Annotated in this window: 56 protein-coding genes (2 of these 56 only partly in view); 38 read left to right on the plus strand and 18 right to left on the minus strand. The window is 72.7% G+C overall.

From position 1 onward, the window contains the following. The 21 genes from rpmE to nrdF form a co-directional block, all read left to right on the plus strand. Positions 1–211, plus strand: the 3' portion of a protein-coding gene (gene rpmE / locus HLI28_RS00220; protein WP_171245490.1) for a 50S ribosomal protein L31. It extends 2 nt beyond the left edge of the window; only the last 211 of its 213 coding nucleotides appear in the window; only part of the start codon is in view: it crosses the left edge, with 1 base visible at position 1; the stop codon is at positions 209–211. A gap of 229 nt (positions 212–440) precedes the next feature. After that, positions 441–1,532 carry a peptide chain release factor 1 gene (gene prfA / locus HLI28_RS00225; protein WP_171245491.1) on the plus strand — a complete coding sequence of 364 codons (1,092 nt, stop codon included), beginning with the start codon at positions 441–443 and terminating at the stop codon, positions 1,530–1,532. Beyond that, a complete protein-coding gene (gene prmC, locus HLI28_RS00230) occupies positions 1,525–2,472 on the plus strand; it encodes a peptide chain release factor N(5)-glutamine methyltransferase (protein WP_171245492.1) in 948 nt (315 codons plus the stop codon). Before prfA ends, prmC begins: the two co-directional genes overlap by 8 nt. Before the next feature lie 5 nt (positions 2,473–2,477). Next, positions 2,478–3,137 carry an L-threonylcarbamoyladenylate synthase gene (locus HLI28_RS00235; protein ID WP_171245571.1) on the plus strand — a complete coding sequence of 220 codons (660 nt, stop codon included), beginning with the start codon at positions 2,478–2,480 and terminating at the stop codon, positions 3,135–3,137. Further along, positions 3,134–4,318 carry an MraY family glycosyltransferase gene (locus tag HLI28_RS00240; RefSeq protein WP_171245493.1) on the plus strand — a complete coding sequence of 395 codons (1,185 nt, stop codon included), beginning with the start codon at positions 3,134–3,136 and terminating at the stop codon, positions 4,316–4,318. The genes HLI28_RS00235 and HLI28_RS00240 overlap by 4 nt, the downstream gene beginning before the upstream one ends. Further along, positions 4,315–4,791, plus strand: coding sequence for a Cg1360 family ATP-synthase-associated protein (locus tag HLI28_RS00245; protein ID WP_246246235.1), 477 nt, complete (start codon positions 4,315–4,317; stop codon positions 4,789–4,791). Before HLI28_RS00240 ends, HLI28_RS00245 begins: the two co-directional genes overlap by 4 nt. A 222-nt stretch (positions 4,792–5,013) precedes the next feature. After that, on the plus strand, positions 5,014–5,808 hold the full coding sequence (gene atpB, locus HLI28_RS00250; protein ID WP_171245494.1) for a F0F1 ATP synthase subunit A: 795 nt from the start codon (positions 5,014–5,016) through the stop codon (positions 5,806–5,808). A 104-nt stretch (positions 5,809–5,912) separates the two neighbouring features. Continuing rightward, on the plus strand, positions 5,913–6,149 hold the full coding sequence (locus HLI28_RS00255; protein WP_098464265.1) for an ATP synthase F0 subunit C: 237 nt from the start codon (positions 5,913–5,915) through the stop codon (positions 6,147–6,149). Beyond that, positions 6,149–6,736: a F0F1 ATP synthase subunit B gene (locus tag HLI28_RS00260; protein ID WP_171245495.1), complete on the plus strand. Its 588-nt coding sequence runs from the start codon at positions 6,149–6,151 to the stop codon at positions 6,734–6,736. Before HLI28_RS00255 ends, HLI28_RS00260 begins: the two co-directional genes overlap by 1 nt. Continuing rightward, positions 6,736–7,551: a F0F1 ATP synthase subunit delta gene (locus tag HLI28_RS00265; RefSeq protein ID WP_171245496.1), complete on the plus strand. Its 816-nt coding sequence runs from the start codon at positions 6,736–6,738 to the stop codon at positions 7,549–7,551. The genes HLI28_RS00260 and HLI28_RS00265 overlap by 1 nt, the downstream gene beginning before the upstream one ends. 79 nt (positions 7,552–7,630) lie before the next feature. Beyond that, positions 7,631–9,259: a F0F1 ATP synthase subunit alpha gene (atpA, locus tag HLI28_RS00270; RefSeq protein WP_171245497.1), complete on the plus strand. Its 1,629-nt coding sequence runs from the start codon at positions 7,631–7,633 to the stop codon at positions 9,257–9,259. 4 nt (positions 9,260–9,263) lie between these two features. Continuing rightward, a complete protein-coding gene (locus HLI28_RS00275; protein WP_171245498.1) occupies positions 9,264–10,163 on the plus strand; it encodes a F0F1 ATP synthase subunit gamma in 900 nt (299 codons plus the stop codon). A 64-nt stretch (positions 10,164–10,227) separates the two neighbouring features. After that, positions 10,228–11,712, plus strand: a complete 1,485-nt coding sequence (atpD, locus tag HLI28_RS00280; RefSeq protein WP_171245499.1) for a F0F1 ATP synthase subunit beta — start codon at positions 10,228–10,230, stop codon at positions 11,710–11,712. A gap of 100 nt (positions 11,713–11,812) precedes the next feature. Next, the gene (locus tag HLI28_RS00285) at positions 11,813–12,100 is read left to right on the plus strand and encodes a F0F1 ATP synthase subunit epsilon (RefSeq protein WP_171245500.1); all 288 of its coding nucleotides are present in this window, start codon (positions 11,813–11,815) and stop codon (positions 12,098–12,100) included. Between the two features lie 22 nt (positions 12,101–12,122). Beyond that, complete coding sequence (locus tag HLI28_RS00290) at positions 12,123–12,533, plus strand: DUF2550 domain-containing protein (protein WP_304602413.1); 411 nt, start codon at positions 12,123–12,125, stop codon at positions 12,531–12,533. 21 nt (positions 12,534–12,554) lie between these two features. Further along, complete coding sequence (gene nucS, locus HLI28_RS00295) at positions 12,555–13,250, plus strand: endonuclease NucS (protein WP_171245502.1); 696 nt, start codon at positions 12,555–12,557, stop codon at positions 13,248–13,250. Between the two features lie 50 nt (positions 13,251–13,300). Then, positions 13,301–14,563, plus strand: coding sequence for an N-acetylglucosamine-6-phosphate deacetylase (locus tag HLI28_RS00300; protein WP_171245503.1), 1,263 nt, complete (start codon positions 13,301–13,303; stop codon positions 14,561–14,563). A gap of 568 nt (positions 14,564–15,131) precedes the next feature. Beyond that, positions 15,132–15,374, plus strand: coding sequence for a glutaredoxin-like protein NrdH (nrdH, locus tag HLI28_RS00305; RefSeq protein WP_171245504.1), 243 nt, complete (start codon positions 15,132–15,134; stop codon positions 15,372–15,374). A gap of 80 nt (positions 15,375–15,454) precedes the next feature. Beyond that, positions 15,455–15,886: a class Ib ribonucleoside-diphosphate reductase assembly flavoprotein NrdI gene (gene nrdI, locus HLI28_RS00310; protein ID WP_171245505.1), complete on the plus strand. Its 432-nt coding sequence runs from the start codon at positions 15,455–15,457 to the stop codon at positions 15,884–15,886. 59 nt (positions 15,887–15,945) lie between these two features. Then, the gene (gene nrdE / locus HLI28_RS00315; protein ID WP_216077215.1) at positions 15,946–18,051 is read left to right on the plus strand and encodes a class 1b ribonucleoside-diphosphate reductase subunit alpha; all 2,106 of its coding nucleotides are present in this window, start codon (positions 15,946–15,948) and stop codon (positions 18,049–18,051) included. A gap of 50 nt (positions 18,052–18,101) precedes the next feature. After that, the gene (gene nrdF / locus HLI28_RS00320; RefSeq protein WP_171245507.1) at positions 18,102–19,082 is read left to right on the plus strand and encodes a class 1b ribonucleoside-diphosphate reductase subunit beta; all 981 of its coding nucleotides are present in this window, start codon (positions 18,102–18,104) and stop codon (positions 19,080–19,082) included. Positions 19,083–19,195: 113 nt separating this feature from the next. Here nrdF and HLI28_RS00325 read toward each other — a convergent pair whose 3' ends face one another. Continuing rightward, on the minus strand, positions 19,196–19,693 hold the full coding sequence (locus tag HLI28_RS00325; RefSeq protein WP_171245508.1) for a phosphoribosyltransferase: 498 nt from the start codon (positions 19,691–19,693) through the stop codon (positions 19,196–19,198). Between the two features lie 81 nt (positions 19,694–19,774). Continuing rightward, positions 19,775–20,737 (minus strand): FKBP-type peptidyl-prolyl cis-trans isomerase, encoded by a 963-nt coding sequence (locus HLI28_RS00330; protein WP_304602409.1) that lies wholly within the window; start codon positions 20,735–20,737, stop codon positions 19,775–19,777. Positions 20,738–20,843: 106 nt separating this feature from the next. Between HLI28_RS00330 and HLI28_RS00335 the strand changes: the two genes are divergently transcribed. Genes HLI28_RS00335 through HLI28_RS00345 form a run of 3 tightly spaced genes read left to right on the plus strand, consistent with a single transcriptional unit; the run spans position 20,844 to position 22,783 of the window. Further along, the gene (locus HLI28_RS00335) at positions 20,844–21,143 is read left to right on the plus strand and encodes a hypothetical protein (RefSeq protein WP_171245510.1); all 300 of its coding nucleotides are present in this window, start codon (positions 20,844–20,846) and stop codon (positions 21,141–21,143) included. Between the two features lie 60 nt (positions 21,144–21,203). After that, the gene (locus HLI28_RS00340) at positions 21,204–21,983 is read left to right on the plus strand and encodes an alpha/beta hydrolase (RefSeq protein ID WP_171245511.1); all 780 of its coding nucleotides are present in this window, start codon (positions 21,204–21,206) and stop codon (positions 21,981–21,983) included. 5 nt (positions 21,984–21,988) lie between these two features. Next, positions 21,989–22,783, plus strand: a complete 795-nt coding sequence (locus tag HLI28_RS00345) for an alpha/beta fold hydrolase (protein WP_343035506.1) — start codon at positions 21,989–21,991, stop codon at positions 22,781–22,783. A 57-nt stretch (positions 22,784–22,840) separates the two neighbouring features. Here the strand turns inward: HLI28_RS00345 and HLI28_RS00350 are convergent, their stop codons facing one another. Continuing rightward, the gene (locus HLI28_RS00350; RefSeq protein WP_171245513.1) at positions 22,841–24,358 is read right to left on the minus strand and encodes a coiled-coil domain-containing protein; all 1,518 of its coding nucleotides are present in this window, start codon (positions 24,356–24,358) and stop codon (positions 22,841–22,843) included. Between the two features lie 306 nt (positions 24,359–24,664). Here HLI28_RS00350 and HLI28_RS00355 point away from each other — a divergent pair, with 306 nt between their 5' ends. Genes HLI28_RS00355 through HLI28_RS00365 form a run of 3 tightly spaced genes read left to right on the plus strand, consistent with a single transcriptional unit; the run spans position 24,665 to position 28,189 of the window. Beyond that, entirely contained in the window at positions 24,665–26,140 is a 1,476-nt protein-coding gene (locus tag HLI28_RS00355; protein WP_171245514.1) for a hypothetical protein, read from the plus strand. Further along, positions 26,137–27,213 (plus strand): DUF8094 domain-containing protein, encoded by a 1,077-nt coding sequence (locus tag HLI28_RS00360; protein WP_171245515.1) that lies wholly within the window; start codon positions 26,137–26,139, stop codon positions 27,211–27,213. The genes HLI28_RS00355 and HLI28_RS00360 overlap by 4 nt, the downstream gene beginning before the upstream one ends. 31 nt (positions 27,214–27,244) lie before the next feature. After that, complete coding sequence (locus HLI28_RS00365) at positions 27,245–28,189, plus strand: tetratricopeptide repeat protein (protein WP_171245516.1); 945 nt, start codon at positions 27,245–27,247, stop codon at positions 28,187–28,189. Between the two features lie 12 nt (positions 28,190–28,201). On the opposite strand, the gene glgB is transcribed toward HLI28_RS00365, so the two are convergent. From glgB to glgX, 7 genes are all read right to left on the minus strand, one after another. Then, a complete protein-coding gene (gene glgB, locus HLI28_RS00370; protein ID WP_171245517.1) occupies positions 28,202–30,421 on the minus strand; it encodes a 1,4-alpha-glucan branching protein GlgB in 2,220 nt (739 codons plus the stop codon). 62 nt (positions 30,422–30,483) lie between these two features. Then, a complete protein-coding gene (locus HLI28_RS00375; protein ID WP_171245518.1) occupies positions 30,484–31,839 on the minus strand; it encodes a phosphotransferase in 1,356 nt (451 codons plus the stop codon). A 5-nt stretch (positions 31,840–31,844) separates the two neighbouring features. Then, the gene (gene treS, locus HLI28_RS00380; RefSeq protein ID WP_171245519.1) at positions 31,845–33,629 is read right to left on the minus strand and encodes a maltose alpha-D-glucosyltransferase; all 1,785 of its coding nucleotides are present in this window, start codon (positions 33,627–33,629) and stop codon (positions 31,845–31,847) included. Further along, positions 33,626–35,689, minus strand: coding sequence for a maltotransferase domain-containing protein (locus HLI28_RS00385; protein ID WP_171245520.1), 2,064 nt, complete (start codon positions 35,687–35,689; stop codon positions 33,626–33,628). Before HLI28_RS00385 ends, treS begins: the two co-directional genes overlap by 4 nt. Positions 35,690–35,921: 232 nt before the next feature. Continuing rightward, the gene (locus HLI28_RS00390) at positions 35,922–36,905 is read right to left on the minus strand and encodes a hypothetical protein (RefSeq protein WP_171245521.1); all 984 of its coding nucleotides are present in this window, start codon (positions 36,903–36,905) and stop codon (positions 35,922–35,924) included. A gap of 236 nt (positions 36,906–37,141) precedes the next feature. Next, positions 37,142–38,824: an FAD-binding dehydrogenase gene (locus tag HLI28_RS00395; RefSeq protein WP_171245522.1), complete on the minus strand. Its 1,683-nt coding sequence runs from the start codon at positions 38,822–38,824 to the stop codon at positions 37,142–37,144. A gap of 46 nt (positions 38,825–38,870) precedes the next feature. Further along, complete coding sequence (glgX, locus tag HLI28_RS00400; protein ID WP_171245523.1) at positions 38,871–41,111, minus strand: glycogen debranching protein GlgX; 2,241 nt, start codon at positions 41,109–41,111, stop codon at positions 38,871–38,873. A gap of 153 nt (positions 41,112–41,264) precedes the next feature. On the opposite strand from glgX, the gene HLI28_RS00405 reads away from it, so the two are divergent. Both HLI28_RS00405 and HLI28_RS00410 read left to right on the plus strand, forming a co-directional pair. Next, complete coding sequence (locus HLI28_RS00405; protein ID WP_171245524.1) at positions 41,265–42,068, plus strand: electron transfer flavoprotein subunit beta/FixA family protein; 804 nt, start codon at positions 41,265–41,267, stop codon at positions 42,066–42,068. A gap of 14 nt (positions 42,069–42,082) precedes the next feature. After that, on the plus strand, positions 42,083–43,072 hold the full coding sequence (locus HLI28_RS00410) for an electron transfer flavoprotein subunit alpha/FixB family protein (RefSeq protein WP_171245525.1): 990 nt from the start codon (positions 42,083–42,085) through the stop codon (positions 43,070–43,072). A gap of 109 nt (positions 43,073–43,181) precedes the next feature. On the opposite strand, the gene HLI28_RS00415 is transcribed toward HLI28_RS00410, so the two are convergent. The 4 genes from HLI28_RS00415 to HLI28_RS00430 form a co-directional block, all read right to left on the minus strand. Then, positions 43,182–43,424: a MoaD/ThiS family protein gene (locus tag HLI28_RS00415; protein WP_171245526.1), complete on the minus strand. Its 243-nt coding sequence runs from the start codon at positions 43,422–43,424 to the stop codon at positions 43,182–43,184. Positions 43,425–43,428: 4 nt separating this feature from the next. Further along, the gene (gene moaA, locus HLI28_RS00420) at positions 43,429–44,511 is read right to left on the minus strand and encodes a GTP 3',8-cyclase MoaA (RefSeq protein ID WP_171245527.1); all 1,083 of its coding nucleotides are present in this window, start codon (positions 44,509–44,511) and stop codon (positions 43,429–43,431) included. Between the two features lie 74 nt (positions 44,512–44,585). Next, positions 44,586–45,896, minus strand: coding sequence for an ATP-binding protein (locus HLI28_RS00425; protein ID WP_171245528.1), 1,311 nt, complete (start codon positions 45,894–45,896; stop codon positions 44,586–44,588). Further along, positions 45,893–46,549, minus strand: a complete 657-nt coding sequence (locus HLI28_RS00430; RefSeq protein ID WP_171245529.1) for a response regulator — start codon at positions 46,547–46,549, stop codon at positions 45,893–45,895. The genes HLI28_RS00425 and HLI28_RS00430 overlap by 4 nt, the downstream gene beginning before the upstream one ends. Before the next feature lie 90 nt (positions 46,550–46,639). On the opposite strand from HLI28_RS00430, the gene HLI28_RS00435 reads away from it, so the two are divergent. From HLI28_RS00435 to HLI28_RS00455, 5 genes are read left to right on the plus strand one after another with little or no spacing between them, the layout of a single operon-like run. Next, complete coding sequence (locus HLI28_RS00435) at positions 46,640–47,860, plus strand: LolA family protein (RefSeq protein WP_171245530.1); 1,221 nt, start codon at positions 46,640–46,642, stop codon at positions 47,858–47,860. Next, positions 47,857–48,816 (plus strand): ABC transporter ATP-binding protein, encoded by a 960-nt coding sequence (locus HLI28_RS00440; RefSeq protein WP_171245531.1) that lies wholly within the window; start codon positions 47,857–47,859, stop codon positions 48,814–48,816. Before HLI28_RS00435 ends, HLI28_RS00440 begins: the two co-directional genes overlap by 4 nt. Beyond that, positions 48,803–49,669 carry an ABC transporter permease subunit gene (locus HLI28_RS00445; RefSeq protein ID WP_171245532.1) on the plus strand — a complete coding sequence of 289 codons (867 nt, stop codon included), beginning with the start codon at positions 48,803–48,805 and terminating at the stop codon, positions 49,667–49,669. Before HLI28_RS00440 ends, HLI28_RS00445 begins: the two co-directional genes overlap by 14 nt. 40 nt (positions 49,670–49,709) lie before the next feature. Further along, on the plus strand, positions 49,710–49,907 hold the full coding sequence (locus HLI28_RS00450) for a hypothetical protein (RefSeq protein ID WP_171245533.1): 198 nt from the start codon (positions 49,710–49,712) through the stop codon (positions 49,905–49,907). Then, entirely contained in the window at positions 49,904–50,284 is a 381-nt protein-coding gene (locus HLI28_RS00455) for a Fic family protein (RefSeq protein WP_171245534.1), read from the plus strand. Before HLI28_RS00450 ends, HLI28_RS00455 begins: the two co-directional genes overlap by 4 nt. 10 nt (positions 50,285–50,294) lie before the next feature. Here HLI28_RS00455 and HLI28_RS00460 read toward each other — a convergent pair whose 3' ends face one another. From HLI28_RS00460 to HLI28_RS00475, 4 genes are read right to left on the minus strand one after another with little or no spacing between them, the layout of a single operon-like run. After that, a complete protein-coding gene (locus tag HLI28_RS00460) occupies positions 50,295–51,347 on the minus strand; it encodes a sulfate/molybdate ABC transporter ATP-binding protein (protein WP_171245535.1) in 1,053 nt (350 codons plus the stop codon). Further along, positions 51,344–52,192 (minus strand): ABC transporter permease, encoded by an 849-nt coding sequence (locus HLI28_RS00465; RefSeq protein WP_171245536.1) that lies wholly within the window; start codon positions 52,190–52,192, stop codon positions 51,344–51,346. Before HLI28_RS00465 ends, HLI28_RS00460 begins: the two co-directional genes overlap by 4 nt. After that, positions 52,189–52,944 (minus strand): molybdate ABC transporter substrate-binding protein, encoded by a 756-nt coding sequence (modA, locus tag HLI28_RS00470; protein WP_343035512.1) that lies wholly within the window; start codon positions 52,942–52,944, stop codon positions 52,189–52,191. The genes HLI28_RS00465 and modA overlap by 4 nt, the downstream gene beginning before the upstream one ends. A gap of 35 nt (positions 52,945–52,979) precedes the next feature. Beyond that, complete coding sequence (locus tag HLI28_RS00475; RefSeq protein WP_171245538.1) at positions 52,980–53,387, minus strand: TOBE domain-containing protein; 408 nt, start codon at positions 53,385–53,387, stop codon at positions 52,980–52,982. Positions 53,388–53,547: 160 nt separating this feature from the next. Between HLI28_RS00475 and HLI28_RS00480 the strand changes: the two genes are divergently transcribed. The 4 genes from HLI28_RS00480 to HLI28_RS00495 form a co-directional block, all read left to right on the plus strand. Next, on the plus strand, positions 53,548–53,787 hold the full coding sequence (locus tag HLI28_RS00480; protein ID WP_171245539.1) for a hypothetical protein: 240 nt from the start codon (positions 53,548–53,550) through the stop codon (positions 53,785–53,787). Between the two features lie 238 nt (positions 53,788–54,025). Continuing rightward, positions 54,026–55,213: a molybdopterin molybdotransferase MoeA gene (locus HLI28_RS00485; RefSeq protein ID WP_343035513.1), complete on the plus strand. Its 1,188-nt coding sequence runs from the start codon at positions 54,026–54,028 to the stop codon at positions 55,211–55,213. Continuing rightward, positions 55,210–55,689: a cyclic pyranopterin monophosphate synthase MoaC gene (moaC, locus tag HLI28_RS00490; RefSeq protein WP_171245541.1), complete on the plus strand. Its 480-nt coding sequence runs from the start codon at positions 55,210–55,212 to the stop codon at positions 55,687–55,689. Before HLI28_RS00485 ends, moaC begins: the two co-directional genes overlap by 4 nt. Then, positions 55,686–55,786, plus strand: partial view of a molybdenum cofactor biosynthesis protein MoaE gene (locus tag HLI28_RS00495; RefSeq protein ID WP_171245542.1) — the start only. Its footprint extends 1,021 nt past the window's final position; 101 of the gene's 1,122 nt are visible here — the first part of the coding sequence; its start codon is at positions 55,686–55,688; its stop codon lies off the right edge, out of view. Before moaC ends, HLI28_RS00495 begins: the two co-directional genes overlap by 4 nt.

Raw genomic sequence — 55,786 nt, forward strand, 5'->3', positions numbered from 1 at the left:
GAAGAGCGGTATCCACCCCGAGTACGTCCTCACCGAGGTCACCTGCACCTGCGGCAACACCTTCGTGACCCGCAGCACGGAGACCTCCGGCAAGATCAACGCCGACGTCTGCAGCGCCTGCCACCCGTTCTACACGGGCAAGCAGAAGATCCTCGACACCGGTGGCCGCGTGGCCCGGTTCCAGGCGCGCTACGGCAAGAAGGACAAGTAGCACCTCCGGCAGCGCCGGTGGTCCGCCCGACAACCTCTCCAGGGGCAGTCGGCCGCGGGACCACCGGCGCTGTCGCATGTCCGGGCGGTGCCGCAGGGTGCACCGCCCGGTGGATCGGCTCCGAACCCGCCCCGGCCGGCAGGTTCTACGCTGATCCGCGGGTCGCGCCCCGACACGCGACCCGGCGGCGCCGCGGCGCCGCGCCGAGGGACGACCGGACGGAGACGACGTGACCGAGGACTTCGCGGTGGCCGAGCCGCTGCTGGCGGAGCATGCCGAGATCGAGCGCGAGCTCGCCGATCCGGCCGTCCACGCCGACCCCGGTCGGGCCCGCACCCTGGGACGGCGGTACGCCGAGCTCAACCGCGTCGTCGGCGCCTACCGGTCCTGGCGCACCGCCCGGGACGACGCCGCCGCGGCGGCCGAGCTCGCCGACGAGGACGAGTCGTTCGCCGCCGAGGTCCCCGCGCTGCAGGAGGTCGAGGCCGAGGCCGCCGAGCACCTGCGCCGCGTCCTCGTGCCGCGCGACCCCGACGACGGCCGCGACGTGATCCTGGAGATCAAGGCCGGCGAGGGCGGCGACGAGTCCGCGCTGTTCGCCGGTGACCTGCTGCGCATGTACCTGCGCTACGCGGAACGTCGGGGGTGGGCGACGCAGGTGCTGGAGTCCACCGAGACCGAGCTCGGCGGGTTCAAGGACGTCCAGCTCGCGGTGAAGTCCCGCGGCACCCCGGAGGACCCCGCCGACGGTGTCTGGGCGAACCTCAAGTACGAGGGCGGGGTGCACCGCGTCCAGCGGGTCCCGGTCACCGAGTCCCAGGGACGGATCCACACGTCGGCCGCCGGGGTGCTGGTGCTGCCCGAGGTCGACGACCCCGGCGAGGTCGAGATCGACCCGAACGACCTGCGCATCGACGTCTACCGGTCCTCCGGGCCCGGCGGGCAGTCGGTGAACACGACCGACTCCGCCGTGCGCATCACGCACGAGCCCACCGGCATCGTCGTGTCGATGCAGAACGAGAAGTCGCAGCTGCAGAACAAGGAGCAGGCGATGCGCGTGCTCCGGGCGCGGCTGCTGGCCGCCCGCCAGGAGGCCGCCGCCGCCGAGGCCGCGGACCTGCGCCGGTCGCAGGTGCGCACCGTCGACCGCAGCGAACGGATCCGGACGTACAACTTCCCGGAGAACCGCATCGCGGACCACCGCACCGGCTTCAAGGCCTACAACCTCGACCACGTGCTGGCCGGGGACCTGGACGCCCTCATCCGGTCGGCCGTCGACGCCGACGAGGCCGCCCGGCTCGCGGCCGCCGGCGATGCCTGACACGGTCGGCGCCCTGCTGCGCGAGGCGTCGCGCCGGCTGGCCGTCGCCGGCGTCCCGTCGCCGCGGACCGACGCCGAGCTGCTTCTGGCCCACGTCCTGGACGTGCCGCGGGGCGAGGTCCGGCGGCTCTCCCTGCTCGACGCCCCGCTGCCCGACGGCGGGGCCCCGGCCGGCCCCGGCCCGGGGGAGCGCTTCGCGGGGCTCGTCGAGCGCCGGGCACGCCGGGAGCCCCTGCAGCACCTGACGGGCGCGGCGCCGTTCCGGCACCTCGAGCTGGCCGTCGGGCCGGGCGTGTTCGTGCCGCGCCCGGAGACCGAGCAGGTCGCCCAGGTCGCGGTCGACGAGGCCACGGCCGTCGTCGCCGACCGGGGGAGCGTCGTCGTCGTCGACCTGTGCACCGGGTCCGGCGCCATCGCGCTGGCCGTGGCCACGGAGGTGCCGGGCGCCGTCGTCCACGCCGTGGAGCTGGACCGCGAGGCGTACCGGTGGACGGAGCGCAACGTCGCGGCGGTGGCCGGTGCCGCCGGTGCCGACGTCCGGCCGGTCCGGGGGGACGCCCGCACAGCTCTCACCGCGTGGGACGGCACGGTCGACGTCGTGGTGTCCAACCCGCCGTACGTGCCGCCGACGGCCGTGCCCCGGGACCCGGAGGTCGCGGGCCACGATCCCGGGGTGGCCCTGTACGGCCTCGGCGCCGACGGGCTGGAGGTGCCCCGGGGCGTCGCCCGGGCGGCGGCCCGGCTGCTGCGGCCGGGCGGGCTGTTCGTCATGGAGCACGCCGAGGTGCAGGCCGCCGGTGCGCGGGAGCTGGCCGCGGCGGCCGGTCTGGTCGACGTGCGCACCGCCGAGGACCTCACCGGCCGACCCCGCATGGTGGTCGCCCGGCAGCCGGTCGACGCACCGTCCGGACGACGAACCGTGACAGACTGGGGCGAGTGAGCACCGTGCACGATGTCACCGACGAGAACTCCTGGGGCCCCGCGATCGACGAGGCCGTCAACACGATCTCCCGGGGCGGACTCGTCGTCCTCCCGACCGACACGGTCTACGGGATCGGTGCGGACGCGTTCGACGCGGACGCCGTCGCCGCGCTGCTCGCGGCGAAGGGACGGGGGCGGCAGATGCCCCCGCCCGTCCTCGTGCCGGACACCCGCACGCTGGACGGGCTCGCCGTCGACGTGCCCGCCTCGGCACGTGCGCTGGTCGAGGCGTTCTGGCCGGGGGGCTTCACCATCATCCTGCGGTCCCAGCCGTCCCTGCAGTGGGACCTCGGCGAGACCCACGGCACGGTCGCGCTGCGTATGCCCGACCACCCGGCGGCGCTCGCGCTGCTGCGCCGCACGGGGCCGCTGGCCGTCTCCAGCGCCAACCGCACCGGGGGGCCCGCGGCCACCGAGGCCGCCGAGGCCGTCGACCAGCTCGGTGACGCGGTGGGCTGCTACCTCGACGGGGGCACCGCCCCGGGCGGTGTCGCCTCGACGATCGTCGACGCGACCGGCCCGGAGCTGCGCGTGGTGCGCCAGGGCGCGGTGACGCTCGCGGCGCTGCGCGAGATCGCGCCCGTGCTGGGCCTCGACGAGACCTCCGAGGGGAACCCCGGGTGAGGGCATATCTGCTGGTCATGCTCATCGCCGCGGCGGTGACGTACCTGGCGACACCCGGTGCCCGCTGGGTCGCCCGGCGGACCAACGCCATCTCCGCCGTCCGGGCCCGCGACGTGCACGTCCAGCCGACACCACGGCTGGGCGGTCTGGCGATGCTGCTCGGGATCGTCGTCGCCGTGCTGCTGGCCTCCCGCATGCCGTTCCTCGCGGGGGTCTTCGCCGAACCCCAGGTGTTCGGCGTCGTCGGCGGAGCGGTGATCGTCTGCCTGCTCGGGTGGGCCGACGACATCTGGGACCTGGACTGGATGACGAAGCTCGCGGGGCAGATCCTCGCGGCGGGGTTCCTCGTCGTGAACCAGGTCCAGCTGACCGCGCTGCCGATGCCCGGCGGCCTGACGATCCCGTCGGCCCGGCTGTCGCTGTTCGTCACGATCCTCGTCATCGTGGTCGCGATGAACGCCGTGAACTTCGTGGACGGGCTCGACGGCCTCGCCGCCGGCATCGTCGCGATCGGCGGGTCGGCGTTCTTCCTCTACACGTACTTCCTCACCCAGCAGGCGAGCCCGGCCGACTACTCGAGCTTCGCGACGATGATGACCGCGGTGCTGGTCGGCGTGTGCCTGGGGTTCCTGCCGCACAACTTCTACCCGTCGCACATCTTCATGGGCGACTCGGGGTCGATGATCCTGGGACTCGTCTTCGCCGGTGCGGCGATCTCGATCACCAGCAGCTTCGACCCGACCGTCACCGACGCCCTGTCGGGTGCGCAGCGCGCCACGATCTTCATCCCGCTGCTGCTGCCGCTGGCCGTGACGCTCCTGCCGCTGCTCGACATGACGATGGCGGTCGTCCGCCGGCTGGCCGCCGGCAAGTCGCCGATGGCCCCCGACCGGATGCACCTGCACCACCGCATGCTGGCCCTGGGGCACTCGCACCGCCGCGCCGTGCTCATCCTGTACGTCTGGACGGCGGTCTTCGCCTTCGGCACGGCGGCACTGGTGGCGTGGCGCTGGCAGGTGGTGCTCGCCTGGCTCGTCGTGGCGGTCGTCGTGGCCCTGGTGCTCACGCTCGGCCCGCTGCGCACGCGCGGGCGCTTCCTCGACGACGACGTGGCCTCGGGGGCGAACCCGGTGGCGGTGTCGTCCACCCCGACGCCCTCCGGAGAAGGAGACCGACCATGACCGAGCAGAACGCCACCCCGGACCGCCCCGAGGAGCCCGAGGGCGTCGAGGGGCGCACGCACGAGGAGGTCCGGTCCTCCGAGCGCGCGATGCTGCGTCGCGCCATGCGGTCGACGCTGCTGCTGGTCGGGGTGCTGGCCGTCGGGGGCGGCCTCGTCGGCTGGTTGGTGGCCGGGACGGCGGGCGTCTGGGGCGCCCTCGTTGGTGCGGGGCTGGCAGCGTTCTTCTGCGCCACCACGATCTGGTCGATGCAGCGCACCGTCGGCGCGTCGCCGACCGCCATGGCGGCCGGTGTCATGGGTGCCTGGCTGGCGAAGATCGTGGTGCTCGTCGTCGTGCTGGTGCTGCTGCGCGGAGCGGACTTCTACGACCCCTACGTGCTGTTCGTCGTGCTGGCCCTCGGAGCGGTCGGTTCGGCGCTGCTGGACTACCAGGCCGTGCGCGGGGCGCGGATGCCCTACGTGCAGCCCTGACCTGCGACGGAGCCCCCACGCGGGGGCTCCGCACGTGCCATTGTTCACAAGCCGCACGATTCCGCTGCCGAAGTGGCCCTTCGGTGTCGGACCATCCGAGTTCATCTAGTAGGCTGTCCGCGAATCCATGACGGCCAGGTCCGATGGCGTGCCCGCTTCAGCGTGGAGTGCCGAAAGACCTTCGACCACCCGGGAGTCCTCCTGTTCACGTCAGCGACCCCCATGCTGTTCGCCGCCTCCGAAGGGGAGGGCGGCTTCCATGTGCCGTCCATCGACGAATTCTTCCCGCCGGCGATCCTCTTCGAGGACACGATCTTCCAGATCGACCGGATCTGGATCATCCGCATCATCGCGATGGCGGTGCTGCTGACCGTCTTCGTGGTGGCCGCGCGGCGCGCGAAGCTCGTGCCCGGACGTTTCCAGGGCGCGATCGAGATCATCCTCGACTTCGTGCGCGTGCAGATCGCTGAGGAGATCCTCGGCAAGACGAACGCCCGTCGCTTCGTCCCGATGCTGACGACGATCTTCCTGTCGATCCTCGCGTTCAACATCACGGGCATCATCCCGTTCCTCAACATGGCCGGCACCGCCCGTATCGGCCTGCCGCTGGTGCTGGCGCTGTGGGTCTTCGTGACCTACTGGTGGGTCGGCATCGCCAAGCACGGCCTCGGCGGCTACCTGAAGAACAACCTCTTCCCGCCCGGGATCCCGTGGCCGATCTACTTCATCGTCACGCCGATCGAGCTGGTGCAGATCCTCGTGGTCCGGCCGCTCTCGCTCGCGCTGCGACTCGCGGCCAACATGATCGCCGGGCACATCATGCTGGTGCTCTGCTTCGCGGCGACCCAGTTCTTCCTCCTCGAGGCGGCGCCGGCGCTGAAGGGCATCGCCGCACTGACCCTCGCGGGTGGCTTCGCCGTCACCCTGTTCGAGATCCTGGTCGCGCTGCTGCAGGCGTACATCTTCGCCCTGCTCGCCGCGGTCTACATCAGCCTGTCGCTGGAGGAGGAGCACTGATCCTGGCGGATCAGGCTTCCTGACACGGCACGCCCACCTACCCACCCAGACGCAAGTCAGCGACGTCGGGCCGACCGGCCCGACGCCCAACGGAAGGAAACCCAGTGGACGTCACCACCCTCGCCGAGGTCACCGGTAACCTCAACGCTGTCGGCTACGGCCTCGCCGCGGTCGGCCCGGGCATCGGTCTCGGCATCCTCATCGGCAAGACGATCGAGGGCATGGCCCGCCAGCCCGAGGTCGCCGGTCAGCTGCGCGCCACCATGTTCCTCGGTGTCGCCTTCGTCGAGCTGCTCGCCCTCCTCGGCCTCGTCGCCGGCTTCCTGTTCCCGGCCGCGTGATGGCGGCGGCGCACACCGCCGCCCCGGTCATCGTGGCGGCGGAAGAAACGGCAGCGGAGGGGATCGACCTCTTCATCCCCGCCTGGTACGACATCATCTGGTCGTCGGTCGTCCTCGCCGTCATCGCGGTCGTCTTCTACCGGTACGTCCTGCCTCGGTTCCAGGCGGTCCTGGACGAGCGCACGGCGAAGATCGAGGGCGGTCTGGCCAAGGCCGAGAAGGCGCAGCAGGAGGCTGCGGCAGCGCTGGCGGAGTACCACCAGCAGCTCGCCGAGGCCCGTGCCGAGGCCTCGAAGACGCGCGAGGAGGCCCGTGCCGAGGGCACGGCCATCGTCGCCGAGCTGAAGGCCAAGGCCAACGACGAGGCGGCACGCATCGTCGAGACGGCGCACCGTCAGATCGAGGCCGAGCGTCAGGCCGCGGCGGTCTCGCTGCGGACCGAGGTCGGCACCCTGGCGACCGAGCTCGCCTCCAAGATCGTCGGTGAGTCGCTGGAGGACAGCGCGCGCCAGTCGCGCGTCGTCGACCGGTTCCTCGACGAGCTCGAGGCGGAGCAGGTCGCGACCACGAGGAGCGAGGAGGGCTGATGCGAGGCACGAGCGGAGCATCCCTGGCCGCCGCCCAGGAGCGGTTCGAGCCGGTGCTGCGGTCCGCAGGGACCGAGGCCGCCACGCTGGGCGAGCAGCTGTTCGCCGTCGTGAGCGCGCTCGACGGGTCGGCCCCGCTGCGCCGCTCGCTCGCGGACCCCTCGCGGGACGGCGAGGACAAGGCGCGCCTCGTCACGGCCGTGCTGGCCGACGGGTTCGACGAGCGTGTCGTCGACCTCGTCTCCGGCCTGGTCCGGTCGCGGTGGTCGAGCGACGCCGATCTCGGTGACGCCGTGGAGCGCCTGGCGGTTGACGCCATGCTCGCCGCGGCGGAGTCGCGGGGCGCGCTGGAGACCGTCGAGGACGAGCTCTTCGTCCTGACCCGCGCCCTGGTCGGGCAGCGTGCTGCCCGCCAGGCCCTCTCGGACGAGACCTCGGCCCGCGAGCAGCGGGTCGGGCTGGTCGAGGCGCTGCTGGCCGGCAAGGCCGACGAGATCACGGTGGCGTTGGCGCGCCGCGCGACGACCTCGTTGCGCGGACGTCGGTTCGTCCCCACGCTGGTCTGGTACGGCGACGTCGCGGCCGAGCGCCGCAACCGTCTCGTGGCGTCGGTGACGAGCGGCTCGGTGCTCTCCGCGGCACAGGAGGAGCGCCTCGGCGAGATCCTCGAACGTGCCTACGGGCGTGCCGTCCAGCTCAACGTCACGGTCGACCCGGCCGTGGTCGGTGGGCTGCGTATCCAGGTCGGCGCCGACGTCGTCGACTCCACCGTGCTGTCCCGCCTGGCTGACGCCCGTCGCCGGCTGGCCGGCTGACAACTTGACGCCCAGCCGGCCGTGGGTCGGCGCAGACGAACGTTCGGTCGCAGACTGCGGCCACGACAGGAGAAGAGCAATGGCTGAGCTGACGATCCGGCCGGAAGAGATCCGCGCCGCGCTGGACAGCTTCGTGAAGTCCTACGAGCCCGAAGGAGCGGTGACCGAAGAGGTCGGCCGCGTGACCTTCGCCGCCGACGGCATCGCCAACGTCGAAGGCCTGCCCGGCGCCATGGCCAACGAGCTGCTGCGTTTCGAGGACGGCACGCTCGGCCTGGCGCTGAACCTGGACGTCCGCGAGATCGGTGTCGTCGTCCTCGGCGAGTTCACCGGTATCGAGGAGGGCCAGGAGGTCCGCCGCACCGGTGAGGTCCTGTCGGTCCCCGTCGGCGAGGGCTACCTCGGCCGCGTCGTGGACCCGCTGGGCAACCCGGTCGACGGTCTCGGCGACATCGACACCGACGGCCGCCGCGCCCTGGAGCTCCAGGCCCCCGGCGTCATGCAGCGCAAGTCGGTCCACGAGCCGCTGCAGACCGGCATCAAGGCCATCGACTCGATGATCCCGATCGGCCGCGGTCAGCGTCAGCTGATCATCGGTGACCGCCAGACCGGCAAGACGGCGATCGCGATCGACACGATCATCAACCAGAAGGCGAACTGGGACTCCGGCGACCCCGACAAGCAGGTGCGCTGCATCTACGTCGCGGTCGGTCAGAAGGGCTCCACGATCGCCTCGGTGCGCGGCGCCCTCGAGGAGGCCGGCGCGCTGGAGTACACCACGATCGTGGCGGCCCCGGCCTCCGACCCGGCCGGCTTCAAGTACCTCGCGCCCTACACCGGTTCGGCCATCGGCCAGCACTGGATGTACGCCGGCAAGCACGTGCTGGTGATCTTCGACGACCTGTCGAAGCAGGCCGAGGCCTACCGCGCCACGTCGCTGCTGCTGCGCCGCCCGCCGGGCCGCGAGGCGTACCCCGGTGACGTCTTCTACCTGCACTCCCGGCTGCTCGAGCGTTGCGCGAAGCTCTCGGACGAGATGGGCGCCGGTTCGATGACCGGTCTGCCGATCATCGAGACCAAGGCGAACGACGTCTCGGCGTACATCCCGACGAACGTCATCTCGATCACCGACGGCCAGATCTTCCTGCAGTCCGACCTGTTCAACGCGGACCAGCGCCCGGCGGTCGACGTCGGTATCTCGGTCTCCCGCGTCGGCGGTGACGCCCAGGTCAAGGCCATGAAGAAGGTCTCCGGCACGCTGAAGCTGGAGCTGGCCCAGTACCGCGCGCTCGAGGCGTTCGCCATGTTCGCCTCCGACCTCGACGCCGCCTCGCGCGGTCAGCTCGCCCGTGGTGCGGTGCTGATGGAGCTGCTCAAGCAGCCGCAGTACACGCCGTACCCGGTCGAGGAGCAGGTCGCCTCCATCTGGGCCGGTACCCGTGGCAAGCTGGACGACGTCCCGGTGGACGACGTCAAGCGCTTCGAGTCCGAGTTCATCGAGCACCTGCGCCGCAACACCGACGTCTTCACCACCATCGTGGAGACCGGCAAGCTGGAGCAGGACACCGAGGACGCGCTCACCGCGGCCGTCGAGGACTTCCGCGACGGCTTCCTCAAGGGCGACGGCTCCCCGCTGGTCGGCGGCGAGCCGGACACCGACGCCGCGGACGCCGAGCAGGAGCAGCTCGTCGTGCAGAAGAAGGGCTGATCGTATGGCCGGAGGATCCCAGCGCGTCTACAAGCAGCGGATCAAGTCGACGCAGTCGCTGAAGAAGGTGTTCCGCGCGCAGGAGCTGATCGCCGCCTCGCGCATCGGCAAGGCCCGTGGCCGGACGGCCGCGGCCGCGCCGTACGAGCGGGCGATCACCCGCGCCGTGTCGGCCGTCGCGACGCACACGGCGACCGACCACCCGCTGACCACGGAGCGCACCGACACGAACCGGGCCGCGGTCCTCGTCATCGCCTCGGACCGCGGGATGGCGGGCTCCTACTCGGCCTCGATCATCCGCGAGACCGAGCGCGTCGTGGCCCGGCTGCAGGCCGAGGGCAAGGAGGTCGCCCTCTACGCGACCGGCCGTCGGGCGATCTCGTACTTCCGTTACCGGGAGCGCGAGATGGCGGGCCAGTGGTCGTACGGCTCGGACAGCCCGCAGGCCGACGTGGCCGGGGAGATCGCCGACACCCTGCTCGGCGCGTTCCTCGCCCCGGAGGCCGAGGGCGGTGTCGGCGAGCTGCACGTGGTCTACACGCAGTTCGTCAACATGGTCAGCCAGCGTCCCCGGCGCGTGCGGATGCTCCCGCTCGAGGTCGTCGAGGGAGTGGCCGTGCCCGGGGAGAACGACGCCCTGCCGCTGTACGACTTCGAGCCGTCGCCCGAAGCCGTCCTCGACGCCCTGCTGCCGCGGTACGTGCGCAGCCGCATCTTCAGCTTCATGCTGGAGGCCGCGGCCTCCGAGCTGGCCTCGCGCCAGCGCGCGATGCACACCGCGACGGACAACGCCCAGGACCTGATCCGTACCTACACGCGCCTGGCGAACCAGGCCCGCCAGGCGGACATCACCCAGGAGATCAGCGAGATCGTCTCGGGTGCTGACGCCCTCGCGGCGTCGTGACGCACCACGTCCGACGTCGTCGATCGACGAACTCACACCCGAACCTTTCGAAGCGAGGCAAGCAATGACCGCCACCACCGCGGAAGCAGCGCACGGCGCCGCCGCGAGCGAGCCGGGGACCGGCCGTGTCGCGCGCGTGATCGGCCCCGTCGTCGACATCGAGTTCCCCGAGGACTCGATCCCCGACATCTACAACGCCCTCCAGGTCGAGATCGACCTGTCGGGCCAGGGCGAGGACGAGAACACCTTCACCCTGACGCTCGAGACCGCCCAGCACCTGGGCGACTCCCTGGTGCGGGCGATCGCCCTGAAGCCGACCGACGGTCTGGTCCGCGGTGCCACCGTGACCGACACGGGCGCCCCGATCTCCGTGCCCGTCGGTGACGTCACCAAGGGCAAGGTCTTCAACGTCACCGGTGACGTGCTCAACCTCGCCGAGGGCGAGACGCTCGAGGTCACCGAGCGGTGGCCGATCCACCGCAAGCCGCCGGCGTTCGACCAGCTCGAGTCGAAGACCCAGATGTTCGAGACGGGCATCAAGTCGATCGACCTGCTGACCCCGTACGTGCAGGGTGGAAAGATCGGTCTCTTCGGTGGTGCGGGCGTCGGCAAGACGGTCCTCATCCAGGAGATGATCCAGCGTGTCGCCCAGGACCACGGCGGTGTCTCCGTGTTCGCCGGCGTCGGTGAGCGCACGCGTGAGGGCAACGACCTGATCCACGAGATGGACGAGGCCGGCGTCTTCGACAAGACCGCCCTGGTCTTCGGCCAGATGGACGAGCCGCCGGGCACGCGTCTGCGCGTCGCCCTGTCCGCCCTCACGATGGCGGAGTACTTCCGCGACGTGAAGAAGCAGGACGTGCTGCTGTTCATCGACAACATCTTCCGCTTCACGCAGGCGGGTTCCGAGGTCTCCACGCTGCTCGGCCGCATGCCGTCCGCCGTGGGCTACCAGCCGAACCTCGCGGACGAGATGGGTCTGCTCCAGGAGCGCATCACCTCGACCCGTGGTCACTCGATCACCTCGCTGCAGGCGATCTACGTGCCGGCGGACGACTACACCGACCCGGCGCCGGCGACGACGTTCGCCCACCTCGACGCGACCACGGAGCTCTCCCGTGAGATCGCCTCGCAGGGTCTGTACCCGGCGATCGACCCGCTGACCTCGACGTCCCGCATCCTCGACCCGCGCTACGTGGGCCAGGAGCACTACGACGTCGCCACCGCGGTGAAGTCGATCCTGCAGCGCAACAAGGAGCTGCAGGACATCATCGCGATCCTCGGTGTCGACGAGCTCTCGGAGGAGGACAAGACGCTGGTGGCGCGCGCCCGCCGCATCCAGCAGTTCCTCTCGCAGAACACGTACATGGCCAAGAAGTTCACGGGTGTCGAGGGTTCGACGGTCCCGCTGAGCGAGACGGTCGAGGCCTTCAAGAAGATCACCGAGGGCGAGTACGACCACGTGGCCGAGCAGGCCTTCTACAACATCGGCGGTCTCGAGGACCTCGAGCGCAACTGGGCGAAGATCCAGAAGGAGTACGGGGCCTGACGGCCACGTCACGCATCCCGACGGCGTCGCCCTGCCGTGCACCACGGTGGCGGCGGGGCGACGCCGCACCACTCTCGACTGAAGAACCCTGGAGCCCGACATGGCAGAGCTGAACGTCGACCTGGTCGCGGCGGTCCGCAAGGTCTGGTCCGGAGCGGCCCGCGAGGTCAGCGCCCCGTCCGCCGAAGGCCAGGTGGGCATCCTCGCCGGCCACACCCCGATGCTGGCGGTGCTGCGGCCGGGAACGGTCAAGGTCTCGACCGCAGCCGGACAGGTCGCCGTCGAGGTCCACGTCGACGGCGGGTTCCTCTCGGTGGACGACGACGTCGTGACGATCGTCGTCGACGAGGTCACCGAGGTCTCCGGACGCGAGTCGGCGCTGGCCTGAGGGGGCGGCGACGGTGGGGTACGTGCTCTGGACGGTCCTCGCCGTCGTGCTCGTGCTCGCCCTCGTGCTCGTCGTCGGGGGCTCGCGGCTGCGCCGGCTGTCGCGCCGGGTCGGGTCGTTCCAGTGCGGTGCCCGGCCCGGCGACAACCCGTCCGGCGCGTGGTCGGCCGGCATCGCACACTACGGCGTGGGCCGGATCGACTGGTTCCGGTGCTGGTCCCTGGCGCCGCGCCCCGCACGGAGCTGGCGTCGTGACCGGCTCGAGGTGACGGGCCGGGCACCTCTCGACCTGGCCGGCCAGGTCGACCAGTACCTGGTGCGCTGTCGGTACGACGGGACCGACTTCGAGCTGACGATGTCAGCGGGGGCCTATGCCGGACTCGCCTCCTGGCTGGAGTCCGCCCCGCCCGGACGACGCGATCTCGTCGTCTGACCGAGCCACGAAGGGGAGAGCGTGAGACTGGTCGTCGCCCGCTGCTCGGCCCGCTACACGGGTCGCCTGACCGCCCACCTGCCGCTGGCCACCCGGTTGCTGGTGGTCAAGGCGGACGGGAGCGTGCTGCTGCACTCCGACGGCGGCTCCTACAAGCCGCTGAACTGGATGAGCCCGCCGTGCACCATGTCCGCCGCGGAGCCCGACGAGGAGTCGGCTGCCCGGGGCGTGACGGCGGTGTGGACCGTCCAGCACCAGAAGTCGGACGACCGCCTGGAGATCGACCTCTACGACGTCGTGCACGACTCCGACCACGACCTGGGCGTGGACCCGGGGCTGGTCAAGGACGGCGTCGAGGCGCACCTGCAGGAGCTGCTGGCCGCGCAGATCGAGCTCCTCGGGACCGGCCACTCGCTGGTCCGGCGCGAGTACATGACCGCCATCGGCCCGGTGGACATCCTGGCCCGTGACGCCGACGGCGGGACCGTCGCCGTCGAGATCAAGCGGCGCGGCGAGATCGACGGGGTCGAGCAGCTCACCCGGTACCTGGAGCTGCTGAACCGGGACCCGTTGCTGTCCCCGGTTCGGGGCGTGTTCGCGGCACAGGAGATCAAGCCGCAGGCCCGGGTGCTGGCCGGCGACCGGGGGATCGACTGCCTGGTCCTGGACTACGACGCCATGCGCGGGGTCGACGACCCGGACTCGCGCCTCTTCTAGCCGGACGAGACAGCGCGGCCCAGGTCAGCGCGGTGCGGCAGGATGGGTGCATGGTCACCGATCCCTCCGATGCTCAGGAAAGCCCCCGCCCTCCGTCCGTCTTCGCGCTGCGCGGGGACGTCGTCACGCCCGACCGACTGGTGCGTGACGGCGCGGTCGTGGTCGCCGACGACCGGATCGTGTGGGCGGGCCCGCTCGAGGAGGCCGCGGCCGCCGGCGTGGGTGACGAGGTGGCCCGTGCCGAGGAACCCCCGCCCGGCACCTACGTGCTGCCCGGCCTGGTCGACCTGCACAACCACGGCGGCGGCGGGGCGGGTTTCCCGGACGCCACCTCCGTCGACGAGGCGATGACGGCCGTGCTGGAGCACCGGCGCCACGGCACGACGACGCTGCTGGCCTCGCTCGTGACGGCCGACCGGGAGACGCTCCTCGCACGGGCCGCTCTGCTGGCGGACCTCGCGGACGCGGGGGAGATCGCGGGGATCCACGCCGAGGGACCGTTCCTGTCCGCGGCCCGCTGCGGCGCCCAGGACCCCAGCCGCCTCGTCCCCGGTGACGTCCGGCTCGTGCGCGACCTGCGCGAGGCGTCCCGGGGCCATCTGCGCACCATGACCGTCGCGCCCGAGGTCGACGGCGTGACCGGGCCGGGCGGTGTCGCGACGGCGCTGGTGCGCGCCGGCGTCGTGCCTTCGCTGGGGCACACCGACGCCACGACCGAGCAGTCGGAGGCGCTGCTGCGGCAGGTGGCCGCGGACCTGGCCGAGGCCGGTGGCTCGTCGCGGATGACCGCCACGCACCTGTTCAACGGCATGCGTCCGCTGCACCACCGTCACCCGGGGCCGGTCGCCGCCTGCCTGGCGGCGGCGTCGCGGGGCGACCTCGTGGTCGAGCTGGTGGGCGACGGCGTGCACCTGGACCCCGCCACCGTCCGCACCGTGATGCAGACGGTCGGCGTGGACCAGGTCGCGCTCGTCACCGACGCGATGGCGGCGGCCGGGATGGACGACGGGGACTACGAGCTCGGCCCGATGTCCGTGGTGGTCCGCGACGGCGTGGCACGGCTCGCCGACCCGGAAGACCCCGAGGGCGGGGCGATCGCCGGCAGCACCGCGCACCTGATCGACGTGGTCCGCTGCGCGGTCGAGGCCGGGGTCCCGCTGGTGGCCGCCGTCCGGAGCGCCTCGTGGGTGCCGGCAGGGGTGCTCGGGGCGACCGACGTCGGGGGACTGGTCGCCGGGCGCCGGGCCGACGTCCTGGTGGTCGACCGGGACCTGCGGGTCCAGCACGTGTGCCGGGGCGGCCGCCCCGTCTGACCGTCGAGGGTGAGTCGCGCCACGGCAGGGAGCCGGAGCGACCGACGCGCCGCAGACGACACGCCGGTGCGGGCGGTCCGCACCCCGTCTCGACGAACCCGCGGGGCATCCGCGGTCCCGGGTCGTCCACATGGTGTGGACACCGGCCGTCCACACCGTGTGGACCGTCGGTGGGCGGCCTGCGGACACGGCGGACCGGCGTGGACGGCCGGTCGGAGGACGGCGTCGCGCGGCCGTGTCGGAGGCTCCTGGGATGCTGGGTCCACAGGCTCGCGGCGCGTCGTCCACGGCCTCCGCGGAGAACTACACGGGTGAAATCACAGCGATGACAAACACAACATGTCGTGGGCAGGTGCGCGGCGAACACTAGGTGTAGTGTTGAGAGCACGTCGGGGCCGAAGGCTCCGAGGTGAATCACATCGACGTAGTTCCACCGGTGTCGTTCCTGGTGAGGGCCCTTCGCGGGGCCGCCGACCCAGCCGCGACCGTCCGGTTCGGACGTCGAGGCCAGGTTGTCAGGGGACATCGACCGGCCGCCCGGGGGGCGGCAGAGACAGGGGAGTGCGAGATGAGCGTCACGGTCTACAGCAAGCCGTCCTGCGTGCAGTGCGACGCGACCTACCGGGCACTGGACCGCAAGGGCGTCGAGTACTCCGTCGTGGACATCACCGAGGATGCCCAGGCGCTCGAGATGGTCCGTGAGCTCGGTTACCTGCAGGCGCCGGTCGTCGTCGCGGGTGACACGCACTGGTCGGGCTTCCGCCCCGACCAGATCAGCGCCCTCGCGGCGCAGCAGGCCGTCACGGCCTGACGATCTCCGGCCCGGTCGCGCACTCGACCCGCGCGACCGGGCCGGTACCACCGCAGCACGTCCGACGGGGGGAGAGCGACATGGGCTCGCTCGTGTACTTCTCCAGCGTCTCGGAGAACACGCACCGCTTCGTGAGGCGCCTCGGTCTCGAGGAGCGCGGCATGTCGGTGCACCGCATCCCGCTGCGGCCCGCCGACGGCTTCCTGACCGTCGACGAGCCCTACGTCCTCCTGGCCCCCACCTACGGCGGGGGCAACGAGGGCGGTGCGGTGCCTCGGCAGGTGCGCAAGTTCCTCGGGGACGAGGGCAACCGGTCGTTGATCCGCGGCGTGATCGCGGCGGGCAACACCAACTTCGGCGCTGCCTACTGCATCGCCGGTGACATCATCGCGGCGAAGTGCCAGGTCCCGTACCTGTACGCCTTCGAGCTGCTCGGCACCACCGAGGACGCCCAACGCGTCCGTGACGGATTGGGACGATTTTGGCAACGACAGTCACTGATCTCGGCGTGAGCGCCACGACGTCCGAGGCGGCGCCGACCACGACGGGCGCCTCTCTGCAGCAGAGCGACATGGACTACCACGCGCTCAACGCCATGCTGAACCTGTACGGGCCGGACGGGAAGATCCAGTTCGAGAAGGACCGCGAGGCCGCGTCGGCGTACTTCCGCCAGCACGTGCTGCCGAACACGGTCGAGTTCGAGACCCTCGACGCCAAGCTCGACTACCTCGTCGAGAACAAGTACTACGACCCGGCGGTCCTCGAGAAGTACTCCCGCTCGTTCGTCAAGGAGCTGTTCCAGCGGGCGTACGCCGCCGGGTTCCGTTTCGAGTCGTTCCTCGGTGCCTTCAAGTACTACACCTCGTACACGCTGAAGACGTTCGACGGCACGAAGTACCTCGAGCGCTTCGAGGACCGGGTCTCGATGGTGGCCCTCGGGCTGGCGGCCGGCGACGAGCAGCGGGCGCGCGACATCGTCGACGAGGTCATCTCCGGGCGGTTCCAGCCGGCCACGCCCACGTTCCTCAACGTCGGCAAGGCGCAGCGCGGCGAGCCCGTCTCCTGCTTCCTGCTGCGCATCGAGGACAACATGGAGTCGATCGCGCGCAGCATCAACTCGGCGCTGCAGCTCTCGAAGCGCGGCGGCGGCGTCGCGCTGCTGCTCAGCAACGTGCGCGAGCACGGTGCGCCGATCAAGCACATCCAGAACCAGTCCTCCGGTGTCATCCCGGTCATGAAGCTGCTCGAGGACTCCTTCTCGTACGCGAACCAGCTCGGCGCACGCCAGGGCGCCGGCGCGGTCTACCTGCACGCCCACCACCCGGACATCCTGCGGTTCCTCGACACCAAGCGCGAGAACGCCGACGAGAAGATCCGCATCAAGACGCTGTCGCTCGGCGTGGTCATCCCGGACATCACGTTCGAGCTGGCCAAGCGCAACGAGGACATGCACCTGTTCAGCCCGTACGACGTCGAGCGCATCTACGGCAAGCCGTTCGCCGACATCTCGATCACCGAGAAGTACGACGAGCTGGTGGCGGACGACCGGATCACGAAGAGGACCATCCGTGCGCGGGACTTCTTCCAGACGATCGCCGAGCTGCAGTTCGAGTCGGGCTACCCGTACGTCATGTTCGAGGACACGGTGAACCGCGCCAACCCGATCGCCGGGCGGATCACCCACTCCAACCTGTGCTCGGAGATCCTGCAGGTCTCCACGGCCTCCACGTTCCACGAGGACCTGTCCTACGACGAGGTCGGCCGGGACATCTCCTGCAACCTGGGCTCGCTGAACATCGCCAAGGCGATGGACTCGCCCGACCTGGGCCGGACCATCGACACGGCGATCCGGGCGCTGACCGCGGTCTCGGACCAGACGAGCATCGAGTCGGTGCCGTCGGTGAAGAAGGCGAACGAGCTCGGGCACGCCATCGGGCTGGGGCAGATGAACCTGCACGGCTACCTCGCGCGCGAGCGGATCCACTACGGCTCCGTCGAGGGCGTCGACTTCACGAACATGTACTTCTACACGGTCGCCTACCACGCGATCGCGGCGTCGAACCGTCTCGCGATCGAGCGTGGCCGGGCCTTCGGCGGGTTCGAGGACTCCGCCTACGCCTCGGGGGAGTACTTCGACAAGTACACCGACGCCGTGTGGGAGCCGGCCACCGAGCGGGTCGCCGAGCTCTTCGCGGGCGCCGGCGTGCACCTCCCGACCCAGGACGACTGGCGCGAGCTCAAGGCGTCCGTCATGGCGCACGGGATCTACAACCAGAACCTCCAGGCGGTGCCGCCGACCGGGTCGATCAGCTACATCAACTACTCGACGTCCTCGATCCACCCGGTGGCCGCCAAGATCGAGATCCGCAAGGAGGGCAAGCTCGGTCGCGCGTACTACCCGGCGCCGTACATGACGAACGACAACCTGGAGTACTACCAGGACGCGTACGAGATCGGGTACGAGAAGATCATCGACACCTACGCCGCGGCGACGCAGCACGTCGACCAGGGGCTGAGCCTGACGCTGTTCTTCCCGGACACCGTGACCACCCGTGACGTCAACAAGGCGCAGATCTACGCCTGGCGCAAGGGCATCAAGACGCTGTACTACATCCGGCTGCGGCAGCTGGCGCTCGAGGGCACCGAGGTGGAGAACTGCGTGAGCTGCATGCTCTGACCCCCCGCCGCTCGCCCTCGTCGTCGACCCACGCCCCGAAGGAATCCGCCATGTCACCCACCGGTCAGCTCAAGCTCATCGACCGCGTCACCGCGATCAACTGGAACCGTCTGCAGGACGAGAAGGACCTCGAGGTCTGGGACCGCCTGGTCGGCAACTTCTGGCTGCCGGAGAAGGTGCCGGTGTCCAACGACATCCAGTCGTGGCACACCCTGTCCGAGGCCGAGAAGCTCATGACGACCCGGGTGTTCACCGGGCTGACGTTGCTCGACACCATCCAGGGCACCGTCGGTGCGGTCTCGCTCATCCCGGACGCCCTGACCCCTCACGAGGAGGCGGTGTACACCAACATCGCGTTCATGGAGTCGGTGCACGCCAAGAGCTACTCGTCGATCTTCTCCACGCTGATCTCCACCAAGGAGATCGACGACGCGTTCGCCTGGTCCGAGCAGAACCCGCACCTGCAGCGCAAGGCCGAGATCGTCCTGGAGTACTACCGGGGCGACGACCCGCTCAAGCGCAAGGTCGCCTCGACGATGCTCGAGTCGTTCCTGTTCTACTCCGGCTTCTACGCCCCGATGTACTGGTCGAGCCGGGCCAAGCTGACGAACACGGCCGACCTCATCCGCCTCATCATCCGCGACGAGGCCGTGCACGGGTACTACATCGGCTACAAGTTCCAGAAGGGCCTGGCGAAGCTCTCGCCGGCCGAGCAGGACGAGATGAAGGCCTACACCTTCGACCTGCTCTTCGAGCTGTACGAGAACGAGGTCGAGTACACCGAGTCGCTCTACGGGGAGCTGGGGCTCACCGAGGACGTCAAGAAGTTCCTGCGGTACAACGCCAACAAGGCGCTGATGAACCTCGGCTACGAGGGGCTCTTCCCGAAGGACGAGACCGACGTCAACCCGGCGATCCTCGCGGCGCTGAGCCCGAACGCGGACGAGAACCACGACTTCTTCTCGGGTTCCGGCTCGTCGTACGTGATCGGCAAGGCGGTCGAGACCACCGACGACGACTGGGACTTCTGACCCGCTCCGAGGTGCTCGTGACGAGGGCCCGGCGACGGCATCGGCCGTCGCCGGGCCCTCGCACGTCTCGGCGACCGTGCTCCGGGTCGGTGCGGGCGGTCGTCCCGCCGGCGTCAGCGGCTCCGGCCGTCGCCCGCGCCGGCCACCGGAGGTTCGGCGGACCAGGGGAACGTGATCCAGCGGTCGGTCTCGCGCCAGGTGTACTCCGGCCGGTACACCGACCGAGGCTTCGTGTAGAGCACGGCAGCACGCGCCTCGGCGCCCTTCTCCCGGACCAGACGCATCACGAGGTCCAGCGTCCGGCCGGAGTCCGCGACGTCGTCCACGACGAGCACCCGCGAACCCGGCAGCTCCGCGGTGTCCATGAGCGGCGGCAGGACGCGTGGGTCGTCGAGGGTCCGCCCGACGTCGGTGTAGAACTCGACGTTCATCGTCCCGACGCCCTTCGTCCCGAGGGCGTAGGCCACGGCTCCGCCGGGGATCAACCCACCGCGGGCGATCGCGACGACGACCTCGGGACGGAAACCGCTCGCCACCACCTGCTCGGCGAGCCGGCGCACCCCGTCGCCGAAGTCGGACCAGGTCAGCACCTCGCGGTCGGTGGTGTCCATGGCTCCGACACTACGACGACGGCGGGCCACCCGTGCAGGTGGCCCGCCGTCGCGGGGGTCAGGTCCGGTGCGGAGCCCGCATCACTCCACGTCGAGGATGTCGACGACGAAGACCAGGTCCTCGCCCGCCAGTGGGTTGCCCTCGACGGCCTCGGCGCCGTAGGCCTGGTCGGCCGGGATGACGAGGAGCACCTGGCTGCCGACGGTCTGGCCGGAGATGCCGTCCGTCCAGCCCGGGATCACCTGCTGCAGCGAGAACGCCGAGGGCTCGCCCCGCTCCCAGGACGAGTCGAAGACCTCGCCGTCCAGGGTCCAGCCGGTGTAGTGCGCGGTCACGGTCTGCTCGGGCGAGACCTCCTCGCCGTCCCCGCGGATGAGGGTCTGGGCGACGAGCTCGTCCGGGGCCTCGTAGCCGTCCGGGATCTCGACGGACGGGGCGCCGTCCTCGCCCAGCGTGACGGTGGGCAGACCCTCCTCGGGCTCGACGGCCTCGCCCTCGGCGCGCTCCGGGATCTCGTAGGCGTCGACGACCTCGATGAGGTTCACCGCGGTCGTCGGCTCGCCCTGCTGGTCGGCGATCGGGTTCGCCAGCAGGAAGCGGGTGCCGACCGACTGGCCCTCGAGCGGCGAGATGAGCAGGTCGGACTGCTCGCCGAGGACGATGCTCTGCGGGGAGTCGACCTCCCAGGTCGAGTTCATCTTCTGACCCGTGGCGTCGTAGGTCACGTAGTGGATGGTGAGCTTCATGCCCTCGCTGATCTCGGTCCCGTCACCCTCGTCCACCACGCGGTGCGTCGGGACGGAGACCTCGATGTCGTCGAAGGAGAGCTCCGGTTCGGAGCCCGGCTCGCCCGTGACCTCGATCGACTCGACGGCGGCGATGTCCTCCTCGGTCGGCTCGGCCTGCGCGGTGGAGTCGGCGGAGGCCGACGAGGGTGCCGACGGCTCCGTGCTGTCGGGGGCGTCGGCGTCGTCGCTGCAGCCACCCAGCACGAGGGCGGCGGCGAGCGCGACGCCGAGGGCTGCGGGGGTACGGAGCTTCACGAGTAGTCCTTCGGTCGCGGGGTGGTTCGTCCGGTCGACGGACCCCGAACACTCTAACGGCCCGGCCCGGCCGGTGGTTCCTCCCCCCGCACGCCACAATGGGGACATGCCGTCACGTCGACCCTCCCGCAAGCGTCCCTGGGGTGCCGAGCACCAGCCCCTCGACATGGACCGAGCGCTCGGCGGCATCCGGCACGAGAGCGCCGACGACGGCGAGTGGACGGTCCGGCGGGTGACGGGCGGCGACAAGGCCTACACGTGTCCCGCCTGCCGCCAGACCATCCCGCCCGGGACGCCCCACGTGGTCGCGTGGCAGCGTGACGCGTGGGGTGGTGAGGCGGCCGGCCTCGAGGACCGCCGGCACTGGCACGCGTCCTGCTGGCAGCGGCGGCGACGTCTGCTCTGACGTCGCAGGACGCGCGCGTCCGGCGGGCAGGAGATCGGGCGCGAACTAGGCTGGTCAGTGATGAACGAGGACACCGCCACCGGCCACCAGATCCGCTCGATGACCGTCCTGCCCGCCCGTCGGGAGGATGTCGACCTGCACACCGCGGACGGGCTGACGCTCGTCGGTGAGCTCGCCCAGCCGCAGGGCCGCGACCCGGTGGCGACGCTGCTGACCTTCCACCCGCTGCCCACCCACGGCGGATACATGGACTCCCACGTGTACCGCAAGGCCGCGTGGCGCCTGCCCGAGCTGGCCGACCTCGCGGTGCTCCGGTTCAACACCCGGGGCACCTCGTCGCCGCGGGGCACCTCCGAGGGCGCCTTCGACGGCGGCGACGCCGAGCGGTACGACGTGGCGGCGGCCCTCGAGCTCGCCGAGTTCCGCGAGCTGCCCCGCCCCTGGCTGGTCGGCTGGAGCTTCGGGACCGAGCTCGTCCTGCGGCACGGGGCCGACCCGAGCATCGAGGGGGCCGTCCTGCTCTCGCCCCCGCTGCACCGCGCCACGGACGAGGACCTGGACCGCTGGGCCGAGTTCGGCAAGCCGCTCGTCGTGCTGGTGCCCGAGCACGACGACTACCTGCAGCCCGCCGAGGCGCGCGAGCGCTTCGCCCGGGTGCCGCAGGCCGAGGTGATCGGCGTCGACGGCGCCAAGCACCTGTGGGTGGGTGAGCCGGCCGTCCGCCGGGTGCTCGACGAGATCGTCCAGCACGTGCTGCCCGGGCACGCGCCGCTGCCGACCCACTACGACGGAGAGGTCGAGCACGCCTCGGACCTCCGCAACGCTCCGACGAGAGGATGACGACCATGACGCCCTCGACCCTGGCGACGCACGTCCTGCACGACGGGGCGGGCGTCCCGCTGGTACTCCTCCACGGCTTCCCCCTGGACCACCGGATGTGGAACCCGGTCGTCGCGGAGCTGCCGCCCGGCCTGCGGGTGGTCGCCGTGGACCTTCCCGGCTTCGGCCACAGCGACCTGGGTCAGCTCCCGCCCACCCTCGAGGCGGCCGCGGACGCCGTGCACGCGGCGCTGCGCGCGGCGGGGGAGGGCAACGGCGCCGTGGTCGGCATGTCGATGGGCGGCTACGTCGCCCTCGCGCTCGCCGAGCGCCACCCGGAGATCGTCCAGGGGCTCGGGCTGGTGGACACCAAGTCCACGGCCGACACCGACGAGGCGCGGGCCGGACGGCTGGCCGCCGCGCGGACGGTGGCCGACTCCCAGACGCTGGACGCGGTCATGGGGATGCCGGACAAGCTGCTCGGGCCGACCAGCCAGATGGAGCGGCGCAGCCTCTACCCGACGGTCTACGACTGGATCCGCTCCCAGTCCCCGTCCGCGGTCGCGTGGGCCCAGCGGGCGATGGCGGCCCGGCCGGACCGGACGGACGTGCTGCACCGGTTCCCCGGTCCCGTCGCCGTCGTCGTCGGTGCCGAGGACTCGATCACGCCGATCGACGAGGCCAAGCACATGGTGGACGCGGCGTCGGACGCGACGCTGCACGTGGTGGCGAACGCCGCGCACCTGAGCACGATCGAGGAGCCCGCCGCCGTGGCGCACGCTCTCGCCGCGCTGCAGGAGCGGGTCGTCGCCCAGCTCTGAGCCGCCCCGGAGACACCGAGGGGCCGTCGCCACGGCGACGGCCCCTCGACGGTCCGGTCAGTTCCGGGACGGCGCGGAGCTCTCGGCGGCGGGGGAGTCGTCGGGCGCGGGAGCCGACGAGGCGCTGCCCGGGTCGGCCGACTGCGTGGACGCGAAGCGGGCGCGCTGGGCCGGGGTGAGGTCCCGGGAGTAGCTGTCCTCCTCGGCCGGCTCGTCGTCCTGCTCGGCCTCCACGACAGGGGCCGCGGGCTCCTCCGCCGCGGGCTCCGCGGGGGACTCCGCGGAGGAGGCGGCGGGAGACGCGACGGGCTCCTCGAGGGGCTCGTCGGCCGGTGCCTCGGCGGCGACCTCCCGGGCCTTCTCCGTGCCGAGCAGGCCCCGCAGCTCCTCGAGGTAGGAGTTGATCGAGTCGTGGCGGCGGGTGAGGTCCTCGAGCTGGCGCTCGGCGGCGGTCCGGTTCTGGTCGGCCTCCGCCTGGGCGTCGGACATCGTCTGCTCGGCGAAGGTCCGCGCCTCGGACACGATCGAGTCGGCCGTCCGGCGGGCGTCCGCCACCAGCTCCTTGACGTAGGCGTCCGACTCGGACCGGACCTTGTCGGCCTGCTGCAGGGCCGCGGCCACGCGCTTCTCCGCCTCCGCCGCATGCTCCTCCGCCTCGCGCACGATGCGCTCGATCTCGGCGCGTGCGGCGTCGTGCCGCTGCGCCGCCTCGGTCTCGACGCGCTCGCGGGTCTGCGCGGCCTGCAGCTCGGCGTCGGCGAGCGTCGTCCGCGCCTGCTCGCGCAGGTCCTCGAGCTCGGAGGTGACGGAGTTGGCGGACTCGGCCGCCTGGTGCTTGGCCTCGGCCACGATGCGGGCGGCCTCGTTGCGGGTGCGTTCCATGAGGTCGTTGGCCTCGCGCTCGGCCTCCTCGCGCAGGGCGGCCGACTCGGCGGCGGCGGAGGCCCGGAGCTGGGCGATCTCCCGGTCCGCCTGCACGCGCGCCTCGGTGACCTCCCGCTCCGCCGTCGTGCGCAGCGTGCCGATCTCGTGCTCGAGGCCGGCGCGGCGCTCGTTCTCCTCGGTGGTCAGGCTGCTGGTGATCAGCGCGGCCTCGCGTTCGGCCGACCCGACGAGCTCCTCCGCGCGACGCTGGGCCCCCTGCAGCGCGCCCTCGGCCTCCGCGGCCGTCGTCGAGCGGATCTCCTCGGCCTCGCGGCGAGCGCTGGACAGCAGCTCGGAGGCCTCGGACTCCGCCCGCTGGCGCACCTGCCCCGCGGCGAGCTTCGCGCGGGCCATGATGTCGGAGGCCTGCTGGTTCGCCTGCGTCAGCACCTCGGCCGCCTGCTCGTCCGCCGAGCGGAGCAGCCGTTCGGCACGGGCGCCGAGGCCCGCGTACGACGGCTTGTCGCTCTCGCGGAGCTGCCGGTGGGCGTCGGCCAGCTCGGAGGACAGCTGCATCGCCCGCGAGTCGGTGGCCTCGACGTTGCGGCGTGCCTCCTCCAGGGCCTGCTCGAGACGGGAGATCTGGCTCTCCACGGCGGCGCGGTCGTATCCACGCATGGTGATCGGGAAGAGCGTGCGCTCGTCGGACACGGGAGGACCTCCGGACGTCGTGGGTGCCCCGGCACCGCTGAGAGTAGGGGAAGGCACCGATCAGAATAGTGGCCCGGGAGGCCCACCGACACCCGTGGGCGGGTGAGGTACGGCGCTGGGACGTGCCGCCCCGGCGCCCGCGCGGCGCCGTCCGGCTGTTGCCGGTGGTCGAGGCGTGGGAGGGTCGAGGATGCTGGTACCGGACTCGTGAAGGGTTCGTGAACCGATGCGGCCGAACGCCACCCGGCGTCCGGCCGCTGCTCGCGCGTCCTTATCCTGAGGTGTCCACGTCGAAAGGGAAGCTCGGTGCTGCAACGCATTCTGGGTGTCGTCCTGGTCCTTGCCGGACTGGGAGCCATCGCGTTCGGGGTCGCGACCGCGACCGTCCTGCGCGAGTCCGACTCCGTCGTCGCCACGGCTCGACCCGCCGGTGACGGCACGCTCGTCGTCACCGACCCGGGCGTGCTCGGGTTGGTCGACTCCGAGGTCACCGTCACGGCCTCCGTGCCCGAGGGGCAGGAGGTCGCCGTGGTGGTGGGCCGCGAGGTCGACGTCGCGGGGTGGCTCGGTGAGGACCCGTACACCCGGGTCACCGGGCTGAGCGACTGGGAGACCCTCTCCACCGAGCAGGTCGCCGGTGCCGCGGACGAGGAGGCCGAGTCCTCGGAGGACGGCGAGGGGGGTGCGGAGGCCGAACCGCCGCCGAACCCCGCAGGTTCCGACATGTGGGACACCGAGCTCGTCGACGCCGAGCAGGTGAGCCTGCGCTGGACCGACCGTCCGGGCCGCTGGGTCCTGCTCGCCGCGGCGACCGGTGCCGCCCCCGCCGAGGAGTCCGAGGGTGAGGACGCCGAGGCGGCGGAGGCCGACGAGGCGGCTCCGGCCGAGGCGCCGACGCTCGAGCTGACGTGGGACCGCGACGTCTCGACGCCGCTGCTGTGGCCCGCCGTCGGTGTCGGTGGTGTGCTCCTGATCATCGGCCTGGTGCTGCTGGCCATGTCGCGGCGCACGACCCGGAGCCGCAAGCGCCGCACCGCCGGCGCCACGGCCGGCGCGGCGTCGCCCACGATCTCCTCGAGCGGCACGACGTCCCCCGGGACCGGCACGCCGTCCGGCACCTCCCCGTTCGGGCCGGCCGTCGGCGCGGGCGCGGGCGCGGCGGCGGCCCGCTCCGGCGGGACCTGGCCCGGCGCGGTGGCCGCGTCACCGAACGCCCCGCACGACGACGGCACGGCCCCGGCCGCGGAGGACGCGCCGACGCAGGGCACCGACCCGCAGGACGCGGCCGGCGGCACCGACCAGGTGCCGGTCGCCGGGCGCTTCCGGCGCCGCACGCGCCTACGTCGCGACGCCGACCCGGCCGACGCACAGGACGCCCCCGTCCCGGCACCGGAGCCGTCCGCCGGCGGCGCGCCGGTGCCTGCTCCCGCGCCGGCGCTGCCCACCGCCCCCGCCTCCTCGGCGGACACCGCCGGGTCGGACGACACGGCCGCGCGGCCGCTCACGCGACGTGAGCTGCGCCGTCGCGAGGAGGAGCGCAAGGCCGCCGAGCAGTCCGGCATGGGCGGCATGGGCCGCGCCCTGCGCGCCCTGACGGGCCAGACCCCCGTGGTGCCGCGCCCCGGAGGAACCTCCTCGCCGTCGGCCGCGGACCCCGGTGCCGCGCAGTCCGCCGCGGACCGCAGGGCCTCCGCCTGGCGTGAGACCTGGGGTTTCGGCGGGACGACCGCCGCCGGCACGCCGACGAGCGACGACGACACGAGTGACGAGGACAAGCGATGAAGGACTCCACCCGCCGGCCCGGGCGCCGGCGCGCGACCGTCGCCGGTGTGGCGACCACCGTCGTCCTGCTGGCCGGATGCGCCGAGGAGCTGCCGACCCCGGAGCCGGACGAGCCCGTCGCCGGACCGGCGCTGACCGCGGCGCAGCAGACCCGCGTGGTCGAGGAGGTCGCCGGGTCGCTGACGAAGGCCAGTGAGAACGAGAAGCCCGACCAGCTGCGCCCCCGCGTGGAGGGCCCGGCGCTGGAGGTGCGCCGCACCCAGATCGAGGTCGCGAAGAAGAGCGGTGACGACTCGCTCGTCACGAGGATCCCGACCGAGCTCGAGGCGATGATCCTGCCCACGACCGAGTCGTGGCCGCGGGTGAGCTTCACCATCACGCAGCCGACCGAGAACCTCGAGGTGCCGCGCCTGGTGGCCTACCAGCAGGACTCGGCCCGCGACAACTACAAGCTGTGGTCGTGGGTGCAGCTCATCCCCGGCACGACGCTGCCGAACTTCGCCGACCCCGAGGCGATCGGCTCCGACGCCGTGGCGCCGGACGACGACTCGCTGCGGGCCACCCCGCGACAGGCGCTCTCGCAGTACGCGGACCTCGTGGCCAAGGGGCCGGACGACTCCGAGCACGCCGGCGCGTTCGAGCTGCCGGGCGAGAGCACGGACCTCGTCAAGCGGGTCCAGAAGGACGCCAGCAGCGTGCGCGGTGCGGACGCCTTCAAGGAGGCGGACGGCGAGTACAAGATCGCGTTCGCCTCCCGGGACGACCAGGTCGTCGCGGTCCGCACGTCCGACGGCGGTGCGGTGGTCATGGGTGCGCTCGACGGCAACATCCGGGTGACTGTCGAGGAGGACGGCGAGATCGGCCCGCTGACGCCCTCCCAGAAGACGCTGATGGGCGACGCCGACAACACCGACCAGCTCTACGTGGAGTACACCGACCAGGTCGCCCTCTACGTGCCGCCGGCCGGGTCCGAGGAGCCGATCCGCCCGCTGGGGTACTCGCACGTGTCCACGGCTGCCGCGAACGACATCCCGGGCGAACGCAACACCGACCGGAAGAAGGACGACGGCTGAGACGTCGGCGCAGACTTCGTAGGATGTGCCCATGAGCACTCCCACGCCCGAGCCGAGCTTCAGCCCGCGCGGCGCCGTCGACCTGTCGGCCCTCAACCGGCCCCAGTCCCCGCCTCCGGGGGAGCCGGGAGGCGCCCCGACGGCCGGCGGCTACGTTGTCGACGTGACGGACGCGAACTTCCAGCAGGTCGTGCAGGACTCGACGAAGTACCCGGTCGTGATCCTGCTGTGGATGCCCACGGACCAGGCCAACGCGGACCTCGGCGCCACCCTGGGCAGGCTCGCCGACGAGTACGCCGGCCGGTTCCTGCTGGGTCGCGTCGACGCCAACGCGTACCCGCAGATCGCCTCGGCGTTCCAGCCCCAGGGCGTTCCCACCGTCGTCGCCGTGCTGCAGGGTCAGCCGCTCCCGCTGTTCGCGGGGGCGGCCTCGGAGGAGCAGATCCGCGGCGTGCTGGACCAGGTCCTGGCGGCCGCCGAGCAGAACGGCGTGACGGGCCGGGCTCCCGCCCCGGGCGGGGCCGAGGAGTCCGACGAGCCGGCCGAGGAGCCGGAGGAGCCGTTGCCCCCGCTGCACCAGGAGGCGTACGACGCCATCGAGCGTGACGACCTCGAGGCGGCGGAGACCGCCTACTCCCGCGCGATCACGCAGGACCCCACCGACGCCCAGGCCGTGGCCGGCCTGGCCCAGGTGCGTCTGATGCAGCGCACCCGCGGTGCCGACCTGCAGCAGGTGCGCACCGCGGCGGCGGACGCCCCGGCGGACGTCGAGGCCCAGCTGGCCGTGGCCGACATGGACATGCTCGGCGGCAAGGTGGACGACGCGTTCGACCGCCTCCTGCAGCTCATGCCGACGGCCGACGCCGAGGGCAAGGAGAAGCTGCGGGCGCGGCTCGTCGACCTGTTCGAGGTCGTGGGCACGTCCGACTCCCGCGTGGTCAAGGCCCGCAAGAAGATGATGATGTACCTGTACTGACGCCCGCCGTGGTCAGCGGGGCGTGAGCACCAGGGCGCCGAGCGGGGGGACCCGCACCGTCGCCGAGTGCTCGCGCCCCTGCCACGGGACGTCCTCGGCCACGACGTCACCCTCGTTGACGACGCCGGAACCGCCGTAGCGGGGAGCGTCGGTGTTGAGGGCCTCGGACCAGGCACCACCGTGGGGGAGCCCCAGCCGGTAGCCCTCGTGCGGCACGCCCGCGAAGTTGACCACCACGACGACCGGCGAGCCGTCTGCCGCACGGCGGACGTAGGCGACCAGGTTGCGGGCGGCGTCCCCGCCCTCGATCCACTCGAACCCGGAACCGTCGAAGTCACGTTCCCACAGGGCCGGCGTCGCCCGGTACAGCCCGTTGAGGTCGCGGACGAGGTGCTGCACGCCCGCGTTCCCGGCGTCCTCCAGGCTCCACCAGTCCAGACCGGCTCCCTCGCTCCACTCGGCCTCCTGGGCGAACTCGCAGCCCATGAAGAGCAGCTGCTTGCCCGGGTGGGTCCACTGGTAGGCGAGGAACGAGCGCACGCCGGCCAGCTGCTGCCACCGGTCGCCGGGCATCTTGCGCAGCAGCGAGCCCTTGCCGTGCACGACCTCGTCGTGGCTGATCGGCAGGACGTACTGCTCCGAGAACGCGTAGACCAGCGAGAAGGTCAGCTCGCCGTGGTGGTGGCTGCGGTACATCGGGTCCTTGGAGACGTACTGCAGGGTGTCGTTCATCCAGCCCATGTTCCACTTCAGGCCGAACCCGAGTCCGCCGGCGTCCGTCGGTCGGGTGACCCCCGGGAAGGCGGTGGACTCCTCGGCGATCATCAGCACGCCGGGGGAGCGCCGGTAGGCCGTGGCGTTGGCCTCCTGCAGGAAGCTGATGGCCTCGAGGTTCTCCCGTCCGCCGTGGACGTTGGGGGTCCACTCGCCCTCGTTGCGGGAGTAGTCGAGGTAGAGCATCGACGCGACCGCGTCGACGCGCAGGCCGTCGGCGTGGAACTCCTCGAACCAGTAGGTGGCGTTCGCGACGAGGAAGTTGCGCACCTCCCGGCGGCCGAAGTCGAACACGTAGGTGCCCCAGTCCGGCTGCTCGCCGCGGCGGGGGTCGGCGTGCTCGTACAGCGGGGTGCCGTCGAACCGCGCCAGGGCGAACTCGTCCCGGGGGAAGTGGGCGGGCACCCAGTCGAGGATGACGCCGACGCCGGCCTGGTGCAGCCGGTCGACCAGGTACCGGAAGTCGTCGGGGCTGCCGAACCGGGACGTCGGTGCGTAGTAGCTGGTGACCTGGTAGCCCCACGACCCGCCGAAGGGGTGCTCGGCGACCGGCAGCAGCTCCACGTGCGTGAACCCCTGCTCGACGACGTAGTCGGTGAGCTGCTCGGCCAGCTCCCGGTACCCCAGGCCGGGACGCCAGGAGCCGAGATGGACCTCGTAGACGCTGATCGGTCCGCCGTGCTGGTCGCGGGACGCACGCTGCTCCATCCAGGCGTCGTCCTGCCAGGTGTGGTCGCTGTGCACGACGACCGAGGCGGTGGCGGGCGGCACCTCGGTGCCCTTGGCCAGCGGGTCGGCCTTGGCCCGCCAGATCCCGTCCGGGCCGCAGATCTCGTACTTGTACCGCGTCCCCGGCCCGACGTCGGGCACGAAGATCTCCCACACGCCGCTGGAGCCGAGGGAGCGCATCGGGTGGATGCCCGTCCAGCGGTTGTGGTCCCCGACGAGGCGGACGCCCCGGGCGTTCGGCGCCCACACGGCGAAGGACGTCCCGACGACGTCACCGCGCGCGCTCGGGTAGACGTGACGGTTCGCCCCGAGGACCTTCCACAGCTCCTCGTGCCGGCCCTCGCCGACGAGGTGCAGGTCGACCTCGCCGAGGGAGGGCAGGAACCGGTACGGGTCGTCGGCCGTGTGCACGTCGTCGGCGTAGCGGGTGCGCACCCGGTAGTCGGGGGCGTGCCGGGTCCCGTTGTCGTCGGTCGGTGCCGGCACCACGGCGCTCCAGACGCCGCCCGCCTCGTGCGTCGCCGGGTGCTCCTCCTCCCCGGCGGGGCCGACCGTGAGCACCACGACCTCGTCGGCGAGCGGTCGCAGCACGCGCACGACGGCGGCGGGGGCGCCGCCCGCCTCGGCGGGCAGCAGGTGCGCGCCCAGCACGGAGTGCGGGTCGTGGGTCGTGCCGCGCGCGACGGCGGTGAGGAGTTCCGGGTCGACAGCTGCTGGCACGGACGTCATGTCGTCCACCTTTCCACGTCCTTCTCCGGGCCGCGTCCGCAACACGCACGCGTCACCGGCGGTCAGTCCCGCAGCAGCCGGTCGACGGCGCCGAGGGGGATGGGCAGCCACGTCGGGCGGTGGTGCGACTCGTACACCACCTCGTACAGAGCCTTGTCGAGCACCAGGGCGTCGAGCACGACCGCCGCGGTGTCCTCGTCCATGCCGGCGTGGTCCGCCACGGTCTTGCGGTAGCCGGCCAGGAAGGCGTCCGCCGCCTCGGCCTGCCAGCTCGCGGGTTCGGGGGCCTCGCCCACCGCGGCGGCGTAGTCGAAGGAGCGCAGCATCCCCGCCACGTCGCGCAGCGGCAGGTCGGGTGCCGTGCGCTCGTCGACCGAGCGCTGCGGCTCGCCCTCGAAGTCGAGCACCTTCCAGCCCTCGCTGAACAGGGTCTGACCGAGGTGCAGGTCACCGTGGATCCGCTGGGTCGTCACGGGTTCCGGCAGGGCGGCGAGCCGACGCTCGAGATCGTCCAGCAGAGCCGTGACCTCGGCCGCCCGCGGCGCGAGCACCTCGGCCTCGGCGACGGCGCGGTCCGCGCGGCGGCGCAGCCCGGCCACGAACCGTGCGGCGTCCAGCGGCGGCCCGGTCGGCAGCAGCGTCGCCATGCGCTGGTGCAGCTCCGCCACCAGCCGGCCCAGCGCGTCGGCCTGCTCGACGAACGGCTCACCGCGGCTGGCGACGTCGCACGCCATCTCGAAACCGTCCTCGGCGTGGGGCACCAGCTCGGACAGGATCGCCAGGTGCACGGCGCCGTCGTCGGTGTCGATCTCGAGGGCGCCGAGGAACCGCGGCACGCCCTCCCAGCCGTCGGCCGTCAGGGCCTGGGGGACGACGACGTCCGGGTGCGGGCCGTCGGCGATGGTGCGCAGGATCTTCAGCATCCCGCCGGCGCCCGAGGGGGACGGCACACCGGGCAGGATCACCGAGGTGTTCGACTGCTCGCCGGCCAGCACCCGGCCGCGCTCGGTGAGGGTGGTGGGGTCGCCGGCCACGCCCATCGCGCGCAGCAGCGCGACCCAGCACGCCGGGTTCGCCCCGCCGTCGTGCACCGCCACCTCGCCGGTGGCGGTCTCCACGGTCCCGATGTGGCCGAGACTGACGTCCTCCGGGTCGCTGAGCACGAGCGGGACCTGGGCCACGACCTCCCCGCCGGGCAGCTCCGGGCCGCGGAGCCGCGTGAGCAGCAGCACGACGTCGCCGTGCGCACCCTCCGGGGGTGCGAGGTCGACCTCCTCCTGGTCGAACGTCACCGCCAACCAGGGCTCGGCCTGGACCGACGGCCCGCCGGGGAACCAGCGTTGCGTCGGGAGCCAGGCCGCGAGCAGGTCGCCGACGCTCGGGTCGGGTGCTGCGTGCTGGACGGAGACGTCGATCATCTGGTCTACCCCTCGTCGTCGTGCTGGTCCGGTGGTGTGGCGATGAGCCAGTAGAAGTCGCGCGAACCCCAGGAGAGCCGCACCGTGCCGTCGTCCGACACCTCGGGGAAGCGTCCGCCGCCGAACAGGTCGGTCAGCGACCAGCCCTCCATCCCCGGCAGCGAGATCGTGGCCGAGCGGGCGGTCGTGGACAGGTTGGCCGCCACGACGAGCTGTTCGTCGTCGGAGCGGACGAAGGCGAGGATCGCCTCGTCGTCGACCTCGCAGGCGGTGAACGTCCCCGTGCCGAAGGTGGGGTGCAGGCGGCGCACGCCGAGCATGCCGTGCACCCAGTGCAGCAACGACGTGGGCTGGTGCAGCTGGGCCTCGACGTTGATGTGGTGGTAGTGGTTCACCAGCGACTGGTTCAGCGGCAGGTACAGCTTGCCGGGGTCGGCCGTGGAGAATCCGGCGTTGCGGTCCGGCGTCCACTGCATGGGGGTGCGCACGGCGTCACGGTCCGGCAGCCAGATGTTGTCGCCCATGCCGATCTCGTCGCCGTAGTACAGGCACGGGCTGCCCGGCAGCGACAGCAGCAGGGCATGGGCGAGCTCGATCTCCTTGCGGGAGTTGTCCAGCAGCGTCGCGAGCCGGCGGCGGATCCCCACGTTGGCGCGCATGCGCGGGTCCTGAGCGTACCACCCGTACATCGCGGCGCGCTCCTCGGTGGAGACCATCTCCAGGGTGAGCTCGTCGTGGTTGCGCAGGAACGTGCTCCACTGCCCCCCGGCGGCCGGGATCTCCGGGGTGTCGGCCAGGATGTCGAGCAGCTGGGTGGCCCGCTGGTCGCGCAGCGCGTAGAAGATGCGCGGCATCACCGGGAAGTGGAAGCACATGTGGCACTCGGGGTCCTCGCTCGTCCCGAAGTAGTCCACGACGTCCTGCGGCCACTGGTTCGCCTCGGCCAGCATGATGCGCCCGGGGAACTCCTCGTCGATCATCCGGCGCACCTGCTGCAGGAACTCGTGCGTGCGCGGCAGGTTCTCGCAGTTGGTGCCCTCCTCCTCGTACAGGTAGGGCACGGCGTCGAGCCGGAAGCCGTCGACCCCCGAGCGCAGCCAGAACCGGACGACGTCGAACATCGCCTCGGCGACCTTCGGGTTCTCGTAGTTGAGGTCCGGCTGGTGGCTGAAGAACCGGTGCCAGAAGTACTGCCGGCGGACCGGGTCGAACGTCCAGTTCGACGTCTCGGTGTCGACGAAGATGATCCGGGCGTCCTCGTACGCGGTGTCGTCGTCCGACCACACGTAGAAGTCGCCGTACGGGCCCTCCGGGTCCGAGCGGGAGGACTGGAACCACGGGTGCTGGTCGCTGGTGTGGTTCATGACCAGGTCGATGATGATCCGGATGCCCCGGGCGTGGGCCGCCTCGATGAGCCGGCTGAAGTCCTGCAGCGTGCCGTACTGCGGGGCGATCGCGGTGAAGTCCGCGACGTCGTAGCCGCCGTCCCGCTGCGGCGAGGGGTAGAACGGCGGCAGCCACAGGCAGTCGACGCCCAGCCACTGCAGGTAGTCGAGCCGGTCCATCACGCCGCGCAGGTCACCGGAGCCGGCGCCCTCGGAGTCGGTGAAGCTACGGACCATCACCTCGTAGAAGACCGCCTTGCGGTACCACTCCGGGTCCTCGGTGAGGCCGGGCTTCGGCAGCGGCGGCGGCTCGGGCTGGCGGCGCGGCGGGAGCGCCTGGACGGGGATCTGCCGGGTGATGGGGCGAGGGACGTCCACGCCGCCGGTGCTCGTCGACGAGCTCATGCCGGCACCACCTTCAGCACGTGACCGACCTGGACCTGGGGATCGAGACGGACGTACGGATGCGCGCCCCAGGGATAGCTCGTCCCGGACAGCTCGTCGTGGACCGTGAAGAACGGCTGGTCCTCCACGTCGTCGGGCTTGCGGAGACCGAGGGCCTCGAGGTCGAGCAGCACGGTCGACTCCTGGGTGTGGTGGGGGTCGAGGTTGACCACCATCAGGACGATGTCGTCCTGGGTGGCTCCGGGCCGGCCGGCGGCCGGCAGGTGTTCGGCGCGCACGCGCCGGGAGTAGGCGATCACCTGGTCGTTCGTGGTCGGGTGGATCGTGACGTTGCGGAGCTGCTGCAGCGCGGGGTGGTCGCGACGGATCTCGTTGAGCCGCCGCAGCAGGGTGGCGATGCCGATGTCGTCGCCCTGCGACCAGTCCCGGGGCCGGTACTCGTACTTCTCGTTGTCGATCTGCTCCTCGACGCCCGGGCGGGGCACGTTCTCCACCAGCTCGTAGCCGGAGTAGATGCCCCAGGTCGGGCTGCCCGTCGCGGCGAGCAGAGCGCGGACGGCGAACCCGGCGACCCCGCCGTGCTGCAGGTACGGCGGCAGGATGTCGTGCGTCGTGGGCCAGAACGCCGGGCGCATCACGGCGCCCTGCTCACCGGCGACCTCGGCGAGGTACTCGGTGACCTCCTCGCCCGTGTTCCGCCACGTGAAGTACGTGTACGACTGGTGGAAGCCGATCCGGCCCAGGGTCTGCATCATCGCGGGCTTGGTGAACGCCTCCGACAGGAAGATCACGTCCGGGTCGGTCGCCCGGACCTCCGCCAGCAGCCACTCCCAGAAGTCCAGCGGCTTGGTGTGCGGGTTGTCCACCCGGAACAGCGTCACCCCGCGGTCGATCCAGAGCCGCACGATGCGCAGGACCTCGTGGGACAGGCCCGTCGGGTCGTTGTCGAAGTTCAGCGGGTAGATGTCCTGGTACTTCTTCGGCGGGTTCTCCGCGTAGGCGATGGAGCCGTCCGCCCGGACCGTGAACCACTCGGGGTGCTCGGTGACCCAGGGGTGGTCCGGCGAGCACTGCAGCGCCAGGTCGAGAGCGACCTCCAGGCCGTTGCCGCGCGCGGCGTCGACGAACGCCTTGAAGTCCTGCTCGTCGCCGAGGTCCGGGTGGATGGCGTCGTGGCCGCCGTCGGGGGAGCCGATGGCGTACGGGCTGCCGGGGTCGCCGGCCTCGGCCTCGAGGGTGTTGTTGCGGCCCTTGCGGAACGTCGTGCCGATCGGGTGGACCGGCGTGAGGTACACGACGTCGAAGCCCATGTCCGCGATGGCCGGCAGGCGTCGGGCCGCGGTGGCGAACGTGCCCGACCGCCAGGTGCCGTCATGGGACCGGGTGGCACCCTCCGAGCGGGGGAAGATCTCGTACCAGGCGCCGGTCTGCGCCAGGCGGCGGTCCACCCGCAGGGGGTAGGTGGCGCTGGGCGTCACCAGCTTCCGCAGCGGGATCCGGCGCAGCGCGTCGCGGACCGCGTGGGTGGTCGCCATCGCCAGCCGAGCCTCGGCGGGTCGTGCGGTGTTCGCCAGCTCGCGGGCCGCCTGCTCGAGGAGCTCCGCCTCCTCGGGGGTCCGCCGGCGCTGCAGGCGTGGGGTGATGATCTGCTCGAACAGCAGGGCGCCCTCGGTGAGCATGAGCTCGACGTCCTGGCCGGCGTGGATCTTGATGGTCGCGTCGTGCGCCCAGGTGGCGTACGGGTCGGACCATGCCTCGACGCGGAAGGACCAGTCCCCGGTGGCGTCGGGCTGCAGGAACCCTTGGAACCGGTCCAGACCGGGGGCGATGTCCTCCATCGGTGCCCAGGAGTGCAGCCGTCGGTCCGGCGTGAACAGCACGGCCGTGGCGTTGACGGCGTCATGGCCCTCGCGGAACACGGTGGCCTCGACCGGGACGACCTCACCGGGCGTCGCCTTGGCGGGCCAGCGCCCACCCTCGACGACGGGGGAGACCTCGAGCACGGGGATGCGACCGATGGGCTGGGGCGGGGCGGGCTTCGGCGACGTCACGCCCCCCACGCTAGCCAGGCACGCAAGGGAGTGCGCGCCAACATGCCCGGACCCCGGTCAGTCGGCCATCCCGAGGACCGCCAGGCAGCTCGACGGCCGCCACTCGCCAGGGACCGGGCACGAGGGGCGGAGTGACGGCATGCCGAGTCGCCCCCGACCGTCCCCGACTCCCCGGTCGTACCTCCCGTCGTGCGGTCGTACCCGCCGCGTACGACCGCACGACGGGAGGTACGACCGGGCGTCATCGCCGGACCTCAGCCGACGCCAGGGCACGTGAGACGCGATCGACCAGCCGTGCGGGATCGGTCAGATCCGCCCAGACCAGACGCAGGATGATCCATCCCGCCTCGACGAGGGCGTCGTGGCGTCGCTTCTCGGCGACCAGTCGACGAGAGGGGTCGCCGTAGGTGCCCCCGGAGTACTTCACGGCACCGTCGAACTCGATCCCGACCCGACGGTCCGGCCACCCGAGGTCGACCCAGCAGGTGCCGACCTCGGTGAGCACCGGGACGGCGAGGTCGGGCGGTGCGAACCCGTGCTCGTCGAGGTGCCAGCGCACCAGGGACTCGCCCGGGGACTCGGCGCGGGCGTCCGCCAGCGCGACGATCCGGCGGGCGCGGCGGACACCCGGCCGCCCCGCCGCCTCGGCCAGCACCCGATCGACCCGGCGCCGGTCGGCGCCCGCCCGGAGCGCCGAGTCCGCGATCACCAGGGATCGGTCGCCCGGCAGCGACCGCGCGCAGTCGACCAGCGTGCGTTCCAGCGTCGTGACGGGTCGCCCGCCGACCAGGGTGCGGTCGCCGGGCGGGACGTCGACGGGGTGCCTGCGGAGCTGTCGGCCGCTCGGCCGGGCCGGCGGCTTCCAGGCCTGGGACACGTGGACCTGCTCGCCGAGGCGATAGTGACTCAGGCCGTGCAGCAGCGCAGCCGTCTCGTGGGAGAAGACGAAGTCCGTCCGCAGGGTCGAGGCGACGGCGCCGACCAGCTGCAGCACGGTCCGCTCCCGACGCAGCGCGACCCCGCCGTCGTCGGCCACCGGAGGGAAGTACCGGCCACGTCGGCGTCGGACGAGCTCGCCCCGTCGTCGTCGGCGCTCGACGGCCGTTCGCCGGTCGTCGCGGAACCGCAGCGCCGTCGGCACGTCGCGCGGGCGGACCGGCGCGGTGTCACCGGGGCGTCGTGGCCGGGTGGGTCGGGCGGTGGTGGGAACGTCGTCGTTCGGCATGGGGCGACGCTGCCACCGCCCGGGCGGCCGATGACGGCTGGGGTGGCTCGTCTGTGGACAGCCGGTGGTCGACGGACACCTGTGGACGCCGCCGCCCGGTCGTACCGTGCGTCACGCGGTGGTACCCGCGGAGTACGACCGCCCGACGCACGGTACGACCTCGCGACACGGAGCGAAGGCCAGGCGGCCAGGGGGTCGGGCGGCAGCGGTCTCAGGGCCGGAGGACGAGGGGCCGGTCAGCCGTCGGCGGCCAGCGCCCGGCCGGTGACGCGGCCGGTGTGCAGGCACCCGCCCAGGAACGTCCCCTCCAGCGCCCGGTGCCCGTGGACGCCGCCGCCGCCGAAGCCCGCGGCCTCGCCGACGGCCCAGAGCCCGTCGACGACGGAGCCGTCGTCGCGCAGGACCCGGCCCGACGGGTCGCACCAGAGCCCGCCGAGGGTCTTGCGGGTCAGCACCGACAGCCGCACCGCGAGCAGCGGGCCGTCCTTCGGCGTGGTCAGGGGCCGCGGCGGCGAGACGCGGATCATCCGGTCCACCCGGAAGTCGCGGGCGGCCCGCGTGGCCACGACCTGGGGGTCCTTGCCGAGCCCGGAGGCGACCTGGGCGTCGCGGGCACGGACGACGGCGGCCAACGCGGCCGGGTCGACGTGCCCGCGCGACCCGGGAGTCGCCGCGGTCAGCGCGTTCATCCGCCCGGCGAGCTCCTCGGGGGTGTCGGCCCAGAGGAACTCCGGCGACTCGGCGGCGAACCGCGCGACCGGACCGACGGCACCGGGCAGCACCCGCTGGGCGAGCAGCCGCAGGTCCTTGCCGGTGAGGTCGGGGTTCTGCTCGGACCCGGACAGGGCGAACTCGGACTCCATGATCGCCTTGTTGAGCACGAACCAGGAGTGGTCGTCCCCGCGGGCGGTCACGTGCTGCAGCGCGCCGAGCGCGTCGAACCCGGGGAACAGGGGCGCCGGGAGCCGTCCGCCGTCGGCGTCCAGCCAGAGCGAGGACGGTCCCGGCAGGATGCGGATGCCATGGTTCGTCCAGACGGGGGAGTGGTTGGCGATGCCCTCGGGGTAGTGCCACATGCGGTCCTCGTGCACGAGGGCAGCCCCGGCGTCGGCGGCGTGACCGAGCATGAGCCCGTCGGTGGAGTCGGGGACACCGGACAGCATCCGGGCGGGCAGCTCGCCGTGCCGCGGGTTCCAGCGGGCCCTCGCCAGGTCGTGGTTCGCCCCGATGCCGCCGGAGGCGACGACGACGGCGCCGGCGGAGAGCTCCTCGGTGCCCACCACCTCGCGCGACGACGGCGCCCCACGGACGGCCTCGTCGTCGGCCAGGATCTCCGCACGCACCCCGGTGACCCGGCCGTCGGTGACGACCAGCTCCGTGGCCCGACGGCGGAGGCGCAGGTCCAGCAGCCCGGCGGAGCGGGCCTCCCGGGCGGCGGCGACGAACGGTTCGACGATCGCCGGCCCGGTGCCCCAGGTGACGTGGAACCGCGGCACCGTGTTGCCGTGCCCGCCGGCGGGATACCCGCCGCGCTCGGCCCACTGCACCAGCGGGAACCAGCGCACCCCCTTGGCGTGCAGCCAGGAGCGCAGGTCCCCCGAGGCGGCCTCGACGAAGTGCTTGGCCCAGGCGTACCCGTGCCGGTCGGGCCCCTCGCCGTCCTCGGCGCCCGGGGCGAAGCGGGCCGAACCCAGCCAGTCCGCCCAGGCGAGCTCGGCCGAGTCGCGCACCCCGAGTCGCCGCTGCTCGGGGGAGTCCACGAGGAACAGCCCCCCGAAGGACCACCAGGCCTGCCCGCCCAGGGAGGCCTCCGGCTCCTGGTCGAGCAGCACCACGCGCCGCCCGGCGGCGGTGAGCTCGGTGGCGGTGACCAGGCCGGACAGCCCGGCCCCGATGACGATGACCTCGGCGTCTGTCATGCGCGCAGTCTGGCAGAGCCGGGACGGCTCGCCCAGGGTCGTGCCGTCAGCGGCGCGCCACGAACACCTCCACGCTCAGCGACTCCACCAGCGCCGTGCCCGGGGTCTCCTCCTCGTCGGCCTGCTCCGGTCCGTCGGGGGTGTCCCAGGTCGAGCTCCAGACGCGCTGCCACGGTCCGGCGCCCTCGAGCGGCTCCGGGAGCGTCAGCACGACGTCCTCCAGCCCGCCGTGCAGGACGCACAGCACGTCGGCCTCGTCGTCGCCGGGACCGGGACGCAGCATCTGGATGAGGCGCCGCCCGTCCACCGCCCAGGCCTCGGCGTCCATCAGGACGCCGTCGGTGCCGAACCACAACAGGTCCGGGTGGTGCTCGCCCGGCCGCGGGCTGCCGAGGAAGAACGACTCCGCGCGCAGCGCCGCGTGCTCGCTGCGCAGGCCGACCAGGTAGCGGGCCGTGGCCAGCAGCTCCCGGTCGGCGGTGTCCAGGTCCCAGTCCACCCAGGAGATCGCGGTGTCCTGGGCGTAGGCGTTGTTGTTCCCGCCCTGCGAGCGACCCATCTCGTCACCGGCGGTGATCATCGGGGTACCGGCGGCGAGCAGGAGGGTGGCCAGCAGGTTGCGCTGCGAGCGCCGGCGCAGCGGGACGACCGCGGACCACGGCTCGGTCGTGGCGTCGTCGCCCTCGGGCGTGTGCCCCTCGACACCGTGGTTCCAGGACCGGTTGTCGTCGGTGCCGTCGCGGTTGTCCTCGCCGTTGGCCTCGTTGTGCTTGTGGTCGAAGGCCACGAGGTCGGCGAGGGTGAACCCGTCGTGCGCCGTGACGTAGTTGACCGACGCCACGGGCCCCCGCATCAGCGGCGGGTCGGAGTGCCCGAACAGGTCGGCGGAACCCGCCAGGCGCGTGGTGAGCTCGCGCAGCCCGTGCATGGGGGCGCCGTGCGACCCGGCCCGGGCGGCCTCCAGCCAGAACGACCGGGCGGCGTTGCGGAACCGGTCGTTCCACTCCGCCATCGGGGCGGGGAACCGGCCGGTCCGCCAGCCGCCCGGTCCGACGTCCCAGGGCTCGGCGACCAGCTTGAGCCCTGACAGCACCGGGTCGGTGCGCAGCGCGGACAGGAACGGGTGGTCCGGGTTGTAGCCGTCGTGGTCGCGCCCGAGGGTGACGGCGAGGTCGAACCGGTAGCCGTCCACCCCGACGACCTCCGCCCAGTACCGCAGGGAGTCCAGGGCCATCTGCACCACCCGGGTGCGCCGGAAGTCCAGGGTGTTGCCCGTGCCGGTGACGTCGGCGAGCCGGGCCGGCGTGCCGCCGTCGTGCAGGTAGTAGAGCGTGTTGTCCAGGCCGCGCCAGGACAGGTGCAGGGCGTCGTCGCCGCCCTCGCAGGTGTGGTTGTAGACGACGTCGAGGATCACCTCGATCCCGGCCTCGTGCAGCAGGTGCACCATGCCCCGGACCTCGTCCAGGACGGCGGCGGGACCGGCCTCGCGGGCCGCCGCCGTGGCGTAGGCGGGGTGCGGGGCGAAGAACCCCATCGTGGAGTAGCCCCAGTAGTTCGTCAGCCCGCGGCCGGCGAGCCAGGGCTCGGCGGTCGAGGCGTGGATGGGCAGCAGCTCCAGCGTCGTCACGCCCAGCGAGGTCAGGTGCTCGATCACGGCCGGGTGCGCCAGCCCCGCGTAGGTGCCGCGCAGCTCCTCGGGGACCTCCGGGTGCAGCAGCGTCAGGCCCCGTACGTGCGCCTCGTACACGACGGTGTCCGCCCACGGCACACGGGGACGCTGCGAGGACCGGGGTCCCTGCTCGGCGGGTATGACCACCGCGTGCGGCACGTACGGCAGGGAGTCCTGCTCGTCCGGACCGCCGTCGTCGCCCGCGCCGCCGCCCAGCGTCGCCGGGACGTAGGCGACCTCGCCCTCGATGCCCCGCGCGTACGGGTCCAGCAGCAGCTTGGCGGGGTTGTGCCGCATCCCGGCGCCCGGGTCCCAGGGACCGTGCACGCGGAACCCGTACCGCTGACCGGGTGAGACGTTCGCCACATGGCCGTGCCAGACGCCGTACGTCGGCCCGTCGAGGGTGATGCGACGTTCGGTGTACCGGTCGGGGTCGTGCTGGTCCTTGTCCGGGTCGACGACGTCGACCAGGCACAGCTCGACGCCGTGGGCGTGCGAGGCGAGCACGGCGACGTCGATGCCGCCGTCGGGTGTGGGACGGACCCCGAGCGGAGGGACGTGGCTCCGGGTCCGGGTGGGACGGGTGAGGGGTGTGACCTTCGGTCTGGCGGCCTCCATGGACCCATGGTGGACCGTGGGAGGCCGATGGTCACGTCGACGTCGTGCGACGTGGACTCGTGTCGGAGGGTCGCGCGGCGACGAGTAGGCTCGGGCCGAGGGTGGTGTCCGCCACCCCGACCCTGATCCTCGAGACCGTCGGAAGGGTTCCTCGTGCGCATCGCCGTTCCCGTGAAGTACGTGCCGGACATCAACGCCGAGCGGAAGTTCGTGGACTGTCGGGTCGACCGCGACCCGGGCGTGGGGACGCTCAACGAGCTCGACGAGAACGCGCTCGAGGCCGCGCTGCGCCTCGTCGAGTCCCTGGACGAGGCCGAGCAGGCGTCGAGCGAGATCGTGGCCGTGACCGTAGCCCCGCCCGAGGGCGACATGGCGCTGCGCAAGGCCTTCCAGATGGGTGTCGACCGCGGCGTGCGGGTCTCCGACGACGCGCTCGCCGGGTCGGACTACTTCGGCACCGCCACGGCGCTCGCGGCCGCGGTCCGCCGGCTGGAGACCGAGGCACCGGTCGACCTGGTCATCACGGGCATGGCCGCCCTGGACGGCCTGGGTTCCGTGGTCCCGGCACTGCTGGCCGCCGAGCTGGACCGTCCGGCGGTCACCTTCGCCAAGAAGATCGCCCTGCTCGACGGGTCCGTGGAGGTCACCCGCGAGACCGACGAGGCCGCCGAGTCCCTGCTGGCCCCGCTGCCGGCCGTGCTGTCGGTCGCGGACACCGCGAACCGGCCGCGCTTCCCCAACTTCAAGCTCATCATGGCCGCCCGCTCCAAGGAGATCGAGGCCTGGAGCGCGGCCGACCTGGGCCTGGACCCCGGACAGGTGGGCACGGCCGGTGCCCGCACCGAGACGACACACGCCGCGCCCCGCCCGGAGAAGCCCGCCGTGGAGCTCGTCCAGGACAAGGGCGAGGGCGGCAAGGCCCTGGCCGAGTACCTCATCCGCCACGAGCTGGTCTGAACGGAGTCGACGACATGGCTGAACCCACGCACAACCGCACCGTTCTGGTCCTGCTCGACCCGGCCGGCGAGGTCCGCTCGAGCGTCCTGGAGCTGCTCACCCTCGGCCGCACCCTGGGGCGCGTCGAGGCCGTGACCCTGGAGGCGCCGAGCGTCGAGGCGCTCGCCCAGCTCGGCGCGTACGGGGTCGAGACCGTCCACCAGGCCGAGCTGCCCGCCGACCTGCGGGGCGACTCCCGTCACCTGTCCGCCGTCGTCGCCGCCGTGCTGGCGGCCGCCGTGCGCCTGACCGACGCCGACGTCGTGCTCGCGCCGGCGACGTTCGGCGCGAAGGAGGCGGTGGCCCTGGCCGGGCGCGAGCTCGGCGCGGGCGTCATCATCGACGCCGCGGGTGTCTCCGAGGACGACCAGGGGCACATCGTCGGCACCAAGCGGGTCTTCGCCGGGTCCTGGGACACGGCGAGCCGCGTCACGACCGACGTCGCCGCGCTGACCGTCCGGGCCAACGCCGTCGTCCCGCAGCCGGCGGAGACCGCCGTGGCCACCGAGGTCGAGGGGTTCGTCGTCAACGTCGCCGGAAACCTGCCGGCGGTCACCTCCCGCACCGAGACCGTGCGGGACACGGACCGTCCCACGCTTGAGGAGGCGGCGATCGTCGTCGCGGGCGGGCGGGGCACCGACGGCGACTTCGGGCCCGTGCACGAGTTCGCCGACGCCGTCGGCGCGGCCGTGGGCGCGACCCGCGACGCCGTGTTCGAGGGCTGGTACGACCGGTACATCGGCCAGACGGGCGTCACCGTCGCCCCGCGCCTCTACGTCGGTGCGGGGATCTCCGGTGCCCCGCACCACCGCGGCGGCATGCAGGCCTCGCAGGTCATCGTCGCCGTGAACAACGACCCCGAGGCGCCGATCTTCGAGATCTGCGACTTCGCCGTCGTCGGGGAGCTGTCCGACGTGCTGACCCAGGCCGCCGAGGTCATCCGGGAGCACAAGGCCGCCCGGTAGCCCCGTCTCTCCCGCTGTGGGCATGAATTCTGCGGCCGTGGACCGATCCACGGCCGCAGAATTCATGCCCACAGCGCTGTCCGGGCGCGGAGCGCCCGGCGCCCCGGGCTCAGCCGCCGGCGAAGGGCGGCAGCAGGTCGACCGTCGCGCCGTCGGGCACGACGTCGTCCGGTGCCGCCCGGCGGCCGTCGACCAGCACCGAGCAGCGGGCCAGCACCGGCGTGGCCCCGGGCGTGCGGGCGCCGAGGCGCCCGACGACGTCGCCGACGGTGGCCCCGTCGGGCATCGTGAGGGACTCGCCCGAGAGTCCCAGCGCGGCCCGGGCCGCCGCGAAGTAGCGCAGCTCCAGCACGTCCTCAGCCTCCGATCGCGCTCATCGTCCGCTCCGGCTGCACGAACGACGCGTCGTCCATGCCGTGACCGGCCCGCTTGCCCCACATGGCCGTGCGCCACAGGTCCGCGACGACGTCGTCCGGTGCGCCCTCGCGCAGCGGCCGGAGCAGGTCGGTCTCGGTGTGCGCGAACAGGCAGTCGCGGATCCCGCCCTCGGCGGTGAGCCGGGTGCGGCGGCAGTCGCCGCAGAACGGCTCGGTCACCGAGGCGATGATGCCGACGCGGCCGAGCCGCTCGCCGGTGTTGTGGGACCGCACGACGAACCGTTCCGCCGGGGCTCCGTCGCGGGGCTCGGCGTCCGGCTTCAGGGTGAACCGCTCCCCGAGCAGCTCGCGCACCTCGGCCGCGGTCACCATCGCGGTGCGGTCCCACGCGTGGTCGGCGTCCAACGGCATCTGCTCGATGAACCGCAGCTCGAAACCGCGCTCCAGGCACCAGGACAGCAGGTCGGCGGCGTGGTCCAGGTTCACTCCGCGCACCAGCACGGCGTTGATCTTGACCAGGTCGAACACGCGGGCCGCCGCCTCGATGCCGGCCAGCGTGCGCTCCAGGAACGGGCGCCGGGCCAGGCGGGCGAAGGTGTCGGGGTCGAGCGTGTCCAGGGAGACGTTGACGCGGTCCAGCCCGGCGTCGCGCAGCGCCTGCGCGCGGGAGTCGAGGCCGACGGCGTTCGTGGTCAGGCTGATCTCCGGGCGCGGGTCGAGCGCCGCGACGTCGGCCACGATTTCGGTGAGGTCCCGGCGCAGCAGCGGCTCACCGCCGGTGAACCGCACCTGCCGGACCCCGAGGTCGCGCACGGCGATGCCCATCAGCCGGGCGATCTCCGCGCGCGTCATCACCTTGTCCCGTGCGAGGGCCGGCAGCCCGTCGGCGGGCATGCAGTAGGTGCAGCGCAGGTTGCAGCGGTCCGTCAACGACACCCGCAGGTCGGTGGCCACGCGGCCGAAGGTGTCCACCAGGCCCCGGACGTCCGGTCGGTCGGCGGGCAGCGCGGCGTCCTGCCACGAGGTCGGCGGGCGGGGGATGCCCAGGTCGACGGGCGTCATGGGCTCCTCCTCGATGCTGCTCCCCGCGGGCGCAGGGATCCTGTGACCATCCTCCCAGGTGTCCGCCGCGCCGATCACACCCGTCCGGTCGGCAGGGTGACCGTGGCACGCAACCCGCCCAGGGGGCCGTCGTCCAGCGTGACCTCGCCGCCGTGCTCGCGAGCGATCTCCCGGGCGATGGCCAGTCCCAGGCCCGCCCCGCCCGCGTCGCGCCCCCGCCCGGACCCGAGCCGGGTGAACCGGTCGAAGACGCGTTCGCGGTCCGCCGCCGGGACGCCGGGACCGTCGTCGTCGACCGTCACGACCCCGTCGCTCACCTCGACCCGGACCCGCCCGTCGGCGAACCGCCGGGCGTTGTCCACCAGGTTGCGCACCACCCGCACGACCGCCGAGGGGTCGACCACCGCCCGGCCCTCGCCGCGCAGGTCGACGTCCCCGGCGGCCTCACGGACGACCTCGCGCAGGTCGACGTCCTGCACCTCCAGCGGGGACGCGCCGACCCGGGCGAGGACGAGCAGGTCGTCCGCCAGGTTCTGCAGACGGACCACCTCGTGCTGGAGGTCGGCCATCAGCTCGGTGCGCTCGTACGCCTCGGGGTGCTCTCCGGCCACCTCGATGCTGGTGCGCAGCGCGGCGATCGGGGACCGCAGCTCGTGGGCGGCGTCGGCCACGAAGTCGATCTGCCGCTGCGCCGACGTCTCCAGCCGGTCGAGCATCGCGTTGAGGGTCCGGGCCAGCGCGGCGAGCTCCTGGGCCTCCGGCACCGGCAGCGTGCCCGGACCACCGACACCGCTGACGCGGTCCGCGGCGGCGCGCAGCTCCTCCACCGGTCGCAGCGCCCGCCCGAGCAGCACCCACGTGACCAGGCCCAGCGCCAGGGTCAGCAGCGGGACGACGAGGCCCAGCGAGAGGCGCAGCGCCCCGAGGACGCCCTCGACGGTGGCCAGCGGGAGCGTGGCGACGACCCGTTCTCCCGTGGGCAGCGTGTCCACCAGCACGCGCACCGGACCCGACCCGTAGGCAGAGTCCTGGCGGGTCTGCGCCCCGTCGGGCGTCGTGTCCAGGACGGCGGGGGCCAGCAGGGGGAGCGTCCGGCTCGCGTTCGGCGACGACGCGACGACGCGGCCGGACGCGTCGACGAGCTGCACGATCTCGCCGGGCTCGTCGGCGGCCAGCACCCGGGGCAGCCGGTCCTCGGCGACGAGCTCGGCGACCTGGTCGGCCGTGCCGGCGAGCACGGCGTCGGTCGCGGCGATGCGGCTCTGGGACACCACGGTCGTCAGCGCCAGCGCGCCGAGGACCAGGGCGGCGCCCGTCAGCCCGGCGGCGACCAGCGTGAGCCGCAGACGCAGCGACGAGCCCGGGGCCCCGGCCCGGCGACTCACTGTCCCACGACCCGGTACCCGGCGCCGCGCACGGTCTCGACCGCCGCCCGGCCGAGCTTGCGGCGCAGGTAGCCGACGTAGACCTCGACGACGTTGAGGTCGTCACCCGCGGCGTCCCACACATGGTCGCGCAGCTCGACCTTCGTCAGCACCTCGCCGGGCCGGCGCATGAGGTGCTCGAGCAGCGCCGTCTCCCGCGTCGTGAGCTCGACGGGCACGCCGCCCTGCCGCACCTCGCGGGTGGCCGGGTCGAGGGTCAGGTTCCCGACCTGCAGCACCGCCGGGCGTGGCGGTGCCCCGCGGCGCAGCAGCGCGCGCAGCCGGGCGAGCAGCACGCTGAACGCGAAGGGCTTCGCCAGGTAGTCGTCGGCGCCGACGTCCAGGCCGCGGGTCACGTCGTCGTCGGAGTCCTTCGCGCTGAGCACGAGCACGGGCGTCCAGATCTCCGCGCGCCGCATCTCCCGCAGGATCTCCAGGCCGGACCGTCCGGGGAGCATGAGGTCCAGGACGACCGCGTCGTGGTCGTCCTCGAGGGCGAGCTGCAGCCCGGTGTCGCCGTCGGCCGCCACGTCGACCGCGAAGCCCTCCGCCTGCAGGCCACGACGCAGGGCCCGCGCGAGCACCGCCTCGTCCTCCACCACCAGGATGCGCACCACCGCAGCATGGCACCGACGGGAACCGTCCGCGTGCCCAGCGACGTCGTTCTCAGCCTGGTCTCAGGCACCCTCGGCCACAGTGGTCCCATGGACACCACGCGCAGCCTCTCGCCCCGGGTGCGGTGGGCGGTCCCGGCGGTCGCCGCCGGCGCCGTCGCCGCCGCCTTCCTCGTCCCCGCCGCGGTCGGTGCCGTGGCGAGCGACGACCTGCCCGCGGTCACCGCCGACGAGCTGGTGGACCGTGTCGCGAACGCCGAGAAGGTCCCGGTCTCCGGGACCGTGGTGTACACGGCGCGCCTCGGCCTGCCGGACGTCACGGTCTCCGAGCTGCAGGGTGCCGGCCCGCTCGACCTGCTCGGCGGCAGCACCACGATGCGGGTCTGGTCCGACGGCGAGGACGCCTCGCGGGCCGCGCTGCTCGGCGACGTCTCGGAGTACTCGGTGGTCCGCTCCGGGCCGGAGGCGTGGACGTACTCCAGCGCCGACGACGAGGCGGTCCACTACGTCGTCGACCCCGCGGACCTCGAGCGGTACGAGGCGCTCGCGGACGAGGCGGCCGAGCCGAGCGTGGAGGGCGACGTCCCGACGCCGTCCGAGGCGGCCGACCTGGCCCTGGCCCAGGCACGGATCTACACCGACATCACCACCACCGACCCCGTCGAGGTCGCCGGGCGCTCCGCCTACCAGGTGGAGCTGCGCCCGCAGACCGACGGCACCCTGGTCGACCGGATCCGTGTCGCCGTCGACGCCGAGACCTCCGTGGTGCTGCGCACCCAGGTCTGGAGCGTCCAGGACACCGAGGACCCGGCGCTCGAGGTCGGCTTCACCGACGTGTCGTTCGACGCCCCCGACCCCAGTGTCTTCGACTTCTCGCCGCCGGCCGGTGCGGAGGTGCGCGAGGTCGAGGTCCCGCTGCCCGAGCCGGGCACGATGGAGAAGCCCGGCAGCGAGGCACTCGGCGAGGACGCCGGGTTCGCGGTCTCGGGCACCGGCTGGGAGACCGTGGTCGAGGTCTCCGACGTGGACGTCGAGGAGATCCTCGGCGCGACGGCCGAGGGCCGGCTGCCCGAGGGGAGCACCGGTTCCAGCGGTGCCGACGACCTGCTCGAGGAGTTCACGGACGCCGAGGAGGGCGAGCTGCCGGGCATCCCCGAGCTCGACACGCAGGCGCTGTACGACCAGCTCACCACGCCCGTCGACGGCGGGCGGCTGCTGACCTCGGCGCTGCTGTCCGTGCTGGTGACCGACGACGGCCGGGTCCTGGCCGGGGCGGTGCCGCCGGCGACGCTCGAGGAGCTCGCCGGATGACGGCAGGCGGGCCCGCCGCGGAACCCGCGGTGCGCACCCGTGGCCTGACGAAACGCTTCCGCTCGGGGCAGGTCGCCGTCGACCACATCGACCTGGTCGTCCCGCGGGGTGCCGTCTACGGGTTCCTCGGCCCCAACGGGTCGGGCAAGACGACGACGATCCGCATGCTCCTCGGGCTCGTGTCGCCCACGGCCGGGTCGGTGGAGCTGCTGGGTTCGTCGATGCCCGGCGGGGGCCCGGTGGTGCTGCCGCGCGTCGGCGCCCTGGTCGAGGGTCCGGCGTTCCACCCGTACCTGTCGGCCCGGGCGAACCTCGAGCGGCTGGACGCCGTGGACGCCACGGCGTCGCCGCAGTCCCGCCCGGGCCGGATCGACGCCGCGCTCGAGCGGGTCGGGCTGACGGCGGCCGCGGCCAAGAAGTACCGCCAGTACTCGCTGGGGATGAAGCAGCGGCTCGGGCTCGCGGCGGCGCTGCTGCGGCCGCGGGACCTGCTGCTGCTCGACGAGCCCACGAACGGCCTGGACCCGCAGGGCACGCGTGAGGTGCGGGCGCTGGTGCGCGAGCTCGCCGACGGCGGGGCCACCGTGCTCGTCTCCTCCCACCTGCTCAGCGAGATCGAGCAGGTGTGCTCCCACGTCGGGATCATGAGCCGCGGCGAGCTGCTCGCGCAGGGGACGCGCGCCGAGATCGCCGAGACGGGGACCACCGAGGTCCGGGTGATGACCCGCCCGGACCAGCGTGCTCACGTGGCCCGCGTCCTGACCGGGCTCGGGCTGGAGGACGTGCGCGTCGACGGCGAGGTGGTCGCCGCACCGCTGGGCGGCACCGCCGTGGAGAAGGTCGCCCAGGCGGTGGTCGGCGACGGCGTCGACCTGCTCGGCCTGGAGGTCCGCCGGCCCACCCTGGAGGACGTGTTCGTCCGGCTGACGGGGGAGGGCTTCGATGTCGATCGTTGACACGCCCGTCCCCGTGGCCCCGGCGGCACCGGCCCGCGCGACCGCCCGCCTGCTGCGCAGCGAGCTGCGCCTCGTGTTCGGCCGGGTGCGCAACCTCGTGCTCCTGGCCGGCCTCGCGGCCGTCCCGCTGCTCATCGGGACCGTCCTGTTCGTCACGCAGAGCACGCCGGTGGCCGGCCAGGGGCCGCCGTTCCTGGACCGCGTCACCGGCAACGGCGTGTTCCTCGTGTTCGCGGCCCTGGTGAGCTGCCTGCCGTTCCTGCTGCCGCTGTGCGTGGCGATCGTTTCCGGCGACGCGATCGCGGGGGAGGCGTCGACCGGCACCCTGCGCTACCTGCTGGTGGTGCCCGTCCCACGCACCCGGCTGCTGCTGGCGAAGGCGGTCGCCGCCCTGGCGTTCGCGGGAGCGGCGGTCGTGGCGATCGCCGTCGTGGGCCTGGCGGCGGGTGCGGCCTACTTCGGGGTGGGCGACGTCGTGCTGCTCTCGGGGGACACGATCCCGCTCGCCGCCGGGATGCTGCGCACCCTGGGTGTCGTCGGCTACGTCATCGCGTCGCTGACCGGTCTGGTCGCCGTCGGCCTGTTCCTGTCGACGCTCACCGAGGTCCCGGTAGCCGCGATGGCCTCGACGGTGGTCGTGGCGATCGTCAGCGGGGTGCTCGACGCGCTGCCGCAGCTCTCCGCGATCCACCCGGGGCTGCTCACGCACCACTGGCTCGACTTCGGGGAGTTCCTCCGCCTGGAGGTGGACGCCTCGACGCTGCTGGCGGGCCTGGCCGTTCAGGGGGCGTGGGTCGCGATCTTCGGGGCCCTGGCCTGGAGCCGGTTCACGACGGCGGACGTGTCGTCCTGACACCTCGTCCGGCCGCGGACCGCGAAGTATGATTTCCGGTATGACCGCCGGAGAGATGACCACGATCAAGGTCCCCGTCGCCGTGCGTGACAAGCTGCGGGAGCGTGCCGCGCGGCAGCACGTCACGCAGGCCGAGGCGCTCGAACGCCTTCTCGACGAGGCGCCGCACGAGGACATCAACCGCTGGGTCGCCGAGGAGTCCGCCCGCTGGAAGCCGCTGCTGGACCGCCTCGCGTGACGGCGGCGGTCGAGTACCTTCGCCTCACCGAGGTCTTCGCCATCATCGAGTACCACCGGTGGGAGGTGCGCGACGTCGGTCTGCTCGACCAGACGGTGCAGCGCCCGCAGGCCGTGGTGTTCGGGACCGAGCTGTACCCCCACCTGCACGCGAAGGCCGCGGCGCTGATGGACTCGTTCAACCGGCTGCACCCGCTGCAGGACGGGAACAAGCGGCTGTCGTGGCTCGCCGTGGTGATCTTCTACCGCAAGAACGGCGTGCGGCTCGTCGCGAACGTGGACGACGCGGAAGCGTTCGTGATGGGTGTCGCGAGTGACCACAGGCCGCTCGAGGACATGGCGTCCTGGTTCGCCGACCACGCTGACCCGAAGGTCTGACCGCCGATCCTCACACGGGGTAGACGTCGACCTCGGCAGCCTTGACCGCCAGCCAGACCTCCCGGCCGGGAGCCAGCCCGAGCTCGGCCACCGATCCGGGCGTGACGTCGGCGGCGAGCCGGTCGGTGCGCACCCGGACGAGGTCGCCGTGGGGTGCGAGGGACCGCACCGTGGCGCGGAACGTGTTGCGCGGCGATCCGTGCGGTGGATCGAGGTGGACGGCGACGGCCGCAGGCCGGCACACCGCCGTCATCGGGGTGCCGAGGGCGACGTCGGGGGCGCCGTGCCCGTGCACCACCTCCCCGCCCGCGGTGGCGACGCCCTCGGACGTCCAGGTCCCGGACAGCAGGTTGAGGCCGGCGATCGACGCAGCGAAGGCGCTGCGCGGGCGGGACAGCACCTCCGCCGTCGGGCCGCGTTCGACGACGCGCCCGCCGTCGACGACGGCGACCTCGTCCGCGAGCAGCAGCGCGTCCAGGACGTCGTGGGTCGCCAGGATCGTCGTCTGCTCGGCGAGCAGGTGCTGGAGCGTCTGGCGCAGCGCGGGGGTGACGTCGACGTCGAGGGCCGCCATCGGCTCGTCGAGCAGCAGCAGCCGGGGCGCGGCGGCCAGCGACCGGGCGATCGCGACGCGCTGCGCCTGCCCGCCGGACAGCGCGGCCGGGCGGCGGTCGGCGAGGTCTGTGAGGCCGATCTCCGCCAGCCACCGGTCGGCTCGTGCCGCGGCCTCGCGGCGCCCGGTGCCCTGGGCGCGGGGGCCGAAGGCGATGTTCTCGCGCACGCTCAGGTGCGGGAACAGCATCGGGTCCTGGGCGAGCAGCGCGACCCGACGGCGGTGCGTGGGCACCCACGCCGTGCGGCGTCCGTCCCGCGCGCCGGCGAGCGCCCGGCCGTCCAGGGTGATCTCGCCGTCGTGCGGGCGCAGCGTCCCGGCGGCGAGACCGAGGGCCGTGGACTTGCCGGCCCCGTTGGGACCGAGCAGCGCGAGCGTGCGGCCCTCGGCGACGTCGAGACGGACGTCCAGGCCGCGGGAGGGGACGGTGGCGGTCAGGGTGAACGTCATCGCACGGCACCTCCAGCGCCCCGGCGGCTGGTGGCGGCGATGACGACGACGGCGACGGCCACCAGCAGCAGCGACAGCGCCACGGCCGCGTCCGGGTCGGTCTCCCGCTGCAGGTAGACCTCCAGCGGGAGCGTGCGGGTGACGCCCTGCAGGCTGCCGGCGAAGGTGATCGTGGCGCCGAACTCGCCGAGCGCCCGCGCGAACGCCAGCACCGTCCCGGAGACCAGGCCCGGCCACACCAGCGGCAGGGTCACGCGCCGCAGCACCGTCGTCGGGCTCGCGCCGAGCGACGCCGCCACGACGTCGTACCGCTCGCCGCCCGTGCGCAGCGCCCCCTCCAGGCTGACGACGAGGAACGGCAGGGCGACGAAGCTCTGGGCGAGCACCACCGCCGTCGTCGAGAACGCGATCTGCAGGCCGAGCACCTCCATCGACTCCCCGAGCAGCCCGCGACGGCCGAACGTGGACAGCAGCGCGACGCCGCCGACCACGGGTGGCAGCACCAGCGGGACCAGCACGAGGGAGCGCAGCAGGTGCTGGCCGGGGAACCGTCCGCGGGCCAGCACGAGCGCCATCGGGATGCCGAGCACCAGGCACAGCAGCGTGCTCGCCGTCGCCGTCTGCAGGCTGAGCACCAGGGCGGCGCGGGCCGACTCGCTGGTGACCAGCCCCCAGTAGTTCGACCAGTCGACGCGGGTGCCCATCGCGACCAGGGGCAGGACGACGAACAGGCCGCCGACGACGGCGGGCAGGTAGGCCCAGCGAGGGAGCCCGGCGGGGACCTCGGCCGGGTCGCGCCGCGTGCGGTTGGTCGCGGCGCGCTCGCTGGTGACCGGGGCGGTCATGGTGCGGCGAACCCGAGGTCGGCGAGCACAGCCTGGCCGTCGGGAGAGAGGACGGCATCGACGAACTGCTGGGCGCGGTCGGCCTGGTCGGCGCTCTGTCCGGTCCGGCCGACCGTAGCGATCGGGTAGGTGTTCACCGCGGCGTCGGCCTCGTCGAACGGGATGCCCTCGACCCGGTCGCCGGCGCGGGCGACGTCGGTGACGTAGACGAGCCCGGCGTCGGCCTCGCCCGCGGTCACCTTGCCGAGGACGTCGGTGACGCTCTGCTCCTCGCTGACCGGGTGCAGCGTGAGGCCCGCGTGGTCGACGACGTCGGTCGTGGCGGCGCCGCACGGCACCTCGGGTGCGCAGACCACGAGGTTCACGGCCGGGACGGTCAGATCCTGGAGCGTGGTGACACCGGCAGGGTTGCCGGACGGGACGGCGATCTCGAGCGTGTTGGTGGCGAAGGCCTGCGGGATGCCGACGAGGTCGTCCGCGACGAGCGTGTCCATGGTCGCGGTGTCGGCGGTGGCGACGACGTCGGCCGGGGCGCCCTGCTGGACCTGCGCGACCAGGCTGGACGACCCGGCGAGGTTGAGCTGGACGTCGACGCCGGGATAATCGGCCTCGAAGTCCGCAGCGATCTCCTCGAACGCCGCGGTGAGGGACGCGGCGGCGAAGACGGTCAGCGTGGTGTCGTCTTCGGTCGCCGTGCCGGTGCTGCAGGCGGTGGGCACGACGGCGGCGCTCGCGGCGACGACTAGTGCCACGGGTGCGCGCGGCGTGCGGCGGGGGAGTGCCGCGGTCACGGGTTGCCCCGGTCAGGTGTCTCGATGACGACGTTCGTCGACTTGATGGTGGCCACCGCGACGGAACCGCGTTCCAGCCCGAGGTCGCGGACGGCCTCGCTGCTCATGAGGGACACCACCCGGAACGGCCCGCACTGCAGCTCGACCTGTGCCATGACCGTGTCGACCTGCAGGTCGGTCACGAGTCCGACGAACCGGTTGCGTGCCGAGCTCTTCATGCCGTGCGGCAGCCCGGGCGGGGTGGCGTGCTCGCGGGCGACCATCGCCACCTCGTAGCCGTCGACCACCTTGCGGCCGGAGTCGTCGCGGTCGGCGGTGAGCAGCCCGCGGTCGACCCAGCGGCGGACGGTGTCGTCGCTGACGCCGAGGTAGACGGCGGCCTCGCTGATCCTCATCTGCGGCATGCGAGTCATTCTAGATCCGCATGTCAGGAGCCAGGCAGTGACTCCGGTGCCACCGCAGGCTCGCTGTCGTGCGGCTGGACGGGCCCGTGGTGGCCGCTCTTCATGCCACCACGGCGGAGGGCCGACGCCCTCGTGGTATGACACCTGAATGGTTCAGCTGGTGGAGATCGTGTTCGCCACCGTGTCTGTGCTCGTCCTGATGTGCGGCGTCGGCGTGCTCGTCCTTCACCGACCGCTCGCGGCTCGCATCCAGGTGTTGCTGGAGCGAGTGGTTCCTCGACGTGCGCGCTACCGCCTCGACCACCTCGCGGGTGGACCACACACTGGACTTGTCGTGCCGGCCTGGGGAGTCGGTGCTGTCGTCATCGGCCTCCTGGGGATCCTGTTTGCCGCCATGTAGGTTCTGGAAGGTGCACGTTCTTTGATCGACAGCCTCCCTGACCTGCCGCTGGAGGCCCGCACCGAGCAGGCGTGAAGGAGCCCGAGCGGTCTATCCCAACGACTCGATCGTGCGCGCTGTGGCCTCGTAGAGTTCTGACGTGGATCATGACGCTGGCCGGCGGCCCGTAGATGAGCATCAAGGAGTCGCGCGCGATGCGGTCCTTGCCCATCTGCGGACAGATCGCCGCGCGACACGGGTGCTGCTGGCGTCATGGCTCAGCGAAGCCGCCGCGTTGGCTGTCGAGCGGCGAACTCTGTCTGCTGACGCCGTCGCCGCCATCGATCTGCCGGGCTTCGACAACTCGCAGATGGACGGGTACGCGGTCCGCGCCGCAGACCTCGCCAACGCCACCCCGTCGGACCCGGTCGAGCTGCCGGTCGGGGCGCCGGTCCCGGCGGGCACGCAGCCGCCACCTCTCGCGCCCGGCACCGCGGCCCCCGTGATGACGGGTGCCCCGATCCCCGACGGCGCCGACGCCGTCATCAAGATCGAGGAGGCCGACCCGCCGGCCTTTCCCGAGCCCGGCATGGCAGCGACGGTCCGGTTCAGCGCACCGGTGGCGCCGGGCACCTTCGTCCGACGCGCAGGGTCCGACGTCGCCGCCGGCGACGTCGTCGTCCCCGCGGGCACCCGGCTCGGTCCGGCGCAGCTCGGCGTCCTCGTCGCCGCGGGTGTCTCTGAGGTCGAGGTCGCCGAGCCGCCGCACGTGCTGCTGATCTCCACCGGCTCCGAGCTCGTCGCGGCCGGTGAGTCGCTCGGCCCGGCACAGCTCTACGACGCCAACGGGGCCGCCCTGACCGCCGCCCTGGCCGAGGTGGGGTGCCGTGTCACCCATCGCGTGGTGCCGGACGACCCGGCCGCCCTGCGCAGCGTCCTGGCCGAGGCGCCGGACGACGTCGCGCTCGTCGTCACCAGCGGCGGCGTCTCCGCCGGTGCCTACGAGGTGGTGCGCCAGACCCTCACGGACGCCTGGTTCGGGCACGTCGCCGTCCAGCCCGGTGGGCCGCAAGGCCTCGGCACGATCACGCTCGGCAGCCCGACCGCGACGCGCGACGTGCCGCTGGTCGCGTTCCCCGGCAACCCGGTCAGTGTCCTGGTCTCCTTCGAGCTGTTCCTGCGCGCCGTGCTCGCCGAGGCCACCGGCGCGGTGCCCGCGCACCGGCCCCGCGGCCGGGCGCCGCTCGCCGAGGCGATCGACTCGCCGGAGCAGCTGCACCAGGTGCGCCGGGGCCGCCTCGACGCCGACGGTCGTGTCGAGATGGTCGGCGGGCCGGGATCCCACCTCCTGGCCCACCTCGCGATGGCTACGCTGCTGGTACACGTGCCACCCGGCGTCGCGCACCTCGACGCGGGGGACGACGTCGACTACTGGGAGATCCGATGAGCGACCTGTCCCACTACCGCGACGACGGCGCGGCCCACATGGTCGACGTCACCGCCAAGGACGTGACCAAGCGCCGCGCGACCGCCCGTGGCGTGCTGCGCACCCGTGCCGACGTCGTCGACCGGATCGCGTCCGGCGACCTCCCCAAGGGCGAGGCGATCGCCACGGCCCGCATCGCGGGGATCATGGGCGCCAAGCGCACGCCTGACCTCGTGCCGCTGTGCCACCCGCTGCCGCTCTCGGGTGTCGACCTCGACCTCACCCCGACCGGCGACCACGTCGAGATCACCGCGACCGTGAAGACCACCGGCCGCACCGGCGTCGAGATGGAGGCGCTGACCGCCGTCACCGTCGCCGGGCTCACGCTGTACGACATGATCAAGGCCGTCGACAAGGCCGCGGTCCTCACCGACATCGAGGTCGTCGCCAAGTCCGGCGGGAAGTCGGGCGACTGGACCCGGGAGGAGCAGGCATGAGGGCCGCGATCGTCGTCGCCTCCGGGCGCGCCGCCGCCGGAGTCTACGAGGACCGTTCCGGACCGGCAGCGACCGAGTGGTTCACCGCCCGGGGTTG

The sequence above is a fragment of the Isoptericola sediminis genome (genome assembly GCF_013085345.1).
GTDB lineage: Bacteria > Actinomycetota > Actinomycetes > Actinomycetales > Cellulomonadaceae > Isoptericola > Isoptericola sediminis.

What these genes read in the sequence shown, in the direction of transcription:
- prmC (WP_171245492.1), top strand. Translation starts at nt 1,525, where the DNA reads ATGCCTGACACGGTCGGCGCCCTGCTGCGCGAGGCGTCGCGCCGGCTG.
- HLI28_RS00245 (WP_246246235.1), top strand. Translation starts at nt 4,315, where the DNA reads ATGACCGAGCAGAACGCCACCCCGGACCGCCCCGAGGAGCCCGAGGGC.
- atpB (WP_171245494.1), top strand. Translation starts at nt 5,014, where the DNA reads ATGCTGTTCGCCGCCTCCGAAGGGGAGGGCGGCTTCCATGTGCCGTCC.
- HLI28_RS00260 (WP_171245495.1), top strand. Translation starts at nt 6,149, where the DNA reads ATGGCGGCGGCGCACACCGCCGCCCCGGTCATCGTGGCGGCGGAAGAA.
- HLI28_RS00265 (WP_171245496.1), top strand. Translation starts at nt 6,736, where the DNA reads ATGCGAGGCACGAGCGGAGCATCCCTGGCCGCCGCCCAGGAGCGGTTC.
- atpA (WP_171245497.1), top strand. Translation starts at nt 7,631, where the DNA reads ATGGCTGAGCTGACGATCCGGCCGGAAGAGATCCGCGCCGCGCTGGAC.
- HLI28_RS00275 (WP_171245498.1), top strand. Translation starts at nt 9,264, where the DNA reads ATGGCCGGAGGATCCCAGCGCGTCTACAAGCAGCGGATCAAGTCGACG.
- atpD (WP_171245499.1), top strand. Translation starts at nt 10,228, where the DNA reads ATGACCGCCACCACCGCGGAAGCAGCGCACGGCGCCGCCGCGAGCGAG.
- HLI28_RS00285 (WP_171245500.1), top strand. Translation starts at nt 11,813, where the DNA reads ATGGCAGAGCTGAACGTCGACCTGGTCGCGGCGGTCCGCAAGGTCTGG.
- HLI28_RS00300 (WP_171245503.1), top strand. Translation starts at nt 13,301, where the DNA reads ATGGTCACCGATCCCTCCGATGCTCAGGAAAGCCCCCGCCCTCCGTCC.
- nrdH (WP_171245504.1), top strand. Translation starts at nt 15,132, where the DNA reads ATGAGCGTCACGGTCTACAGCAAGCCGTCCTGCGTGCAGTGCGACGCG.
- nrdI (WP_171245505.1), top strand. Translation starts at nt 15,455, where the DNA reads ATGGGCTCGCTCGTGTACTTCTCCAGCGTCTCGGAGAACACGCACCGC.
- nrdE (WP_216077215.1), top strand. Translation starts at nt 15,946, where the DNA reads ATGGACTACCACGCGCTCAACGCCATGCTGAACCTGTACGGGCCGGAC.
- nrdF (WP_171245507.1), top strand. Translation starts at nt 18,102, where the DNA reads ATGTCACCCACCGGTCAGCTCAAGCTCATCGACCGCGTCACCGCGATC.
- HLI28_RS00325 (WP_171245508.1), bottom strand. Translation starts at nt 19,693, where the DNA reads ATGGACACCACCGACCGCGAGGTGCTGACCTGGTCCGACTTCGGCGAC.
- HLI28_RS00335 (WP_171245510.1), top strand. Translation starts at nt 20,844, where the DNA reads ATGCCGTCACGTCGACCCTCCCGCAAGCGTCCCTGGGGTGCCGAGCAC.
- HLI28_RS00340 (WP_171245511.1), top strand. Translation starts at nt 21,204, where the DNA reads ATGAACGAGGACACCGCCACCGGCCACCAGATCCGCTCGATGACCGTC.
- HLI28_RS00345 (WP_343035506.1), top strand. Translation starts at nt 21,989, where the DNA reads ATGACGCCCTCGACCCTGGCGACGCACGTCCTGCACGACGGGGCGGGC.
- HLI28_RS00360 (WP_171245515.1), top strand. Translation starts at nt 26,137, where the DNA reads ATGAAGGACTCCACCCGCCGGCCCGGGCGCCGGCGCGCGACCGTCGCC.
- HLI28_RS00365 (WP_171245516.1), top strand. Translation starts at nt 27,245, where the DNA reads ATGAGCACTCCCACGCCCGAGCCGAGCTTCAGCCCGCGCGGCGCCGTC.
- glgB (WP_171245517.1), bottom strand. Translation starts at nt 30,421, where the DNA reads ATGACGTCCGTGCCAGCAGCTGTCGACCCGGAACTCCTCACCGCCGTC.
- HLI28_RS00375 (WP_171245518.1), bottom strand. Translation starts at nt 31,839, where the DNA reads ATGATCGACGTCTCCGTCCAGCACGCAGCACCCGACCCGAGCGTCGGC.
- treS (WP_171245519.1), bottom strand. Translation starts at nt 33,629, where the DNA reads ATGAGCTCGTCGACGAGCACCGGCGGCGTGGACGTCCCTCGCCCCATC.
- HLI28_RS00390 (WP_171245521.1), bottom strand. Translation starts at nt 36,905, where the DNA reads ATGCCGAACGACGACGTTCCCACCACCGCCCGACCCACCCGGCCACGA.
- HLI28_RS00395 (WP_171245522.1), bottom strand. Translation starts at nt 38,824, where the DNA reads ATGACAGACGCCGAGGTCATCGTCATCGGGGCCGGGCTGTCCGGCCTG.
- glgX (WP_171245523.1), bottom strand. Translation starts at nt 41,111, where the DNA reads ATGGAGGCCGCCAGACCGAAGGTCACACCCCTCACCCGTCCCACCCGG.
- HLI28_RS00410 (WP_171245525.1), top strand. Translation starts at nt 42,083, where the DNA reads ATGGCTGAACCCACGCACAACCGCACCGTTCTGGTCCTGCTCGACCCG.
- moaA (WP_171245527.1), bottom strand. Translation starts at nt 44,511, where the DNA reads ATGACGCCCGTCGACCTGGGCATCCCCCGCCCGCCGACCTCGTGGCAG.
- HLI28_RS00435 (WP_171245530.1), top strand. Translation starts at nt 46,640, where the DNA reads ATGGACACCACGCGCAGCCTCTCGCCCCGGGTGCGGTGGGCGGTCCCG.
- HLI28_RS00440 (WP_171245531.1), top strand. Translation starts at nt 47,857, where the DNA reads ATGACGGCAGGCGGGCCCGCCGCGGAACCCGCGGTGCGCACCCGTGGC.
- HLI28_RS00445 (WP_171245532.1), top strand. Translation starts at nt 48,803, where the DNA reads ATGTCGATCGTTGACACGCCCGTCCCCGTGGCCCCGGCGGCACCGGCC.
- HLI28_RS00450 (WP_171245533.1), top strand. Translation starts at nt 49,710, where the DNA reads ATGACCGCCGGAGAGATGACCACGATCAAGGTCCCCGTCGCCGTGCGT.
- HLI28_RS00460 (WP_171245535.1), bottom strand. Translation starts at nt 51,347, where the DNA reads ATGACGTTCACCCTGACCGCCACCGTCCCCTCCCGCGGCCTGGACGTC.
- HLI28_RS00465 (WP_171245536.1), bottom strand. Translation starts at nt 52,192, where the DNA reads ATGACCGCCCCGGTCACCAGCGAGCGCGCCGCGACCAACCGCACGCGG.
- HLI28_RS00475 (WP_171245538.1), bottom strand. Translation starts at nt 53,387, where the DNA reads ATGCCGCAGATGAGGATCAGCGAGGCCGCCGTCTACCTCGGCGTCAGC.
- moaC (WP_171245541.1), top strand. Translation starts at nt 55,210, where the DNA reads ATGAGCGACCTGTCCCACTACCGCGACGACGGCGCGGCCCACATGGTC.